The following is a 57,671-nucleotide window of genomic DNA, read 5'->3' on the forward strand; positions in this document are numbered from 1 at the left end:
ACGGGGAGAGGGCGCAAGCACTAAAAACGGTAACGGTTGTTACCGTTTTGCTTCTGCCATGGCCTTAAACACCTCTGCCACCGCCACAGCCCCCGGATCCATCACCCCTTCCAGATTCTCTTTATTCACATACGACGAACGCCCAGCCCCGGCTTTCACCATGTTCGCCGTTGCCTCTGCCCCCTGTTTCGCCGCCTGTGCCGCCGCATGAAGATCGCCTTTCTGCAATGTCTCCAGCGCCGGTTGCAGGGCATCGATCAGCGTGCGATCGCCAAGATCAGCCCCGCCGTACTGCTTCATCTGGGCAAGCCCGCTCTGCAATGCCTGCGGCAACGGCTGCCCGTCATGCAGTTTCTGCCCGGCGGCGGTGAAGAAGATCGACATTAATACGCCACTCGATCCGCCCATTACCGTTGCCAGCCGCTCCCCCACCAGCAACAAGAGCGCCGGCAGATCGTTAAGCGGAAGTTTCCCCGCGTCAAGATACTGCGCAATTTCCCGCGCGCCTTGCGCAAAGGTCGAACCGGTATCGCCATCGCCGACTTTTGCATCGAGGGCATTCAGCCGGTTTTCCAGCCGGGAAAGCGTGTCCGTTGCCGCCGACACATAGCCCGCCACCTGAGGATTTTCCGACGGGGTATATTCCACGCGGTCATGAATGGCGCTGTGCGCAACGCTACGCAATGGTGCAAACGCCACTGGCTTCTGCCAGCCCAGCGTCTCGACGTCTTCATGGAGCGCTTTTTCGAACAGGTCGTTAAGCTTCAACAGCGACAGGGAAAATCCTTTCATATCCAGCGAGCTCACCAGCAGCGCCGGGCCAATCAGCCAGGCTATCTGATCTTTCAGCGTGGAATGCGCCAGCTCTTTGGTCAGCAGAGCCATCTCCAGTGCCGACACGCCGCCGAGGTTATTGATCAGCACCGCAAACCGCCCTTCAGCGGCCCGTGCTTTCAGCGCGTTGACCAGCGTGTCGATAATCTCTTTGCTGTTTTGCGTATCAACAACCGATGCTCCCGGCTCACCGTGTATACCCAGCCCCAGCTCGATATGGCCCTTTCTGATGCGCCCCTCTTCATCGTCGCTTCCCGGCAGGTTGCAGGTCTGCATTGCCACCCCCAGGCTCCAGAGGTTGTCACAGGCCTGTTGCGCAATGTCCCGTACTTCACCCAGCGATTTACCGTGCTCGGCCGCGTAACCCGCAATCTTGTGAACCAGCGCCGTACCCGCAATGCCGCGCGGCTGTTTGTTATCCGGCAGGGCGATGTCATCGGCGACAATCACCATTTCGACCTTCAGGCCATAGCGTTTGGCTTTTTCCGCCGCCAGGCCAAAGTTAAGGCGATCCCCGGTATAGTTTTTGACAATCAGCAGGCAGCCCCGGTCGCCCGTCACCGCTACAATGGCATTCAGCACCGCATCCACGCTGGGAGAAGCAAACAGGTCCCCACAAACTGCCGCCGTTAGCATCCCTTTCCCGACAAACCCGGCGTGAGCCGGCTCATGCCCTGAACCTCCGCCAGAAATAATCGCCACACGGCTCTTATCCCAGTCACTGCGTGCAACCACACGAATGGCCGGGTCGATATCGAGTTTGACGAGGTTGCCGTGCGGAGCAGAAATCAAAATGCCTTCAATGGCGTCGTTGACCAGTTGTTTGCGGTCGTTAAAGAAGAATCTGGACATAATTTCCTGAAATGTTGTGAACCGTATGCAAAAGCATAGTCCGCGCTGGATAATGCGCCGCAAAGTAAGGAATTTACTGAGTCATAGTGCCGCCAGGTTGCCTATACTCCACCCAGGACAAAAAGAGGACGTTCATCATGAGTACACCACTGTTAATTGCCCGGACGCTGGATAAAGAACTGTTTTTGCTGCCTGCAATGGCGAACCGCCACGGCTTAATCACCGGCGCCACCGGGACGGGTAAAACCGTCACCCTGCAAAAGCTGGCAGAGTCCCTTTCAGAAATTGGCGTTCCGGTCTTTATGGCCGATGTAAAAGGCGATTTAACCGGGGTAGCTCAGGAAGGCACGGCATCAGAAAAGCTCATCGAGCGGCTGAAAAATATTGGCATCACTGACTGGGAGCCACATAAAAACCCGGTCGTCTTGTGGGATATCTTTGGCGAGAAAGGTCATCCGGTACGGGCGACGGTGTCCGACCTTGGCCCTTTGCTGCTGGCTCGCCTGCTTAATCTGAACGATGTGCAGTCTGGTGTACTGAATATCATCTTCCGTATTGCCGATGACCAGGGTCTGCTGTTGCTTGATTTCAAAGACCTGCGCGCCATTACCCAATACATCGGCGACAACGCTAAATCGTTCCAGAACCAGTACGGCAATATCAGCAGCGCTTCCGTGGGAGCCATCCAGCGCGGGTTACTGACCCTTGAGCAACAGGGCGCTGAGCATTTCTTCGGTGAGCCCATGCTGGATATCAAAGACTGGATGCGAACTGACAGTAACGGCAAAGGTATCATCAATATTCTGAGTGCAGAAAAGCTGTATCAGATGCCGAAACTCTATGCCGCCAGCCTGCTGTGGATGCTCTCCGAACTTTACGAACAGCTGCCGGAAGCGGGCGATCTCGACAAGCCAAAGCTGGTGTTCTTCTTTGACGAGGCACACCTGCTGTTTAACGATGCGCCGCAGGTACTGCTGGACAAAATTGAGCAGGTTATCCGCTTGATCCGTTCTAAAGGGGTTGGCGTGTGGTTCGTTTCGCAAAACCCGTCCGATATCCCCGATAACGTGCTCGGGCAGCTTGGCAACCGCGTACAGCACGCTCTGCGCGCCTTTACGCCGAAGGACCAGAAAGCGGTCAAAGCGGCCGCCCAGACCATGCGGGCTAATCCGGCATTTGATACCGAAGCCGCCATCCAGGCATTAGGTACCGGTGAAGCGTTAATCTCATTCCTGGATGCGAAAGGCAGCCCGTCTGTGGTGGAGCGCGCGATGGTCATTGCCCCTTGCTCCCGCATGGGGCCAGTCACCGACGATGAGCGCAACGGTCTGATTAACAACTCGCCGGTTTACGGAAAGTATGAAGACGAAGTGGATCGTGAATCGGCGTTCGAGATGCTGCAAAAAGGGGTACAGGCAACCACGGAATCACAGAATACCCCCACCACCAGTGCCCAGCCTTCTGCCGTGGATGACGGTATTCTGGGTGGGCTGAAAGATATTCTGTTTGGTAGCACCGGGCCGCGCGGGGGTAAACGCGATGGCGTAGTTCAGACGATGGCAAAAAGCGCCGCGCGACAGGTCACCAATCAGATTGTACGCGGTATGTTAGGGAGCCTGTTAGGCGGTCGCCGCCGGTAAACGAGGAACCCACGGGCGGCCAAGTGCCGATCCCTGTACACCCTGCTCATGTAGATAGCGGTCTATTTCCACCATCCCCGTCCAGCGGTTCTCACACCAGAGCGGTGCCAGAAGCGTTGGACGGCGGGCGCTGGCGGAGATACGGTGATAGATAATCTCCGGCGGCGTATGGCGAATCATCTCCCCCGCAGTGACCGTATATTCATCCAGCTCAATGCCATTTAACCGCCCCGCTTCCCAGGCTTTCGCCATGATGCTGCCCTTCACGATATGCAGCGGATGCAGCTTGATACCGTCCACGCCCGTCTCAACCACCTTTTCCAGCGTCTCCAGCCCGTGCTGCTGCCCTTCTCCTGGTAAACCGACAATCAGATGCGAGCAGACTTTCAGCCCGCGCTCACGGGCAAGGCGCGTCGTTTTTTGATAGCAGGCGAAATCATGCCCGCGATTAATCCGGTGCAGCGTTTTGTCATGTGCGGTTTGTAACCCCAGCTCCAGCCAGATTTCATACCCCTGCTCTTTGTATTCGCAGAGCAAATCGAGCACGGCCTCCGGTACACAATCCGGGCGCGTGCCCACACACAGCCCCACGATATTGGCCTGGCTGACGGCCTGCTGATACATCGAGCGTAACACCTGCGCTTCCGCCCAGGTGCTGGTGTAGGCCTGGAAATAAGCCAGATATTGCTTTGCGCGGTTCACCAGGCTGGCCTGATGTGAAAGCTGCTCGGCAATGGAGTGGTGCTGCTGGGCCTCGTCGGCAAAGGAGGCAACGTTACAGAACGTGCAGCCGCCACGCCCGATGGTGCCATCGCGATTCGGGCAGCTAAAACCGCCGTGCAGCGTCAGCTTATGAACCTTTTGCCCATAGCGTTGCAAAAGATCCCCACCAAACATATTGACTAATTTCTGTAACTGCATAATCTGATAGACCGTCCCGAAGAAAGGGGACAAGCCTGCCATTTTTAGCCTCTGTCGGCGATGACCTGGATCAATCGCCCTGGACGGCCTTTATCCATTTGAATAAATAATCAAGATTACTGCAATTTCATTCACAGCAGACGTAATTACTTTTCCTTATGTTCAGACTGTTTTTTTCATTAATGCTATCAACACTGAAAAACAGTGTCTTTATGCGGGTTTACAGCCAGAACCAGATTAAAATCCTGCTAAAAAATCACTATTCAGCACGCTGCAATGATAATACCGCTTTCATATAGTGAGTCAGATCACACTCCGCGGTGACTCCTCAGGACGTTTAGTAGATGTAAAAATAGTTAAATATCTTTTACATTCAAATATTTAATGCCTCTTTAGCACATTTTTGTATAAATAAGATTGCCATTTGACCTGTGTACCAATTCCCGATAAGTTGGAAATCCGCTGGAAGCTTTCTGGATGAGCGGCCTGCTCATCATATTTATGCAGTAATTGAGATTCCCTCTGAAGCAAGTCCTCAAACTTGTTTACCTGCGCGAAAGGATGAAAAGAGGGCGAATGCGAGGTACGCGTATGAAACGCAAACCCCGTCGCCATGCTCTTTCTGTGCCTGTGCGCCACGGTAAAGTTCAGTGGGAAGCCCGACGAGCCTGGGGAGGTTCACTGATATGTTGTACGATAAATCCCTTGAGAAGGATAACTGTGGTTTCGGCCTGATCGCCCACATAGAAGGCGAACCTAGCCACAAGGTAGTGCGTACTGCTATTCACGCACTGGCCCGAATGCAGCACCGTGGTGCAATCCTTGCCGATGGTAAAACCGGTGATGGTTGCGGCCTGCTGCTGCAAAAACCCGATCGTTTCTTCCGTATCGTTGCGGAAGAACGCGGCTGGCGTTTAGCCAAAAACTACGCTGTCGGGATGCTGTTCCTGAATCAGGATCCTGAAAAAGCGGCCGCCTCACGCCGCATCGTCGAAGAAGAACTTCAACGTGAAACCCTGTCGATTGTCGGCTGGCGCAATGTGCCAACCAACGAAGGGGTGCTCGGTGAAATCGCCCTCTCCTCGCTGCCTCGTATTGAACAGATTTTTGTTAACGCGCCTGCGGGCTGGCGTCCACGTGATATGGAACGCCGTCTGTTTATCGCCCGTCGCCGCATTGAAAAGCGTCTCCAGGAAGATAAAGAGTTCTACGTCTGTAGCCTCTCTAACCTGGTGAACATCTACAAAGGTCTGTGTATGCCGGCTGACCTGCCGCGCTTCTACCTGGACCTGGCGGACCTGCGTCTGGAATCGGCCATTTGCCTGTTCCACCAGCGCTTCTCCACCAACACCGTTCCACGCTGGCCGCTGGCTCAGCCGTTCCGCTATCTGGCGCACAACGGCGAGATCAACACCATTACCGGTAACCGCCAGTGGGCACGCGCCCGTACCTATAAGTTCCAGACTCCACTGATCCCTGACCTGCATGATGCAGCGCCATTCGTCAACGAAACCGGCTCTGACTCAAGCTCAATGGATAACATGCTGGAACTGCTGCTGGCAGGCGGTATGGATATCGTTCGCGCCATGCGTCTGCTCGTGCCGCCAGCCTGGCAGAACAACCCGGATATGGATCCGGAGCTGCGCGCGTTCTTCGACTTTAACTCCATGCATATGGAGCCGTGGGATGGCCCGGCGGGTATCGTGATGTCCGACGGTCGTTTTGCTGCCTGTAACCTGGACCGTAACGGTCTGCGTCCTGCGCGCTACGTCATTACCAAAGACAAACTGATCACCTGCGCCTCTGAAGTCGGTATCTGGGATTACCAGCCTGATGAAGTGGTCGAGAAAGGCCGCGTTGGCCCGGGTGAACTGATGGTTATCGACACCCGCGGTGGGCGTATCCTGCACTCCGCCGAAACCGATAACGACCTGAAAAGCCGCCATCCGTACAAAGAGTGGATGGAGAAAAACGTGCGTCGCCTCGTGCCGTTCGAAGACCTGTCTGATGAAGATGTTGGCAGCCGCGAAATGGACGACGACACACTGGCGAGCTTCCAGAAACAGTTTAACTACAGCGCTGAAGAGCTGGATTCCGTTATCCGCGTGCTGGGTGAAAACGGCCAGGAAGCCGTTGGCTCCATGGGCGATGACACGCCGTTTGCCGTGCTCTCCAGCCAGCCACGTATCATTTACGATTACTTCCGTCAGCAGTTTGCGCAGGTTACCAACCCGCCAATCGATCCGCTGCGTGAAGCACACGTGATGTCACTGGCCACCAGCATCGGTCGCGAGATGAATGTCTTCTGCGAAGCCGAAGGCCAGGCGCACCGTCTGACCTTTAAATCACCGATCCTGCTGTACTCCGATTTCAAACAGCTCACCACCATGAAAGAGGAGCACTACCGCGCCGACACGCTCGATATCACTTTCGACGTGACGAAAGCGAGCCTCGAAGAGACGGTGAATGCCCTGTGCGACAAAGCCGAACAGATGGTGCGTAATGGTACCGTTCTGCTGGTGCTGTCCGACCGTAATATCGCGAAAGACCGCCTGCCGGTGCCTGCGCCAATGGCCGTGGGTGCTATCCAGACGCGTCTGGTCGACAAGAGCCTGCGCTGCGACGCCAACATCATTGTTGAAACCGCAAGTGCGCGTGACCCGCACCACTTTGCCGTGCTGTTAGGCTTCGGTGCGACCGCAATTTACCCGTACCTGGCCTACGAAACACTGGCTCGTCTGGTCGATACCCGCGCTATCGACAAAGAATACCGTGCAGTGATGCTGAACTACCGTAACGGCATCAACAAAGGCCTGTACAAGATCATGTCCAAAATGGGCATTTCTACAATTGCCTCTTACCGCTGCTCGAAGCTGTTCGAAGCCGTTGGCCTGCACGATGACGTGGCGAACCTGTGCTTCCAGGGCGTGATCAGCCGTATCGGCGGGGCCGGTTTCACTGACTTCGAACAAGACCTGGCGAACCTGTCAAAACGCGCCTGGCTGGCACGTAAACCGCTGGATCAGGGTGGCCTGCTGAAATACGTTCACGGTGGTGAATATCACGCCTACAACCCGGACGTGGTACGCACCCTGCAACAGGCCGTACAGAGCGGCGAATACAGCGATTATCAACAGTACGCTGAGCTGGTTAACAACCGCCCGGCGGCGACGCTCCGTGACCTGCTGGCAGTGAATCCAGGTGATGAAGCCGTCAGCATCAACGAGGTTGAGCCTGCGACTGAGCTGTTCAAGCGCTTTGATACCGCGGCAATGTCTATCGGTGCTCTCAGCCCGGAAGCCCACGAAGCACTGGCGGAAGCCATGAACAGTATCGGCGGGAACTCAAACTCCGGCGAAGGCGGCGAAGATCCTGCGCGTTACGGCACCAACAAAGTGTCCCGTATCAAGCAGGTGGCATCCGGTCGCTTTGGCGTTACGCCAGCGTATCTGGTCAACGCCGACGTCATTCAGATTAAAGTCGCTCAGGGTGCTAAACCGGGCGAAGGCGGTCAGTTACCGGGTGATAAAGTCACGCCGTACATCGCCAAACTGCGCTATTCCGTGCCGGGCGTGACGCTGATCTCCCCGCCACCGCACCACGATATCTACTCTATCGAGGACTTAGCGCAGCTGATTTTCGACCTGAAACAGGTCAACCCGAAAGCGATGATCTCCGTGAAGCTGGTTTCTGAACCGGGCGTCGGCACCATCGCAACCGGTGTGGCAAAAGCCTATGCCGACCTGATTACCATTGCCGGTTACGACGGTGGTACAGGTGCAAGCCCGCTCTCCTCCGTGAAATATGCGGGTTGCCCGTGGGAACTGGGTCTGGTGGAAACCCAACAGGCACTGGTGGCAAACGGCCTGCGTCACAAGATCCGTCTGCAAGTGGATGGCGGTCTGAAAACCGGTCTGGATATCATCAAAGCGGCGATCCTGGGCGCTGAAAGCTTCGGCTTCGGTACCGGTCCAATGGTCGCGCTGGGCTGTAAATATCTGCGTATTTGTCACCTGAACAACTGCGCAACCGGTGTTGCTACCCAGGACGAGAAACTGCGTAAGAACCATTACCATGGTCTGCCGTTCAAAGTGACCAACTACTTTGACTTTATCGCCCGCGAAACCCGCGAGCTAATGGCGCAGCTGGGCGTGAAACGCCTGGTCGACCTGATTGGCCGTACTGACCTGCTGAAAGAGCTGGAAGGGTTCACTGCCAAACAGCAGAAACTGGAGCTGTCTAAACTGCTGGAAACGGCCGAGCCTAAGGCGGGTAAAGCGGTGTACTGCACCGAGAACAACCCGCCGTTCGATAACGGTGTGTTGAACGCACAGCTGCTGCAACAGGCAAAAGCGTACGTGGATGACAAACAGAGCAAAACGTTCTGGTTTGATATCCGCAACACCGACCGTTCTGTTGGCGCGTCGCTCTCTGGTTACATCGCTCAGACGCATGGCGACCAGGGCCTGGCTGCCGATCCAATCACCGCGCACTTCAGCGGTACTGCGGGTCAGAGCTTCGGCGTGTGGAACGCAGGCGGCGTTGAGCTGTACCTGACTGGCGATGCTAACGACTATGTGGGTAAAGGCATGGCGGGTGGTCTGCTGGCGGTACGTCCTCCGGTGGGTTCAGCCTTCCGCAGCTGTGATGCGAGCATCATCGGTAACACCTGTCTGTACGGGGCAACCGGTGGTCGTCTGTTCGCTGCAGGCCGTGCAGGTGAACGTTTTGCCGTGCGTAACTCCGGTGCTATCACCGTTGTGGAAGGCATTGGCGATAACGGATGTGAATACATGACAGGCGGGATTGTTTGCGTACTGGGTAAAACCGGCGTGAACTTCGGCGCAGGCATGACGGGCGGTTTTGCTTACGTCCTGGATGAAGACGGTGAGTTCCGCAAACGCGTGAACCCTGAACTGGTGGAAGTGCTGGGCGTTGATACCCTGGCCATTCACGAAGAACACCTGCGCGGTTTGATTACCGAACACGTGCAGCATACCGGTTCTTCGCGCGGTGAAGAGATCCTGGCGAACTGGCCTGCGTTCTCAGCGAAATTCGCGCTGGTTAAACCGAAGTCCAGCGATGTTAAAGCCCTGTTGGGTCACCGTAGTCGTAGCGCAGCAGAGCTGCGCGTGCAGGCGCAGTAAGGAATTCAGATGAGCCAGAACGTATACCAGTTTATCGACCTGCAGCGTGTTGATCCGCCAAAGAAACCGCTGAAGATCCGTAAAATTGAATTTGTTGAAATCTACGAGCCGTTTTCAGAAGGCCAGGCCAAAGCACAGGCAGACCGCTGCCTGTCCTGCGGTAACCCTTACTGCGAATGGAAATGTCCGGTACACAACTACATCCCGAACTGGCTGAAACTGGCCAACGAAGGGCGTATTTTTGAAGCCGCCGAGCTGTCTCACCAGACCAACACCCTGCCGGAAGTGTGCGGCCGCGTGTGTCCTCAGGACCGTCTGTGTGAAGGTTCCTGTACGCTGAACGACGAGTTTGGCGCGGTGACCATCGGTAACATCGAACGCTATATCAACGATAAAGCGTTCGAGATGGGCTGGCGCCCGGATATGACCGGCGTGAAGCAAACCGACAAACGCGTGGCGATCATCGGTGCAGGCCCGGCGGGCCTGGCCTGTGCGGACGTGCTGACCCGCAACGGCGTGAAGGCGGTGGTCTTTGACCGTCATCCGGAAATCGGCGGTCTGCTGACGTTCGGCATCCCGGCCTTCAAGCTGGAAAAAGAGGTCATGACCCGTCGCCGTGAAATCTTCACCGGCATGGGCATTGAGTTCAAACTGAATGTGGAAGTGGGCCGCGACGTGCAGCTCGACGACCTGCTGAAGGATTACGACGCCGTGTTCCTCGGCGTGGGCACCTATCAGTCCATGCGCGGCGGTCTGGAGAACGAAGAGGCACCAGGCGTTTATGATGCCCTGCCGTTCCTGATTGCCAACACCAAGCAGATCATGGGCTACGGCGAAACGGCCGATGAGCCTTTCGTCAGCATGGAAGGCAAACGCGTTGTGGTGCTGGGCGGTGGTGATACCGCGATGGACTGCGTGCGTACCTCCATTCGTCAGAATGCGACTCACGTTATCTGTGCTTATCGCCGTGACGAAGAGAACATGCCAGGCTCCAAACGCGAAGTGAAAAACGCGCGTGAAGAGGGCGTGGAGTTCCAGTTCAACATCCAGCCTCTGGGTATTGAAGTTAATGCCAACGGTAAGGTGAGCGGTGTGAAAATGGCGCGCACTGAGATGGGTGCGCCGGATGCGAAAGGTCGTCGTCGCGCGGAGATCGTGGCAGGCTCTGAGCACGTTATCCCGGCCGATGCCGTGGTGATGGCGTTTGGTTTCCGTCCTCACAGCATGGAGTGGCTTGCGAAGCACAGCGTTGAGCTGGATTCACAGGGCCGCGTGATTGCACCTGAAGGCAGCGACAACGCATTCCAGACCAGCAACCCGAAAATCTTCGCCGGTGGCGATATTGTTCGCGGTTCTGACCTGGTGGTCACAGCCATTGCCGAAGGTCGTAAAGCGGCCGACGGTATTCTGAACTTCCTGGAAGTGTAAGAAAGATGCCCGGCACAGCCGGGCATCTTTTTTTTGAAATCTGTTATAGATAAATCAACGTAAAGGTTGCCTGTCCGTCGATTTGGGTATCGTCAGTAATGGCAAGCGTGGTCGTGTCCTGAATCGCCATCACGGTACTCATTGGAAGTACGGCCGTAGTAAATGCCAGTGGCGTCGTTTGACCCTTTGCAGCAACAGAGACAATTCTTGTTCTGTTATACATCACTTCACCCACCCCCAGATCTTCCCACGTGGTTCCCTGATCCGCGCTGTAAATTATACGTCCAGCAGCACCGTCTATTGTCATGCTGCTTTCCCTGACGTTCATACTGTAGTTTCCGATATTCACCCCGCCTGCGGTTTTATTTATGCCGAAAAGTTTGTCAGTATCAATAACATCTCTTGAATCATTTGTACCATTTTTAACTTTAATATCGGCTAATGTCCCTGCCCTGTCATCATTCACAGAAAACGCCATTTTAGACGGAGTAACGCAGTTGATTGTCAGCGTGAAATCTTTTTTACCCAACTGATTCGTTTCAGTCGCAGATAATTCACCAAGATGAATCATCCCATAATCTACAACGCCGCCATTGCTCATTTCAGGAACACACGCTGAATTCGTTAACGTTCCCTGAAGTTTCAATACAGCCGTTTCTGCAGAATATGCCGTGTTAATACTGACAGCGAGTGTAGCCAGTAACATAAGTTTTTTCATTTGTTAATCCTTAACATTGTTGTTAGCTATAATTGATTTGTCCTGATGATTTCATTTACTTACAGCCAGCCTGAACAAATCTCGTTAGCGTCCTTAGAAATGTCCAGAAATTTCTTGCCGGACTCATACTTTTACAGATAACGCAGTGTGAAAGTTGCCTGACCATTAATGGCAGTATCATCAGTCACTGCCAGGGTTGTTGTATCCTGAATGGTTCCACGAATAGAAAGCGCAAATGTTGCGGTTTTAAATGCCACAGGTTCCGTCGTTCCTGTCTGAGCCGCAGTATACCAGGAATAACCGTCGTTACGTTGCGCATTTCCCGATGTATTCCAGACATTACCCCAGTCAGTATTGTGGGTAATTAAAAGTCCTGAAATACCATCATAGACAGGAGCGGTATCAATACGAATAATATAGTTGCCTATGTTAACACCGCCATCGGTTTTACCCATGCCGAAAGTCAACGTATTCGCTGGGGTAGCAAGGTCTGAACCAGCATTGACAGGCAAAGCAGGTGATGGACGGCTCGATGCCTGATTGTCCATACCATCCCATGCAACTTTGGTTGCAGAGGTGCAATTTATTGTTAAATCGATAGTTTTATTCGGAAGAGAGTTAACGCTTGTTGCTGACAACTCACCAAGGCGAAGGGTTCCATAATCAACAACCCCCCCATTACTTAGCGTCGGCGTACAGGCGGCATTTGTTAATGTCCCGGTAACTTTCAGTACCGCAGTTTCTGCTGCCATTGCCGAGTTTACGGTAAGCGCTAATGCACTTAAAAATAATACTTTTTTCATTTACTACTCCTTATGTTTAAATATCCAATATTGCTTTGTATTACAACTACTGTTCACTTCATTAAAAGATGCCAGGTCAAATCACTTTCCAGTTTCGTTTGGTCCGAAATATTGCTGAAAGAACTGTCATTCAGTACCGGGAAAATGGTCACGGTAAAATTCAATTGCTGGCCGCTGGGCACTTGACCGTTTTCAACTGCCACCACCGCCTCGTTATTGCGAATATAAAGTGATGCACCGTTGTCATTTTCTGGCGTGAAATTTACCTGATCGGTCGTTTTCCCTACGCTGTAACTTTTCCCATCCAGCGTCAGATTACTCACTTTTATTGCCACACCGCCGTTCTGGCCAAACTGGAATCGCCCTTTCTGCCCGGAAGCCCCTTGCAACAAGATCGCCATCTGCTGTTTGTCAGGACAATAAACGCTGACATTGATGTCTTTGTCCGGCATCTTATTCCAGCTTTGCTGACTCGAGACGATGTTATCGCGCCGCATCTGATGGTAATCAACCACCTGCTGGGAGAGCGTTAACTGGCAACCATCTGCAAACGAAATGCAGGGTAATGCAAGCAGCAGGAGCGCTGCCAGACGTTTAATATTCATCGACAAACTCCGTTGACTTCCTCATAAAAAGCATCTTCGTCATGCTCCTCAGGGAGTGTGAAATCAAGCTTACACAGGCGTTGGTTATCATCATTGATGGCATAGAGGCTGTTAACCTGGTCTGCATCGTTCAGGAACACATGTCCGTCATCGACAACCGTCACCACGTAGTTATCTTTCTCATCCACCACCGACAAGCCTTTTGTCAGCGGCTGACCGTTAGCCTGCTTGATACGCAGCATCACGCGACGGCTATTCAGTACCTTAAAGCTCACTTCACTCACCGAACCGTGAGCGGCGGCGACGTATTTTGTACCGTTGGCGAGTGTCATACTTTGTGGCAGCTTGTTGGCATCGATCTCGATGCGCGAGTTACGCCATTCCGTCAGTCCCGGTATCACGGCCTGACCCCAGCGGTCAGTCCAGACGGTACCCTGCGGCGTGGTAATTTCTACGCCTGCTTTCGGTTCGCTCAGTTTGGCGATCGCGAAGGTATCTTTGATGGAATACGGCGAGAACGTAACGCCGTCTTTGTGCATGGCGATCCCACCCGACAGCGTCGCATTGTAGTTACGCTGATTGTTGCCGCTGGTACCGCCACCCACGCTCAACTGGGTGTAATGCAGGTTCGTGTTAATGTTGCCGTTGAAGCTGTTTTCCTTCGACTCTTGATCGCGGTCAGCGGCAATGTAGTAATGGGTGTTCTCGCCCAGCGCGCCACTGTTGGCCAAACCGTAGCTGGTGCTGTCGCCCTGCTTACGCATATAGGAGCTCAGGCTCTGCGAGCCGCCGAGCGGAATGCTGAGATTGACATAGAGAAGATCGTCGTTCTGATCGTCGTCTCTATTCCCCACCGCACTCTGCCAGTTCACGGTGACGGAGGCATACTTGAATGTCCTCGCCCATGAGAGCAGTAAGTAGCGTGAGTCTTCATCATCGCCGGTGGCCTGGTTGTAGCTGAAGCCTGCGCTGAACGCCCCGGCCACAGAGTTCGACCAACGGATATTACCCGTGTAGCTGTTGTCATACCCCTGGTAATCGTCGTCCATGGCGTCGGCCAGCTCACGATATTCACCGTTGTAATGGGCAACGCTGGCGGAGAGTCCTATGTTTTCCGTTAATGAGTACTCACTTTGCAACTCATTCTTGATGCCGCTGTCGCTGTCGCCAAAGTTCGCTTTGCTGGCAGCAATGCTGGTCGAAACACCCCAACTGTCGGTCACCATCAGCTCCGCTCTGCCCCCCGCGGCCTGGTAGTTTTCGGCTGCCACGCCGGAAGCCAGGAGATTCATCCACGGCAGAATACGCCAGCCATTAGAAACGTTTAAAACAAGCGGGTCGCTGTAATCACTTTCAATACTTCGAACCTGTCCAGCAGAGATGGTCAGCCCATTTGGACGTGACAGGTTACTGGATTTAACGGCAGAAGCAGGCACGATGAAATGGCTGGACGAACCGTCAGACTCCACCACCGTGACGTCGAGATCGACATTGTTGCGCACCATAGGTACGTCATCGAGTTTGAAGGGACCCGCAGGCACCAGAGTGTTATATATTAAGCGTCCGTTCTGACGCACTTCGACACGCGCCTGTGATGAGCGGGCAATACCTGACACGCTCACGCCTGAGCCACTTTTCTGCAAACCGGTGGTCGGCATAAGCTGAATACCGGTTATCGGTACACCGCTCAGCACGTCCGAATTGGCGTTGATTTGCCCCACCTGCATGGTTAAACGCTGTGGCACAAAGACATGCTCGGCGTAGGTATAAATGCTCTCTGCGTTACGCTTGCCGTCATCGTCCGTCAGGATATAGCTGCTGCGCAGGGACCAGTCCAGCGCGTTAAAGCCTGCTTCCAGGCTTGCCTGTGAATAGCGGTTGCTGTCGCTATCACCATATTCGTTACGGGTGCTGAATAAGGAGTAATTCAGCATCCCCGCCGTACCGCCGTGCTGGAAATTTTTGACATCAGCCGACAGGCTATTAATGGATTCCTGGGGGAGATAGAGTTCTACGGCTTCCTGGTTTGGCAGCGCATTGACAACGGCCTGAGCATAATCAGTGTGAATATCATGGCAGGTTTCATCTGCTTTAATAGGTAACGGCATGATCCCAGCGAATTCCAGGAAGTCGTTATCCACGCACATGACGCCGTCTTCATTGAAGCGCACTGCGGCAACGCCACGATCCTGGCCATTCACTTTTATCGAGACAGAATGGGTACCCGGTAAAAATCGCGGTGCCTCTGCAAAATAGCGGTTGAGATCGGCTCCCAACCCACGCGACTGCAGAATGCCCGTATCAAACGTCACTTCCCTCGCCAGGAGGGAAGTCGAATTCAACAGTAGCAGAGGTAATGCGCCGGAAACAACAGCGCGCACAAAAAGTGCTAGGTGGCTTTTTTTACGCACCGCGATAGTCCTTTATTATTTATTTAATTCCGTGGTAAAGCTCGGGACTTCAACGCCATAGCGACTGGCCGGGAAAAACTTAACTTTATTATTCCCACTGACAGATTTACCCATGGAAAGCGTCATGCTTTCCCCTGGCAAAATATAGGTTTTAGCCAGCATCCCGGAAACGCCGGTTGGCTGTAGTACAACGTTTTGAGCCAGACGAACGACATATTTGCTTGGGTTTTTAACCGTGACAGATGAGCCGGATGCATTCCATTCCAGATATTTCCAGGCATCAGTCACAACACTCAGTTTCGCCGGGCGGATCAGTAAAGGAATATCCTGACGAATATTGATACCGATTTTGACGTTTTTGCTGTCGCTTTTTGGCGGGATACCTTCAAAGGTTACACGCTTAACGTGCTCAACGCTCAGCGACTCTTTATTTTGCAGGATAAAACGAAGCTGCTGAGTCTGACCTGGCTCAAGGCGAACAACCGGTTGTGTTGCAATCAGTTTAATGCCTTTATCATCAGGCAGATCAACCACGCTGGTATATAACAGTGACGGATGGGTGTCCGTATTTTTAACGTTTATCGTGCCGCTGTGTGTGGCTTCATCGATAACCAGTAAACTGGTTTCCGGCACCATACCTGCCGCGCTCACAGAAAAGTGAAAGGCAAATAATGAAGCAGTAAACGCTAACTTAGTAAAACCCGATTTTGAATAAAACATATTACTATTGCCTATGATAAGAGTGTGCAAATATCCTTTTTATCGACTTGATTTAAAAAGAGTAAAGGTTTGGTCTTTACTCTTTTTTGTTTTAAAGTCACTGCGATAGATTAATCAGAGATAGGTCAGCGTAATGGTCGCCTGACCATTGAGTGAAGTATCATCCGTAATTGCCAGTGAATTGGTATCTTTAATGGCTAACGTCGTCACCAGTGGGAAAACGGCTGTTTTAAATGCAACAGGAGCTGAAGTACCGGCATTAGCAGCACTGACTATCAAAAAGTTATCTGAACGTATAGTGTTTGGTGCAGGTGTCCACGTACCTTCAGCCCAGTCCTTATTATGGCCCGTTACATCGCCCTCTGTACCATCAATAGTGACTTTGTAATCTTTAACAAAGATGGAGTAGTTACCAATACTGACGCCGTCATTTGTCTTACCGACACCAAAAAGGAAATAGCTTTCACTAGCATCATTACCGCTTGCCTTTCCGCCGCTGATTTTGATTCCAGCACTCGAATCGGCACGATCGTCAGAAACACTCCAGCCGACTTTCGTTGACGCAGTACAGTTAATGGCCAGGCTGATCTCTTTTTGACCCAGCTGATTATTTGACGTGGAGGACAATTCCCCCAAACGAATAATACCGTAATCCACGACCCCGCCATTACTAAGCTCTGGCGTACATGCCGAGTTAGTCAGCGTACCCGTTACTTTCAGTACCGCCGTTTCCGCAGCGAAAGCCGAACTGACACAAAGAGATAATACTGTCGCTACTAATACCTTTTTCATTGTTAATCCTTAACATTGAGTTGTAAACATTGTGTTATAGACATTGCTCTTACAGGGCAGGGAAAACCGTCCTTCTATACCTGCCTGAATGCAGCTATGTATGAGTAAATAATATAAAAATATTGAATGTTTTCAATTTAGCATTATTGAATCAGTCTTTAAGATTTCTTATATATATATAAATTGAGTATTTTTACCCAAAGAAACCCTGTAAACACGCACCATAATAGTGGTGGGAACGCCTTGTTCAATAAACCACAGCTATATAACAATCATCACCGATAAATCGAAATATGCAAAAATATTAATGATATAGGTTATTTTTAGCACCCGGGGGTTATGGAATTAACATTCAGGATTCCGTTTGATAAAAAAGAGCGAATAAATCGCTCTTTTTAGATCGCTATATCACAAAGTACCTGAACGTTATTACAGATAGACCAGGCTAATCGTCGCCTGTCCCGCGATTGCCGTATCATCCGTAATCGCAAGGGTGTCAGTGCCCTGAATCGCCAGTGAGGTCACCAGCGGGAATACTGCGGTTTTGAACGCAACAGGCTCAAGCGTTCCTGGGTTTGCCGCTGTCACGATGTTATACGCATCACTACGTGGGCTAGGTGTTGTTCTCCAGGTAGTATCGCTAACCATACGCCCAATGGTTGTCATATTTACACCATCTAATACTGAGGTACGATCTTTGACAAATACGCCGTAGTTACCGATTTTAACATCACCCGCCGTTTTACCTACACCAAACTGATAGTAGGCTAAATCGATGTCTCCACCTTCAGGCGTCGCATTTTTGATATTGATACCGGCGCTGGTGCTGCTCTGGTCATCCATCATCGACCAGCCCACTCTGGTCTCAACAGTACAGTTGATGGTCAAATCGATATTTTTCTGGCCTAACTGATTAACATCAGTCGCAGAAAGTTCATCCAGACGAATAATACCGTAATCAACAACACCGCCGTTGCTGAGTTCTGGCGTGCATGCGGAATTCGTTAATGTACCTTGTACTTTCATGACTGCAGTTTCCGCTGCAAATGCAGACGTCACGCAAAGAGAAAGGGCTGTAGCAAGTAAAATCTTTTTCATTTGTTATTCCTTAACGTATGATATTTATAATAATTATCCAGATATAATATTAAATTTACAATTAATATTGTATCCAAAAATTCATGCCTGACTGCATGCCGCTATAATATCCATCATATTAATATATGCAAATTAGCAATATTAACAGTCACGTTTAGATAAACTCAAATGATTAACTCGCCATTATAAAATCAGGGAGTAACTGCGTAAAAACCGGCATTTATGCTCACAAAATATATATTTCCGAACAAAATGCTTACAGCGGGTTTAAGTAAGAATCCATCACACATATAAATATTTTATAACATATACGTGATTTTTTATGCATTCTAAAAAAAATAACCAACCGTGATGTATTATCAGGCTGGTTATTTTCTTGAGACTTATCAGCGCATTATTTAACGACTCTAAGCGCCGGACGGCCACCGCGCGGCGGCGGCGGATCGTCATCAGGATCGTGGTCGTTGTGATGGTCAGGCTTGTCGCCATCAATGATAGACATCACCGTATCGCTTTCGCGATCGTCAGATACGTCGTCATCATTCAGGCTGGCACCGTCTTCGTCATAAGCCGCTTCCGGCTCGAACATGGTACCTGCACCGTTTTCACGCGCGTAGATGGCCAGAACGGCAGCCAGCGGCACGGATACCTGACGCGGCACGCCGCCGAAACGCGCGTTGAAGCGCACTTCGTCGTTTGCCAGTTCCAGGTTCCCCACTGCACGCGGCGCAATATTCAGCACGATCTGTCCGTCACGCGCGTATTCCATTGGCACCAGCACATCAGGCAACGTCACATCCACAACCAGGTGCGGCGTGAGCTGGTTATCCAGCAGCCATTCATAGAAGGCGCGCAGCAGATAAGGACGGCGTGGAGAAAGTTGTGACATTTCCACAGTCATTAGCCTCGGCCGAGACGCATTTCACGTTCCGGCTCTGTCAGAGAAGCCAGGAAAGAATCGCGTTCAAATACGCGAGTCATGTAGCCTTTCAGCTCTTTCGAACCCGGGCCACTGAACTCAACGCCCAGGGTAGGCAGACGCCACAGCAACGGTGCCAGATAGCAATCTACCAGGCTGAACTCGTCACTCAGGAAGAATGGCTTCTGACCAAATACCGGGGCAATCGCCAGCAGTTCTTCGCGCAGTTGCTTACGTGCAGCATCCGCCTCAGACGAGGAACCGTTAACGATGACGTTCATCAGCGTATACCAGTCTTTTTCGATACGCTGCATGTACAGGCGGCTTTCACCACGCGCAACAGGGTAAACAGGCATCAGTGGTGGATGCGGGAAACGCTCATCCAGGTATTCCATAATGATACGGGATTCCCACAGGGTCAGCTCGCGATCCACAAGCGTTGGTACGCTTTGGCTCGGGTTGAGATCGATCAGATCCTGAGGCGGGTTATCCTTTTCCACATGCTCGATCTCAAAACTGACACCCTTCTCGGCCAGCACGATACGAACCTGATGGCTATAAATGTCAGTAGGACCAGAAAACAGCGTCATTACCGAACGTTTGTTGGCAGCGACAGCCATGAAAACCTCCAGGTATATTCAGAATTTTTACTGCTACCGGCCCACCAGGGCCAGCCAGATGAAATATCGCCCATCCCAGAGAAGACACATTGTTCAAGAATCGAACAAAAATCGAGTATTCACCGATATTTGGGCAGAAAATTGGATGATAGTTTACCAGATTTTAAGACCATTGTGGTGAGGGGATTCTGGAAATGTGGAAAAAGAGGACATATATGCATTGAATTTGTGGATAACCTGAGCATTATCCATAAAAAAAAACCCGCCGAAGCGGGTTTTTCGCCAATCGTTCTGCGGAAGCAGAAATTGATTAACGTTTGGAGAACTGTGGACGACGACGTGCTTTACGCAGACCCACTTTCTTACGTTCAACCTGACGAGCGTCACGAGTAACGAAGCCAGCTTTACGCAGTTCAGAACGCAGGGATTCGTCGTACTCCATCAGAGCGCGGGTGATACCGTGACGGATCGCACCAGCCTGACCAGAGATACCACCACCTTTCACGGTGATGTACAGATCCAGTTTTTCTACCATATCAACCAGTTCCAGCGGTTGGCGAACTACCATGCGGGCAGTTTCACGACCGAAGTACTGTTCCAGAGAACGTTGGTTGATTACGATTTTACCGCTGCCCGGTTTGATGAACACGCGAGCTGCGGAACTTTTGCGGCGACCAGTGCCGTAGTATTGATTTTCAGCCATTGCCTATAATCCCGATTAGATGTCAAGAACTTGCGGTTGCTGTGCCGCGTGGTTGTGCTCGTTGCCTGCGTAAACTTTCAGTTTACGGAACATAGCACGACCCAGCGGGCCTTTTGGCAGCATGCCTTTAACCGCGATTTCAATCACACGCTCAGGACGGCGAGCAATCATCTCTTCAAAGGTCGCTTCTTTGATACCACCGATGTGGCCGGTGTGATGGTAGTACACTTTGTCTTCGCGCTTGTTGCCGGTTACAGCAACTTTTTCTGCGTTCAGAACGATGATGTAGTCACCAGTATCAACGTGCGGAGTGTATTCCGCTTTATGCTTACCGCGCAGGCGACGAGCCAGTTCGGAAGCCAGACGGCCCAGAGTTTTACCGGTCGCGTCAACAACATACCAGTCGCGCTGTACGGTTTCTGGTTTAGCTGTAAAAGTTTTCATTAAAAGCTTACCCAAATAATAAGTTACACGTTGGTGAACACCCAAACGTTTAGTCAGTTGAGGTTCACACGACAAAGTCCGGCAAACCTACCCCTTCGAATAGCTAATGCCGACACATAGAAAGTTTCGGGAAAAAAACCTTCTCGTAACGTGGGGTCGCAAGATTATAGAGAAGTTGAGGTTAAAGATCGACCCTTAAATGTGATTCGGAGCGGGTTTTTCGGGGGGTGAGTTTTGTGCGGCCTGATGCCCTCACCCCCAGCCCCTCTCCCACCGGGAGAGGGTGGCATTTAAGGCATATGCTCACGCTTGAGGTACTCTTCGCTTTGCATCTCCTGCAAACGCGACAGGCAGCGCTGGAACTCAAACTTCAGCCGCTCGCCCTGATACACCTCATATAAAGGCACTTCTGCGCTCACCACCAGCTTCACGTGGCGCTCATAGAATTCATCCACCAGCGCGATGAATCGGCGCGCTTCACTCTCCATCAGCGGCGTCATAACGGGCACATCCAGCAGCATCACCGTGTGGAACAGGCGCGAAAGCGCAATGTAGTCATGCTGACTGCGGGCATCCACGCAAAGCGTGGTGAAAGAGACCGCCAGCGTTTGATTCTCAACGCCCTGCGTTTGCAGTGGCCGGTGGTTAATGTCCAGCACCGGCATGTTATTTCGCGGCGCACCCGCAAGCGCCAGCCACAGTTTATCCATCTGGCCTTGTGTGTCGGCGTTTAATGGCGAGAGCCACAAATGCGCCTGGGTCAGCGTGCGCAGACGATAATCCACACCCGCATCAACGTTCATGATGTCGCAATGCTGCTTGATAGCATCAATGGCGGGCAGAAAACGCGCCCGCTGCAAACCATTTCGGTAAAGCTCGTCGGGGGGAATGTTCGATGTTGCCACCAGCGTAATCCCGCGCGCGAACAGCGCTTTCATCAGGCCGCCCAGCAGCATGGCATCGGTGATATCGGATACAAAAAACTCATCGAAACACAGCACGTCCGTTTCGGCTTTGAAACGTTCGGCAACAATATCCAGCGGATCGCTCTGCCCCTGTAGCGCCGTCAGCTCTTCGTGAACACGCAGCATAAAACGGTGGAAATGCAGGCGCTGTTTACGCGTTCCCGGCAGGCTTTGGTAGAACATATCCATCAGCCAGGTTTTACCGCGCCCCACGCCTCCCCACATATATAAGCCACGCACCGGTGCATTCACCTGCGGCTCTTTTTTACCGAGCAACCGCCCAAATGCCGCTTTTAACCCACCGCTTTGCACTACGTCTGCGGGTTTTGCCGTGAGTTCCTGGTAAATTGTATCCAGTCGGTTTACCGCTTCACGCTGAACGTCATCTGGCTGATGTGAGCCCTCGTTCAGGGCCTGTTGGTATCGCGATGAGGGGGAAAGGCTTTGCATGATATTGTTGTTATTCCTTCAGTTAATGCTCATCAGTGTGCACGACTGATGAAAAAAAGGCCGTTCTACACTACGCGATGATACGTCAGGATTCCACTTCTGCGGAAATAGCGGTTATAGTGGCATTATCAGGCACAGGCAGGAGCCGAGCCAACACCCTACGGAATCACAAGACAACGGGAGAAGTTCATGACCTGGGAATATGCGCTAATTGGTTTAGTCGTCGGCATCGTGATCGGTGCTGTAGCCATGCGTTTCGGTAATCGCAAATTGCGTCAGCAGCAGTCCTTACAGTACGAACTGGAAAAGAATAAAGCTGAACTGGAAGAGTATCGCGAAGAGCTGGTCAGCCACTTTGCCCGTAGCGCCGAGCTGCTGGATAACATGGCCACCGACTATCGTCAGCTGTATCAACACATGGCAAAAAGTTCCAGCAGCCTGCTGCCGGAAATGACCGCGGAATCCAACCCATTCCGCAATCGTCTGGCTGACTCCGAAGCCGGTAACGATCAAGCCCCGGTGCAGATGCCACGTGACTATTCAGACGGCGCATCCGGCCTGCTGCGCGGTGGCGCAAAACGCGATTAATCGCACAACCTGAATATATTTTACGGGTGCACATGCTGCACCCGTCCTTTCTTTCTGACCCCAGCTATTATTTAGTCAAATACCTCATTGTTCAGCGGTTTAAAATTCAATAACATCAACGTGTTTTTGGGGCCGTTCTTCCTTTATTTCAGGTTACGAGAGTCAACATCGATGAAGAAAAAAAACCAGCTGTTGAGCGCTATCGCGTTAAGTGTCGGGTTATCTCTCTCGGCGTCCTTCCCTGCAACCGCAAGCCTGCCTGCGCAGGTTCCGGGACAGTCAGCCATTCCTAGCCTCGCACCGATGCTGGAAAAAGTGCTGCCTGCTGTAGTGAGCGTAAAGGTGGAAGGCACTGCGCTGCAAAACCAGCGCGTACCTGAAGAACTGAAAAAATATTTCGGCGATGAATCTCCCGACCAGCAGGCTCAGCCTTTTGAAGGTCTGGGCTCAGGGGTGATCATCGATGCAGCCAAAGGCTATATTCTGACCAACAATCACGTTATCAGCCAGGCCGATAAAATCAGCGTTCAGTTGAACGATGGCCGGGAGTTTGATGCCAAACTGATTGGCGGTGATGACCAGAGTGATATCGCGCTGTTGCAGGTGCAAAATCCCAGTAATCTGACCCAAATCGCCATCGCCGACTCCGACAAACTTCGTGTCGGCGATTTCGCCGTGGCGGTCGGTAACCCGTTTGGTTTAGGGCAAACGGCAACCTCCGGCATCATTTCAGCACTGGGGCGCAGCGGCCTGAATCTGGAAGGGCTGGAAAACTTTATCCAGACCGATGCCTCTATTAACCGGGGTAACTCCGGCGGCGCGCTGCTTAACCTGAACGGCGAACTGATTGGCATTAATACCGCTATCCTGGCGCCTGGCGGCGGCAGTATCGGTATCGGTTTTGCAATCCCGAGCAACATGGCCAAAACCCTGGCGCAACAGCTGATGCAGTTTGGTGAAGTGAAACGCGGGCTGTTGGGCATCAAAGGAATGGAGATGAGCGCGGATATTGCTAAAGCGTTCAACATCAACGTGCAGCGTGGCGCGTTTGTCAGCGAAGTGCTGCCAAACTCCGGCTCCGCCAAGGCGGGGGTGAAATCGGGTGATGTCATTGTGAGCCTGAACGATAAACCACTGAGCAGTTTTGCCGAGCTTCGTTCACGTATCGCCACCACCGAACCGGGTGCCAAAGTGAAACTCGGCCTGATTCGCGATGGCAAACCGCTGGATGTGGAAGTGACGCTGGATAAAAGCACGTCCTCCTCTGCCAGCGCAGAACTTATCGCCCCTGCGCTGCAAGGCGCAACGTTGAGTGACGGGCAGCTTAAAGACGGAACGAAAGGCATTACTATCGATACCGTCGAAAAAAGCAGTCCTGCCGCTCAGGCTGGTTTACATCAGGATGATGTGATCATCGGAGTGAACCGCAACCGCGTGCAATCCATTGCGGAAATGCGCAAGGTGCTGGAAAGTAAACCGACGGTCATTGCCCTGCAAATTATGCGTGGCAATGAGTCTATTTATATTTTACTGCGCTAAGCATTTGCGACTCCGGACATCGCCGCTGCGTGTGATGTCCGGAGAACTCATGTTATGCTGCAAACCGTTCCTTTTTTAACGACACGCGCATCATGCTTTTAAAGCTCTTTCGTTCCATTGCCATCGGTTTGATCGTTGCAGGCCTGCTGTTAGTGGCTATGCCGTCTTTACGTCAGTTCAATAAGCTGACGGCACCGCAATTTGACAGCACGGATGAAACGCCTGCCACTTACAACCAGGCCGTTCGCCGTGCCGCTCCTGCTGTGGTTAACGTCTATAACCGCGGCCTTAACAGTTCGAGCCATAACCAGCTGGAAATCCGCACGCTCGGATCCGGTGTGATTATGGACGAACGCGGCTACATCATTACCAACAAGCACGTTATCAACGATGCCGACCAGATAATTGTCGCATTGCAGGATGGCCGCGTGTTTGAAGCTCTGCTGGTTGGCTCTGACAGCCTGACCGACCTTGCCGTGCTGAAAATCAACGCCACCGGCGGCCTGCCGGTTATCCCGATTAACCGCAAACGTACGCCGCATATCGGGGATGTTGTTCTGGCGATTGGCAACCCATATAACCTGGGGCAAACCATTACCCAGGGGATTATCAGCGCCACCGGTCGAATCGGCCTGAACCCGTCTGGCAGACAGAACTTCCTGCAAACGGATGCCTCTATCAACCACGGTAACTCCGGCGGCGCGCTGGTGAACTCGCTGGGTGAACTGATGGGGATCAATACCTTATCCTTTGATAAGAGTAATGACGGTGAAACGCCTGAAGGGATCGGTTTTGCAATTCCATTCCAGCTGGCCACCAAAATCATGGACAAGCTGATCCGCGATGGTCGCGTGATCCGTGGCTACATCGGTATTGGCGGGCGTGAAATTGCGCCAATGCATACCCAGGGTGGCGGCATTGATCAGATCCAGGGGATCGTGGTCAACGAAGTGTCACCTGGCGGCCCGGCAGCCAATGCGGGTATTCAGGTTAACGATGTGATTGTGTCAGTGAATGGCACACCAGCGGTATCTGCGCTGGAGACCATGGATCAGGTTGCGGAAATTCGTCCAGGTTCGATCATTCCGGTAGAAGTTATGCGTAATGATAAGAAGCTGACTATCCAGGTGACTATCCAGGAATACCCCGCGACAAATTAACAGGCATAAAAAAACGGAGCGATTAGCTCCGTTTTTTTTATGCCTGGAAGCGATATTACTTGTTAACGAACTCTTCGCCCAGGGTGATATCTTTTTTCAGCGTATCCAGCATGCCTTCCATCGCGTTCTGTTCAAACGCACTCAGTTTGCCAATAGACTGATGTTCTTCGATACCGTTTTTGCCCAGCAGCAGTGGCTGAGAGAAGAAGCGTGCGTGCTCGCCATCGCCTTCAACGTAAGCGCATTCCACCACGTTTTTCTCGCCCTGCAGAGCGCGAACCAGAGACAGACCGAAACGTGCAGCCGCCTGGCCCATAGACAGCGTTGCCGAACCGCCACCTGCCTTCGCTTCCACCACTTCGGTGCCAGCGTTCTGGATACGTTTGGTCAGGTCAGCCACTTCCTGCTCGGTGAAGCTCACGCCTGGGATCTGAGACAGCAGAGGCAGAATAGTCACGCCTGAGTGACCACCGATAACCGGCACTTCGATGTCGGTTGGCTGTTTGCCTTTCAGTTCGGCAACAAAAGTGTTGGAACGGATGATATCCAGCGTAGTCACGCCGAACAGTTTGTTCTTGTCGTAAACACCCGCTTTCTTCAGCACTTCTGCTGCGATAGCCACGGTGGTATTGACTGGGTTAGTGATGATACCTACGCACGCTTTCGGGCAGATTTCAGCGATCTGCTGTACCAGGTTTTTCACGATGCCGGCGTTGACGTTAAACAGGTCCGAACGATCCATGCCTGGCTTACGTGCAACACCTGCGGAGATCAGCACAACGTCAGCACCTTGCAGAGCAGGACGCGCATCTTCACCGGAGAAACCTTTGATTTTCACAGCTGTCGGGATGTGGCTCAGATCAACCGCCACACCTGGGGTTACCGGAGCAATATCGTACAGGGAGAGTTCTGAGCCTGAAGGCAGTTGGGTTTTCAGTAGTAGGGCAAGCGCCTGGCCGATACCACCAGCAGCGCCGAGGACTGCGACTTTCATCCTAAACTCCTTATTATGGTTAACTTAAGTAACTAAAACTTCGTCGCGGCGACCTTAATTCAGCAAGTAAATAATTTCAATTTTCGTAGCTAAAGAATTTGAGGTCACTCGCCTTTCGCCAACGCCAGAATGCTATCGGACAGCAGGCGGCAACGAATTAAGAGGTGGTTACAATACACCCTGCCCCGCCACCAAAACAACATCAATTTGATAACATTTAATTTACTTTTAGCCTTATTTGCGCGGCGTGACCCAGGCATGTTTTCTGATAACGAAATCTGATAAAATCACTCCCTTTCATAACATTATTTCAGCCTTACACCTGGCAGATAGTTTGCATAAAAATTCATCCACATGCATAATAATGTTGTTTCTACCGTCATATTCCGGGTGACTTATGCGAAGCTCGTCTAAGCAAGAAGAATTAGTGAGGGCGTTTAAAGCGTTACTCAAAGAAGAGAAATTCAGTTCTCAGGGAGAAATTGTTCAGGCGTTGCAAGAACAAGGCTTCGATAACATTAACCAGTCGAAAGTCTCCCGCATGTTAACCAAATTTGGCGCAGTACGTACGCGTAATGCCAAAATGGAAATGGTCTACTGCCTGCCTGCTGAGCTTGGCGTGCCAACAACCTCAAGCCCACTGAAAAACCTGGTGCTGGATATCGACTACAACGATGCCGTTGTGGTTATCCACACAAGTCCGGGCGCTGCGCAGCTTATTGCCCGTCTGCTGGACTCCTTAGGTAAAGCGGAAGGCATCCTCGGTACCATTGCCGGTGATGACACCATCTTCACTACTCCGGCAAATGGCTTCTCCGTAAAAGATCTCTACGAAGCTATTCTGGTGCTGTTCGAACAAGAGCTGTAACCCTTCTCCCCGTGGCCGCTGGCTGCGGGGATCATCCTGCTCCCGCCTCGTTTCGCCCTACTTTATATCACCCTTCACTTTGACAAATAGTGCGTTTTACTGCGTTCAAACATTCATTTGGTGAATGCTAAATCAACAAATCGCACAAAAAATCAAAGTCTCATATCCATATGATTTTTTTAGACATAACCAAACATCGTGACGAGAAAATGACCATTTTTATACATTTTGGTTATAAAAAATATGTTGGTTAACACTTAATTACCAGCGAAACCATTAGCATGGTATTAATTTTTGTCGTTATTAGTGTATACTTGATTTTGTGATGAGGGTCACGAAACAAGACCCCAATAAAAAATTCGACGAGGTAAAGAATCATGAAAATCAAAACTACTGTAGCGGCTCTGAGCGTTCTGTCTGTCCTGTCATTCGGTGCTTTCGCAGCCGACTCAATCAACGCAGATCAGGCGCAGTCCCGCCAGGCAATCGGTACGGTTTCCGTAGGGGCTATCAGCACTTCGCCTATGGATATGAACGCCATGCTGAACAAAAAAGCGGAAGAACAAGGTGCGTCATCTTATCGCATCATTGAAGCCCGCACTGGCGACCACTGGCATGCAACGGCTGAACTGTACAAATAAGATTTGCTGATAACTGAAGACACTTTTTCCCTTAACGGCACCAGGCATAAAAAAAGCAGTTTAACCCTTCTCGCCGTTGAGCAAACACGATTCAGGAGTAATGACTATGAACACTAAATTAATCATCGCAACCCTTGGCCTGGCCTCTGTTCTCTCTTTTGGCGCTAGCGCCGCAGTTCACCAGGTTAATGCCGAACAAGCAGAAAATCTGCAATCCATGGGTAGCGTATCTGTTGCAGCAGTAGCGGGTTCTCCGATGGATATCCGTCAGGAATTGGCCGCTAAAGCTGAAAAAGCAGGCGCCAGCAGCTATCGGATCACCGAACTGAATGAAGGTGACCACTGGCACGCAACGGCTGAGCTGTACAAATAGACCCTCGTCGTATCTCATCATACGACTTGCCCCTGACTCCGGTCAGGGGCTTTTTTTATCTGTGGTTCAATGCCGGGCGTTGAAACGCAGCTGCCCTTCAAGCTCTTCTTCAGCCTCATCAAACAACAACACCAACGCGCCAAAACGCCTGCGCAGTTTTTCCGGCAGATGGATAAACTCGATTTCCAGTGGTAATGGCAGCCGATTGCCGGTAACCACATCCCACAGCGTGTCTAAATTGGTGACGCTCTCCCGCTCCAGGTCAAACACCCGAATAAATTCACGATAGAAGTCTTCCTGACTGTCGATCTCGTCAAAATCAAATGTGTAGGTTTTCATTGCCAACCACCCGGTCCAGGCGGGCGGCAGATGCCGCCCTGACGATTATAATCCCCCAATATGCAGGGTTTTAACTTCCAGAAACTCTTCCAGCCCCAACACAGAGCCTTCACGGCCTAGCCCTGACTCTTTAACGCCGCCGAAAGGTCCCAGCTCGGTCGAGACTGCACATTCATTAATGCCGATCATGCCACTTTCAATGGCCTGAGAAACACGGAACACGCGCGACAGGTTCTGGGTATAGAAATAGGCCGCCAGGCCGAAGGGAGTATTATTGGCGCGCTGAATGACTTCCTCTTCCGACGTAAAGCGGAAGCAGGCAGCAACCGGGCCAAATGTCTCTTCTGCTGCAAGCAGCATATCTTCGTGGCAATCCCCCAGAACGGTCGGCATCCAGAAGTTACCGCCCAGAGGGTGCGCCTTGCCGCCTGCCAGCACGGTTGCACCTTTGGCAACGGCATCTTCAACATGCTCCCGCACTTTGCTCACCGCCGCAGGCTCAATCATCGGCCCCACGACAACGCCCTCTTCCAGGCCATTACCAACCTTTAAGGCCTTCACGGCATCAGCAAGCTTGTTCACAAACTGGTCGTAGACGGTTTCCTGGATATAGAAGCGGTTTACACTGACGCAAACCTGCCCGGCATTACGGAATTTGTTAGCGATAGCGCCTTTAACGGCGGCATCGATATCTGCATCTTCAAAGACGATATAGGGCGCGTTTCCGCCCAGCTCCATAGAGACTTTTTTCATTGTCTCTGCCGCGTTACGTACCAGCGTTTTGCCGACCGCAGTAGAGCCGGTGAAGGAAATTTTTCGAACATAGTGGCTGGCCATAATCGCATCGCTGATTTCGTGCGTGTTCCCTGCCACGGCGTTTAATACGCCATCCGGTACACCTGCCTGTTTTGCCAGCGTCAGCAGAGCAAAAGCGCTCAGGGGCGTGTTATTGGCCGGTTTGATAACACCGGTGCATCCCGCAGCCAGCGCCGGGCCGAGCTTACGTGTCAGCATCGCCATCGGGAAGTTCCACGGCGTAATTGCCGCCACCACACCGACAGGTTCGCGGGTAGCCAGAATACGCGAGCCGGGTTTGATCGGCGGGATAATCTCACCGTTTGCCCGTTTAGCCTGCTCAGCAAACCACTGGATAAAACTTGCTGCATACTCGACTTCACCCTCGGCCTCTTTAAGGGGCTTACCCTGCTCGGTGGTCATTAACCACCCGAGCCAGCTTTTGTTTTCAATAATCAGTTCATACCAGCGATACAGGATCGTCGAACGTTCCTTCGCTGTTTTCGCCCGCCAGGCGGGAAAAGTACGGGTCGCCGCCGCAATGGCTTCTTCGGTTTCTTTTTTTCCTGCTTTTGCGACTTTGGCGATTACGTCACCCGTTGCCGGGTTGAGTACATCAAAGGTGGTTGCCAGCGTTTTCCATTCGCCATTGACCAGATAGCCGGTCTGAAAGAGTGCATTGTCCTGAAGTGCCTGGGTAGTCATGTGTCCTCCCTTTCTGAGTTTAAGAACTTGCAAGACTAAGTATAGCCACAAAAAAACCGACGCTTTTGGCGTCGGTTTTTTAAGGTAATCAGTTGTCTGTTAGCGCGTTCTGGTAGCGATGAAGCATGAACACCAGTCGCTCTACCGGCTCTGTGACCTGCGGCGGCGCTTCCCAGATGCGCAGCTTCTCCTGGTAAATATCCAGCTCTTCCAGCAACTGCTTAAAGTAGCGTCGCCGTTTGTCATCACTGGATGCGGAAATGACATGGTCGGCTGTGCGACGCAGCTGGCGGTGAAATGAAGAGAGATCGTCGTTGATCGGCACTGGCGCATTTCGCAAACGCTGATGTGCAATGATCATTGTTAATGCCAGGCGGAACTTAGCGATGTCGCCAGGGAATTTATTCAGCAGTAAAAACAACTGCTGATACAGCGCTGGCAAGTGGTTCTCTTTACGACGCGCGGCGTTAGTAGTCATGGACGATACCGCAGCCGAAACAAACTGGTTTAACAACACGCGGCCTGTTCGCACCTGTGAGTTATCGCGTACCAGCAGAATCACCATCAACGCCAGGAAACACCCCACCAGTTGACCCAACGCGCTGTCGAGGAACTGGCTGAAGTGGAACGTCATTGGGTTATCCAGCACAATGATGTTAATGGTACTCGCCAGCGCCCCCAGAGAACCAATACGACGCTTCTGTACCTCAATACCAATAAAGAACGCCAGCACCGCCAGGCTGATACAGAGCAGCAACATACTTTGCTGGGTCGAAGGGATGATCACCAGGAAATAGAAGGCGCCGATCGGCAAGGCGGCAATAGTCCCGTACAGGAAATCAATCGCCACCATCCGCGGGTTGGGCAGGCGCATTGCCAGCGAGGTGACAACGGCAATCATCACCATGGCACCGCTACCGGAAGTCCAGCCCGTCCAGAGCCAGAACAGAGTGCCAAGCATACAGGCAAGCGTTGTACGCCAGAAGTTAACCATCGCGTGATGCCGCTCGGCAGACTCCGCCTTGATAACCACTTCCCCTTGTAAGACGTCTTCTTCGGTTGCGCTGATTTTGGTGTTGCTGATAACACCACGTTTAAGCAACAGATAGCGAGTCGCCGCGCCAACCCAGGTATAGATTGTCTCCGGCGTATCGCGCTCACCCGTCCAGGCGATGACCCTGCGCATACGTTTAAGCTGTTTGTGGACGTCCTGCACCGTTTCAACCGGCTCATCAAACAGCTCGCGGAAGGTATCGGTCACCACTTCCGGGCGTGTGTTCTGAATAAGATAGGTTTCGCACGCCTGGGTTATCAGGGTGAGTGATAACGTATTGATGGCTTTCAGGCGGCGATTTGCACGCGCCCAGCGCGAGGACTCCATGTTCAGGTTGCTGCGCATCCCTTCCAGAGCCGCCGTGCGACGCACCAGCCCGCTCCAGGCTTTATCAACCACTTCGCTGTCACCGTGCTTAATGCACAGTTGCATCAGCTGATATTGCGCAACCAGCAGCGAATCCAGCTCAATATCGACTTCTTGTTTGATTGAACGAGGCGAGAAAAGCAGGTCGGCAACAATCGCGCAGACAATACCAATGACGATTTCGCTACAGCGCTCCACTGCAAATTGCGGTGCGAGCAGCGGATCGGTCTGAATGGTAATGACAATGATCAGTGCGGTATAACCCGAAAGCCCCCAGGCGTAGGAGTTTTCCACCCTCACAAGGGAAGAGATCCAGGTACAGAAACCGGCCCATATACAACACACCATCAGCATCAGCAGAGGCGTGCGGATCATCAGAATGATGATCGTTAGCGCCGCAATACAGCCGATGAATGTCCCGATGATACGCAGCATCCCGCGGTAACGGATAGCGCCAGAGTAGGGTTCACCACCCGCAGCAAATGCCGGGCCTGCGGCCACAATAGCCGCCGTCAGCACCGCCCAGCGGGGCGTTTCCAGCTGGAAGTGAAAGCCTACAAACAGCGCCAGCACAATGGCACATGCCAGCTTCACGGCGAAGCGGATGTGCTGGCTGGCGATGGAGAAGATGCCCATAGCGATTAACCAAACTCACGCAGGCGATGTGCGATTTTACGGAAGATAGAGTCCTGGCTGGCATCCCGGTCTTTTTCGCCGGTGATCACTACCGTAGCGGTTGTCCCCGCAGGCCACAGGTTACCCTGCTGCTCATCCAGATGAATACGCACCGGCACACGCTGCGCCAGACGCACCCACTCAAGGTTGGAATCAACGGTTGCCATCCCTTTCGTGTCGCTGGTGCTGCTGGAGTTAGTCACACCCGCAGCCACGCTGTCCACCGTACCTTTCAGCACGCGGTTACTGCCAAGCGGAGTAATTTCTGCACGATACCCTGGACGCACGCCCTCAAGCTTAGTCTCTTCCATATAGGCGAGCACGTAGAACGAGTTTTGCTTCACCAGCGCGACCGCGGTGGAACCCCGGGTAATAAACTCACCGGTATAAACGTTCAGGTTAGTCACCCAGCCATCAGATGGCGCACGGATTACGGTACGCTCCAGATCGAGCTTCGCCAGATCGCGCGTTGCTTCTGATTTTGCCAGTTGATGCAGCACGGTTTGCAGCACGTTATTGGACTGGTCAATCTCTTCACGAGACATGGCCTGAATACCCAACTGGTTGCGGCGTCCGGCTTCACGACGTTTTTCAGCCGCCAGCGCCTGGTAGTAGGCTACGTCTGCGTCAGCCTCTTCTAAGGCTTTTTGGTAACGTGGCTGGTCGATGGTGAACAGCACCTGATCCTTTTTCACCAGTTGGTTATCGTGTACGTTCACCGCAGTGATAAGACCGGCGACATCAGGTGCAATTGCCACCACATCGGCACTGAAACGCGCATCGCGCGTCCACGGTGATTCGGTGTAATAGACCCAGGCGCGAAAAATAGCGATGAACGCGAGGATAACCAGCGCCATGGTAATGGCGGTGCGGGAGATTTTTCTTGTTAGCGTTTTCACATCGACCTCAGACAAACATGCGCGATATTAGATAAAACAGGCAGCAATACAGCGCGGTATTAAACAATGCAGGATGCCAGACGAAATCGTAGATCCCGGTAGGAACCAGCACCTTGCGCACCAGCCAGAAGATCGCCAGTGATAAAAGAAGTTCGAAGAATATCGGTGGGAACGACAAACCGAACACCACGATAACGGGAAACAGACTCATGTTGACCTTGATTAGAGAGAGTGCAGGCTACAGAATTTTTAAGCACACGCCACCGCAGGAGAGCAAGAAAGGCTGGGCGAGAGTGGCGTAGCCGTTATGTAATTAATAGTATATTAACGTAACTGTTATGCTGTTATCTATAATATGTGATCTAAATCACTTTTAAGCCAGAGTGAACAATGGAACGTTTAAAACGCATGTCGGTCTTCGCCAAAGTGGTCGAACTTGGCTCCTTTACTGCCGCTGCCAGACAGCTCCAGATGAGCGTCTCTTCCATCAGCCAGACGGTTTCGAAACTGGAAGATGAGCTACAGGTCAAACTGTTGAACCGGAGCACTCGCAGTATTGGGCTGACGGAAGCTGGCAAAATTTACTACCAGGGTTGCCGTCGCATGTTGCAGGAAGTGCAGGAAGTGCACGAGCAGCTCTACGCCTTTAACAACACGCCCATCGGTACGCTGCGCATCGGTTGTTCTTCAACTATGGCACAAAATGTACTCGCTGGCATGACGGCTGAAATGCTCAAAGAGTACCCCGGATTAACGGTAAATCTGGTCACGGGTATCCCCGCCCCGGATCTGATCGCCGATGGGCTTGATGTGGTGATCCGCGTCGGCGCATTGCAGGACTCCAGCCTCTTTTCTCGCCGTCTGGGGAGTATGCCCATGGTGGTCTGTGCTTCAAAAAGCTATCTGGCGCAGTATGGTGTCCCGGAAAAACCCGCCGATCTCAGCAACCATTCATGGCTGGAGTACAGCGTTCGCCCGGACAACGAATTCGAGTTGATTGCCCCGGAAGGCCTTTCAACGAAACTGCTGCCGGAAGGGCGGTTTGTCACCAACGATCCGATGACCATCTCGCGCTGGCTGGTTGCCGGTGCCGGGATCGCCTACGTACCACTGATGTGGGTGATCAACGAGATCAACAGCGGGGTACTGGAGATCCTGTTCCCGCGCTATCAATCCGACCCGCGTCCGGTGTATGCCCTGTATACCGAAAAAGACAAGCTGCCGCTGAAAGTGCAGGTGTGTATTAACTATCTGACGGAGTATTTTGTGGAAGTGGCGGAGCTTTTTCAGGGAATGCGGGGAAGACGCAAAGAGTAATAATTAAATCCCGGAAAGAATATTTGGCATGAACATTTCCGGGATTTTTCCGCCGCACTTCAGGAATTTCCCGCCCTCCTATCAAGAATAGCGAATTGACACTGCCACCACCTGACATTTACCGTGTAAGCAGTCTGACATTCAGACTGTTATTTTTTTGTTACCAATATGAATAATAAAAATATATTTTTCAGGATTATTTAAACAAGGACCAGAAATGAATCTATTTGAACAAACACCGCCTTCGCGCAGGCGCTACGGGCTAGCCGCGTTCATTGGCTTGATCGCAGGGATTGTCTCCGCGTTCGTCAAATGGGGAGCCGAAGTACCACTGCCCCCGCGTAGCCCTATTGATTTATTCAGCGGCGCATGTGGGCCAGAGCAATTAATAAGAGCAGCCGGGCAGATTGACTGTTCTCGCAACTTTTTAAACCCGCCTTATATATTTCTACGCGACTGGCTGGGCGTTGTTGATCCTAACGCGGCAGTTTACACATTCGCTGGTCATATATTTAACTGGGTTGGCGTAACGCACATTATTTTTTCTATCGTCTTCGCCGTAGGTTATTGCATAGTTGCAGAAGTCTTCCCAAAAATAAAACTCTGGCAAGGCCTGCTCGCCGGTGCATTAGCTCAGCTCTTTGTTCACATGATCTCGTTCCCACTGATGGGGCTGACACCACCGCTCTTCGAACTTCCCTGGTATGAGCATGTTTCAGAGATCGTGGGCCATCTGATCTGGTTCTGGTCGATTGAAATTATTCGTCGTGATTTGCGTAACCGCATCACTCACGAGCCCGACCCTGAGTTCCCGCGCGGAAACTTACGTTAAAAAAAATGGCGCTACCCACAGAGTAGCGCCATTTTTCATGACGGGTCAGGTCAGGCTGTGCCGCCCACCGTCAGGCTGTCCACTTTCAGTGTTGGCTGGCCCACGCCAACCGGCAGGCTCTGACCTTCTTTACCGCAGACGCCCACGCCGTTATCCAGCTTCAGATCGTTACCCACCATCGAAATCTGCTGCATGGCTTCAATGCCGGAGCCAATCAGGGTTGCGCCCTTCACAGCTTTGGTCACTTTGCCTTTCTCAATCAGATACGCTTCTGAAGTAGAGAAGACAAATTTACCGGAGGTGATATCCACCTGGCCGCCGCCAAAGTTTGGCGCGAAGATACCGTAATCAACGGATTCGATAATCTCCTGCGGTGTGGATTTGCCCGCCAGCATGTAGGTGTTGGTCATACGCGGCATCGGCAGGTGCGCATAAGACTCACGACGGCCATTACCGGTTGGCGCAACGCCCATCAGGCGCGCATTAAGTTTGTCCTGCATATAGCCTTTCAGTACGCCGTTTTCGATAAGCACATTGTACTGACCTGGCGTGCCTTCATCGTCGATAGCCACAGAGCCACGGCGATCGTGCATCGTGCCATCATCCACCACAGTGCAAAGTTCAGACGAGACAAGCTGCCCCATCTGACCACTGAATACGGAAGTGCCACGGCGGTTAAAATCGCCTTCCAGACCGTGACCGACAGCTTCATGCAGCAGCACGCCCGGCCAGCCAGCACCCAGCACCACCGGGAATGTCCCCGCTGGGGCAGCAACTGCATTCAGATTCACCAACGCCATACGCACGGCTTCTTTGGCCCACGCGTCAGCGCGTGTTTCACCGTCAACATCGCCCAGGAACCAGTCATAGCCGAAACGACCGCCGCCGCCGCTTGAGCCGCGCTCACGTTTACCGTCGTCATCGACCTGCACGCTAATAGAAAGACGCACAAGCGGACGTACATCCGCTGCCAGGGTGCCGTCAGTCGCAGCAACCAGGATTAATTCATAGACACCGCTCAGGCTGGCGGACACTTCCTGCACACGCTTATCGGCGGCGCGAGCCACTTTATCCACGCGGCGCAGAATATCCAGCTTCTCTTCGCGGCTCATGCTTTGCAGTGGATCGATGCTGGTATACAGCGCGGAATGTTGTACTTCACCCAGCGTTTTTACCCGGCCATCGCCGGTTTCACGCACAATGGTACGCGCGGCCTGCGCGCTCTGCTCCAGCGCAGTCAGGCTTATCTGATCCGCATAGGCAAAACCGGTTTTCTCACCGCTGACGGCACGCACACCAACGCCCTGGTCGATGTTATAAGAGCCATCTTTAATGATGCTGTCTTCTAAAACCCAGGATTCGTGATAGCTCGACTGAAAGTAAAGATCGCCGTAGTCGAGTCGGCGTTCGGTCAGTTGACCAAGAATGGAAAACAGGTCCTGATGGCTCAGGCCGTTCGCTGCCAGCAGATGTTCACTTACCAGGTTCAGACTCATCGTTTTGCTACTCGTTCGTTGCCGCCGCATGGCGGTAAATAAATTCTTATCAGTTGAGAGTGAGGCAATTAAGCGCCTTCGTCAAATCATTGCTGTGCATCTTTGCGCGGCTGGCGCAGCACTTCATTAATCTGCGGCTTATCAACCGGGCCCGTAATACGGTAACGCAGAATAGAGACTTTACTCCACAGCGGCCCCAGCACTTTACTGGCTGCAAACACCGCCGCGCCGATAATCGGGTTCACCACGAATGCCGTCGCAACACCGACGGTTGCAGAGATCTCTGGCGCAACCACGGCCTCCATATCCAGCTCGCGGCGAACGAGATCCACCGACCCTTTCATGGCAATATCGGCTTCCAGGCCATCCACCAGCGTGTCGTCAGTGTGCAGCACACCATCTTTGATCCAGGCAGTACTGCGGATGGAATCATAGTAGAAACCTTCGCTGAAGGTATCGCTGAAATCGAAGCGCAGCTTACGCAGCAGCGCGTCAAAGCTCAGCAGGCGCAGGATCTGCCCGGCATGACCGGTACTGACATCTGCAATTTCCCCTTTGCCAAAGTTAGTTTTCAGGATGCCGTTCAGAGAGGCTTCGTCTGGTTTCCACGGCGCAGCACGCCAGTGCAAATCATAGTTAACGTCAAACGAGGAGCCACGCAGCGGGGTACTGATACCAAAGAAGTTGGCCGCTGCATCCAGTTTGTTCCCCTTAATTTGCCCCTTGAGGGATGTACGCTGCTCGCCTGGGTTATTTACCCATTCGCCTTCTGCTGTCAGGCGTCCAAAACCAGTATCCACCAGACCACCGGAAAGACTCAACGTATTTCCCTGTATCGCTAAATCACCGTCGATACGGCCATACTTTTGTCCCCACAGCCAGCACTCGGCGCAACGCAGTTGCAGATCGGGCCAGCCGCTGAAATCCACATGCGCAGTGCTGCTGAACGGCGACGCGTTTGCTGACTGATCTTTCCCGGGCGCGGTCGCCGGGTTGTAGTAGAGATAGCGGATCGCCGCTTGCCACGGCGCATTATTACGCAGGGTGAGTGTGCCGTTGATCTCCCGGCCCTGCGCTTCGACTTTCGAGCCCGTCGCCGTGGGCTGTGAAACAATGCTCAGGTTATTCCACTGCTGTCCGGCCATGGTCAGCGCCGGGGTGCGCAGGGTAACGGTTTGCGGGAACTGCGCTGCATCGTCAACATTTTGCCCGATGCCTTGCTGGAGCAGGGCCAGCCATTCAGCGCCATCCATCGGCGGTAAATTCAGCTCGATTCCTGATTGTTCCGGCAATGGCGGGATTGTGCGGCTGTCCGTGGTCCAGATAGCTTTATCAAGCGTAAGCTTGCGGTTCAGCAGCCAGCGGCTATTAAAGTGGTTCGTGCCGTTCGCATTACCAGTCAGCTCAAAGCTGTTCAGGTTGCCATCCACGTTAAGCTTCACTGGCAGTGACTGGCCGGCTTTCTTATCCAGCGGCGCCGGAAGGTCACTGCTGATGTTTTTAAGGTCGCCGGTAATATCGACTTTATACCGCGCACTAGCGTGATATGGCAGATCAATGGCAACCTTACCATTCCAGGACACAGCGCCGTTAATGGCGCCCGCAATCGGCTTTGGCAACACGTCCATACGGGAAGGCTGCCAGCTGGCGTCCAAATTGACGGCCACCTGATAGGCTTTTTCACCCTCTGTGGTCGAAAAATCGATGTTAACCGGCTGATTGAACCAGCTCGCCTTCAGCGGGTCACTCTTCAGATTGCCGTTTTCAAAGCTGAACTGCCCGGTGAGGTTTTTCAGGGTGCTATTAAGCGGTTTGATAAAGAGGCTATTGTTATTGAGCCGGACGTCGCCTTTGGCGGTGGTCATCTTCCCGTCCAGCGGGATATCCAGATGTAAGCGAGCATTCACATCGCCATCAAGCTGCAACTCCTGAAGGGTAGCAGCCAGGGACTCTTTCAGCGGCGTCTCTTCAAAGTACGGACCAACGGCTTTGCCTGGGCCATTGATATCCGCATCAATGAGCAGTTTTTCTTTCGAATAGTCCGGTATGTTCGCCGTCAGGTTGCTGGCGGTCACGCCCCCGAGCCCAACACTTGCCGACTTCATCCACAGCCCGTCATTGAGGAAGTTAAGCTCAATATCGAGGTTTTTCAGCGCAGGCCAGTTTGGCTGGAAGGCAAAGGTGGCGTTGTGCAAAGGCACCAGCACCTGGAACTGCCCTTCATTATGCTTGTACGGGAAAAGGTGCGGGTTGCCGCCATACACCAGCGTGGCGTTATCCGCCTGGCCGCCCTGAATCGCGCCGCTCAGGTAATCCACCAGCTCTTTACCCATCAGGTTTTCCGGGAAGTAGCGCCAGGCCTGAGAGCCATCGTCAGTGCTAATGCCTGCCAGGATGCCGAGCCAGGGTTCATCTCCCTCCGGCTGCAAATAACGGAAGCCACCGCGGGCATGAACCCCTTTGGCTTTCACATCAATGTTGCGCCCATCCAGCTGGAAGCCTTTATCATTTTTGAGCCAGTTGAGTGTAGCGGTGCCCTTTTCTATCTCCAGCGGGGCGCGGAATACCGTTTCGTATGGCATTTTGGCGTCGGTCATTTCTGCCGTCAGCCTGCCGTCCTCAACGCTGCCTTCCAGCTTGCCGCTAAAGTGCTGCGCGCCTGGCAGCAGTTTCCACTGTTTCCAGGCCAGGTCTTTCCAGGTCGCCTGGAAGCGGGTTTTTTCTGTGGCCTGTAATGGGATATCCAGCGCCAGCGTCTCTATCTGCCCGCTTGGTTGTGTTGCCAGCCAGATGTCACCCAAATCAGGAGAGAGTTTGCCCGCCATTGAACGCAGCCCTTCAACTGCGGCCAAATCCAGGTTGCTGGCACGAATGCGTAGCTCATCGCTACGTTTACCACTTGTCCCGCCAACATCCTGCTCAGGGATCCAGGCCAGCGCCAGCTCGCCACGCGGCCAGGGTTTGTTGTCCATGGTGATGCGCGTATCCGGGATTGCAAATTGCCAGCCGTTCTGTACTTTGGTGATGTGTGCGGTCAGGTTATCAACGGAAAGCTGATGCTGCTGGTTTTCCCCTTTCCAGCTCCCGCCCCCCTGCTTTAGCCAGATATCGCCGCTGGCGAATTCGCCTTTGGTCAGCGTCATCCAGCCTTCCAGGCTAAAACGGGCGGTTTCCAGCTGCATGTTTTGCTGTAACCAGTCGCCAAGCCAGGGCTTCACATCCACATCATCGGCTTGCAGCCAGACCTTGCCATTGTTCAGCAGACCATTGTCATCTCGCAGATCCATACGCACCTGCATCACGCCATGCTGCCCGTTCAGACTGGAAAGATTAACCTGCCCTTCAGCGCGATGCCGGTCTTTGCCGTTAAGCCAGGTCAGCTGCGGAATGGCCAGCTCTGCGCGCTGGCCGGAGAGCGTGATAAAGCTCACTTCGCTGTCGCGCAAATCGAAATGATCGAACTGACGCAGGAAGAGATCGCTTATCCGGTTGGTTTCAATACCCTGGCTACTGTCGTCGCTGCGCAGCGGCGTGTTGGTCAGAAACTGGAGCTGATAAAAGGTGAGATCGCGAAACTGCCAGCGAAGGTGCAGCAAGCTTTGCCACACATCCAGCGCCAGAGTCACACGTTTGATTTTCAGATAGCCGCCATCTTTCAGGCTGGCATTGATATCCCGCACATCGAGCGTCGGGCCGAAGTTTTGCCAGTTGGCACTAACCTGGCTCACATCCACCGGCACGCCGGTGGAGGATTCGATTTTCGCCAGCACCTGCGGGCGCCAGCTGTCCAGATGCGGTAAAACGAGGCGCAGCCCGCTCACGAGCAACGCGACAATCACAACAAGCGTTGCCCCTGTAAGCAGTAAAATCCCCGGCAATCGCCTCACGCATCTCTCCTTGTCAGCCTTTGGTCTCGCAGCGTACTGCGTCTTACATCATGACGACGTCAAACTGCTCCTGGTTATAGAGCGGCTCGATTTGCACTTTAACCTGTTTGCCGACAAAGATTTCCACTTCCGCCAGCGCGTGCGACTCTTCGCCTTTGAGGGCCTCAGCCACCGCAGGGGAAGCATAGACCAGAAAACGGTCAGAGTCGTAGGCGTGATGGACACGAACAACTTCACGCATGATTTCGTAACAGACAGTCTCCACCGTCTTTACGGTGCCACGGCCATGACAGGTCGGGCATTCATTACACAGCACGTGCTCTACGCTTTCGCGGGTACGCTTACGCGTCATTTCCACCAGACCCAGCTGCGAGAAGCCGTTGATACTGGTTTTCACGCGATCTTTACTCAGCGCCTGCTCCAGCGAGTGCAGTACGCGACGGCGGTGATCTTCATTATTCATATCGATAAAGTCGATGATGATAATGCCGCCCAGATTCCGCAGACGAAGCTGGCGCGCGATGGCCTGCGTCGCTTCGATGTTGGTATTGAAAATGGTGTCGTCCAGATTACGATGGCCAACAAAAGCCCCGGTATTGATATCCACCGTGGTCATGGCTTCGGTCTGATCGATAATCAGATAACCGCCCGATTTCAGCTCAACCTTGCGCTCAAGCGCGCGCTGGATCTCGTTCTCTACGTCATAGAGATCGAAAATCGGCTGGCGGCCGGAGTAGTGCTCCAGCAGACCGGGCATTTCCGGGATATATTCGGCGGTAAACTCCAGTAGCGCTTCATACGTCAGGCGGGAGTCAACACGAATTCTGTCGAGCTGCGCATCGGCAAAGTCACGCAATACGCGCTGAGCGAGCGCCAGTTCGCCATACAACTGGTAACGGGTCTGGTTGCGTTTTTTACGCTCCATCACCTTGGTCCAGACGCGCTTCAGGTAGGCCGCATCAGACGCCAGATCCTCTTCGCTGATCCCTTCCGCCGCAGTACGGATGATAAATCCGCCCTGCTCGTCGCAGTACGCGCTCACTACTTTTTTCAGGCGTTCACGTTCGCTTTCGCTCTCAATGCGCTGTGAAACGCCAACGTGCGAAGCACCCGGCATAAAGACCAGATAACGGGAAGGAAGCGTGATGTCGGTCGTCAGACGTGCGCCTTTGGTGCCCAGGGGATCTTTCACCACCTGCACCATCAGATCCTGGCCCTGACGCACCAGCTCGGAGATGTCGCGGACGGCAAACTGTTTTTGCTCTTCGCCTGCCACGCACTCGGTGTGCGGCATGATATCGGAGGCATGTAAAAATGCCGCCTTATCCAGTCCAATATCTACAAAAGCCGCCTGCATGCCCGGTAGTACACGACTGACACGACCTTTGTAGATATTGCCTACTATTCCGCGCCGCGCTTCACGCTCAATATGAATTTCCTGAAGAATGCCACCATCAATGTAGGCCACACGGGTTTCCGATGGCGTTACGTTTACCAACAATTCAGCCGTCATAATTATCCCTTCCCTCACGCAGTGAGTTAAAATTGCTCAGCAACTCATACGTTTCCACCAGCGGTAAGCCGACCACGGCGTGATAGCTGCCATTAATCTTCCTGACAAAACAGCCACCCAACCCTTGAATACCGTATGCACCTGCTTTATCCATTGGTTCGCCGCTGGCGATATACGCGGCGATCTCATCGTCGGTAAGCACTCTGAACGTGACGTCCGTAACCACCAGGCAATCCAGTACGTCCTGGCTATCAGCCAGTGCCACTGCGGTCATCACCTGGTGTGTTTGCCCGGACATCTTGCGCAGCATCCGCGCCGCATGTTCTGCGTCACGGGGTTTCTCAAGGACTTCACCATTAAGAATAACGATGGTATCTGCCCCCAGCACCGGTAAGTCACGCGGCACAAGCGCCACACCAGCACGCGCTTTTTCACGAGCCAGACGAGAAACGTACTGCTGGGCGCTTTCACCCTCAGCACGTTTTTCTTCAATACCGGTAACGATGCGTTCAAAGGAGACGCCCAACTGAGTGAGCAACTCCTGACGACGCGGTGAACCAGAGGCAAGATATACAGACGTCATAGAAACCTTTTATTGCACGGCAAACTGCTGGCGAACTTTACGCATCAGCAGGAACAGCCACGGCCAGAGCACACCATTCACTACACTACTCCAGAACACTTCCGGTCGGAAAGAGACATTGATCACTAAAAACTCTGCCCAGAAAACAACGATATCCGCAGCAAGCGACAACAACATCACCACCAGCGCCTGTTGCCAGAGCGCGAGGTTACGAAAGAGCTGGAATTTGAGTGCGACGAGGTACGCAATAATGCTCATGGATAAGGCGCGCACGCCAAGCGTAGAGCCACTAATGAGATCCAGTATGGCACCCATCACAAAACCTGTGCCGACATTTACGCGGTGCGGCAGGGCAAGGATCCAGTAGAGCAAAATGAGCAATACCCAGTTTGGCCGGAAGACGAGGATGTCGTCCGGCCAGGGCATAATTTGCAGCAATAGTGCAATGAGAAACGAGAGCCAGATAACCCAGCGTCCCTGGCTACGATAACTTGCCACTACTGCCCTCCCTGGGAGAGTCGCGGTGGCGGTGGCGCATCCGGTAGAGGCTGCGTTAATCCCGTAGCAGGCGCAGGGACTGGCGCAGGTGGCCCCATAGAGTCAGCCGGCGGAAGCACCTGCGGCATCATTTGCATCAGGCGCTCATTCGCAACACGGTGAACCTCTTCCGGGGTCATTGGGTTAGTGCCGTTACGATCGGCCCCCCACAGCAGCAGCAAATAGCGCAGACGCTGTAAACCTGCCGTTGGACGAGCCTGAATCACGGTGTAAGCACGCTGGGTATCAAGCTTCACAGACGAGACAACCCCAACCGGATAACCTTCAGGGAAGCGTCCGCCAAGGCCGGATGTCACCAGCACATCACCCACACGAATATCCGTGTTGGCTGGCAGGTGTTCCAGTTGCAGATCGTCCGTACAGCCGTTGCCGGCCGCAATCACACGGATGTCGTTACGCAGTACCTGAATCGGCAGTGCATGGGTTGCATCGCAAATCAGCAGGACGCGGCTGGTCAATTTCGCGACCGCCACAACCTGGCCGACAACGCCTTTATCACTGATTACAGGCTGGCCTTCATAAACCCCGTTGACGCTGCCTTTGTCGATCACCACCTGATCGCTGTAAGGATCGTTCACGGTGGAGATGACCTGGGTCACCATTTTCTGCTCGTCCTGACGCAGCGGCGAGCCAAGCAGTTCACGCAGACGCGCGTTTTCCTGCTTATATTGGCCAAGCATCAGCAGCTCGCTATTTTTCAGCAGCAGTTCCTGACGTAACGCCCGGTTTTCAAGTTCGAGCTGGTCGCGTGAAGACAACGTTTGAGAAACGGAGTCGAGTAATTCACGGGGACCATTTGATACAAAGTAGAAAGGACTGACGGCGGTATCCATGTACGTTCTGATTTGGCTGAACGTACCGAGGCGGCTATCGGCAATAATGACACCAAGCGCCACCAGAACCGCCAGGATCAGGCGAAACTGTAGCGATGGGCCACGGCTAAAAATTGGCTTCATAGGCTATGCGTATTCTCGCGTCAGAGAGAAAGGGTAGCAATTTGCTACCCTTTCACAACCGACTACTCTTCGCTGAACAAGTCGCCGCCGTGCATGTCGATCATTTCCAGCGCCTTGCCACCACCACGGGCGACGCAAGTCAGTGGATCTTCTGCAACTACGACAGGAATACCTGTCTCTTCCATTAACAGGCGGTCGAGGTTACGCAGCAGCGCACCACCACCGGTCAGCACCATACCGCGCTCAGAGATATCAGAAGCCAGTTCTGGTGGGCACTGCTCCAGAGCAACCATTACCGCGCTCACGATACCGGTCAGCGGCTCTTGCAGCGCTTCCAGGATTTCGTTGGAGTTCAGGGTAAAGCCTCGTGGAACGCCTTCAGCCAGGTTACGACCACGAACTTCGATTTCGCGAACTTCGTCACCCGGGTAAGCAGAACCGATTTCGTGCTTGATACGCTCTGCGGTGGCTTCACCGATCAGAGAGCCGTAGTTACGGCGCACATAATTAATAATGGCTTCGTCGAAGCGGTCACCACCGATACGTACGGAAGAGGAGTAAACCACGCCGTTCAGGGAGATAACGGCCACTTCAGTGGTACCACCACCGATATCAACCACCATAGAACCGGTCGCTTCAGACACAGGCAGACCCGCACCGATTGCCGCAGCCATTGGCTCTTCAATCAGGAACACTTCACGCGCACCAGCACCCTGAGCGGATTCACGGATTGCACGACGTTCTACCTGAGTTGCACCAACGGGCACACACACCAGAACACGCGGGCTTGGACGCATGAAGCTGTTGCTGTGAACCTGCTTGATGAAGTGCTGAAGCATTTTTTCAGTCACGAAGAAGTCAGCAATAACACCGTCTTTCATTGGGCGGATCGCGGCGATGTTGCCTGGGGTACGACCCAGCATCTGCTTCGCATCATGACCAACAGCAGCCACGCTTTTTGGCGAGCCGGCACGGTCCTGACGAATGGCCACAACGGAAGGCTCATTCAATACGATGCCTTGTCCTTTTACATAAATAAGGGTATTCGCGGTACCCAGGTCAATGGACAGGTCATTGGAAAACATGCCACGAAATTTTTTCAACATACTAAGGGATAATCCTGAAAGCTGGGGCGGAAAACAAAATCCGCTTACTTTACCAACCACACGCAGCAGCGACAAGGCGCAAAAATCGTCTGCTACGGTGAAAATTAGTGCAGTACGTTTCCTTTGTTACAAATTCATCCCCTGAGTCCCTCAGGGCTGAGTAAACAGTAGCGTCCCTCACTTTCATTTGTAACCAGTCAAAGGTCGTTCACTGGCTTTTGCTCGTCAAACTCAAAGCTACAGGCGCGATATTCTACGTGAAAACAAATTAAACGGCAGGTCAAACAGAGTATCTTTGCAAATATTTTTTCACATTGGTGTCAAGCGGCTGAGAGGACGCAAAAAAATCACCCTGACCACCCACAACACCGCGCTCTGTCAACATCTGCCATTCGCTTCGTGATCGCACGCCGGTGGCAAATACTTGTGTTCGCGTTCCCTTGCACGCTTCAACCAGGCTCTGAACCAACAGCTGGTTTTCCGTGCGTTTTTCGATATTCCTTACCAGCCCTGGATGAAGTTTCAATAATTCAACATCCAGTTCCTTGATCCAGCTGGTGCTGACCAGCGTCAAGCCCGCCTGCGTGACCGCCACACGAGCGCCGAGCGCATTCATCAAACGTACCATCGGGCGTAACCGGCTGATGTGTTGACCTACATCCGCCTCAGCAAGTTCAAAAATAATGCGTTTGCGTTGCGATTTTTCGCATTGCATTAATATATCGCGTAGCCAGCGCTGAAAACGCGGGCGAATTAAAGACTCGACGGTGACCTGTAATGCCAGGTTTTCCTCTGGCCAGAAAGATAAGAAGGGAATAAGCCGCGTAATCTGCTGGCGGTCGTACTCTTCTGATAGCCCAAATTGCAACACAATCGGCAGATACTCTGCGGAAATCACCTCTTCCGTTCCGTCGAAAATACGGCACATCAGTTCACGATGATGCACATGGCCATTTTTCATCACCGCAGGTTTTTGATAAATACGTGGCCCGCCGCGACTCAGCATTTGCTCAATCAGCGTTCGCCAGCGCACATTCCCGCGCCCTTTCTCCGGCAGCGAGTCATCATATACCGCCCACCCGTTTGCCCCTTGCAACACGGCGTTGCGGGTGGCTGCTTCCGCATGTTCCATGACCTGTTCAGTCGACTGGCCGCCGCGCCAGGCACAGATACCAATGTGTACCATGTCATCCCTGTCGAGCATTTTGCTTTGTGGCAATGCATCGACGGCTTTAAGCAGTTGACCTGCAATGCTTTCAGATTCTTTTAGCGTACGGTGAGGCAACAGCACGGCAAAATCGCTGCGGTGATAGCGCGCCAGCAGAGAGCCAGGATAGCGCATAATAAAGGTCGACAGCAGGTTAATAAGGATAAAGAGATTGTCTTCCGCCACGGCCCGTCCCCAGTTGTCCCGCAGCAGATCAAAATCGGGCAGGCGGATCATCATCACGACCCCGTGCGTTCCTACTTTTTCAGGATCGTCCAGCAGCGTAGCCAACTGATTATCAAAGAAGAGACGGTTATTCAGGCCGGTTTTATTGTCCTGCGCGGCGTAGGACCGAATCAGTGTATCCATACGACTGCGCTGATCGCTGGCAAACTGGATTTCCGAAAGCAGCACGTCCAGGGCGCTGCTGGTACGCGTCGGCCATTCGTAAATTGACCCGCGAACCTGCGGCCCACGTTCGCCATTTAAAATGCGTACCGAGCGGTTTTCCAGCAGCTCCTGCCCTGAAAGCTGACGACGCTGCCAGCGCACGGCCAGAAAAATCAGCAGCACAATAAACCCCACCGCCAGAGTAAGCGGTGCGGTGGTCATTAAAGAGCGGAAGTAATTTGCCATCGGATCCTGGTAAGCCAGTTTGATGGTCATACCTGGATTTTTGAGCGAATGAACCGTCACTTCACGATACTGGTTCATCATGCCTGCCGGACGGTAGCTTCCCTGCCGGGCGTGGCTGAAGACGAGCGAATTCCCCTGGCGGATGTCTATCTGAACGATATCAACCGGCACCATAATTTCATCCAGTTCACGGGACAGTGCTGGCAACGGCGTGGTCACCAGACGCGTATCAATGACGGATGCAACAGACTGGACCCGATTAACCAGCTTGTCCTGAATGGCGTTATAAAAGCTCAGGGAACAGCCGATGAGGGTGACAAAGATGGTGAGTCCCGTCAGCAGCGTGATAAAAGCCGAGAATTTCGTCGTTAATCGCATCCTTGAGATTACTCCGTGGGTTGATGGGGTAGCGAGTAAGCGCTAACTTGCATTTCAAATGCGGCATACTACCAAACCTGGTGTTTCTGGCAATTTATTGCGTTAAATCGGCATTGGCTTTCAATGAGCGAGTATAGTCTTCAGAAAATTTTTTCCAATCATCATACGTAGTGAGGACCCTGTATGCAGGCTTTGATCTTAGAACAGCAGGACGGCAAAACGCTTGCCTCGGTGCAAACCATTGAAGAGAGCCGTCTGCCGGAGGGTGAAGTAACCGTCGACATCGACTGGTCCAGCCTGAATTATAAGGATGCGCTGGCCATTACGGGCAAAGGCAAAATCATTCGTAATTTCCCGATGGTTCCAGGTATCGATTTTGCCGGGCGTGTGCATACGAGCGAAGATCCACGCTTCCACCCAGGACAGCAAGTATTGCTCACCGGCTGGGGGGTTGGCGAAAACCACTGGGGAGGTCTGGCAGCTCAGGCCCGGGTGAAAGGTGACTGGCTGGTGCCTATGCCGAAAGGCCTGGATGGGCGTAAAGCGATGATCATTGGTACCGCAGGCTTTACCGCCATGCTTTGCGTGATGGCGCTGGAAGATGCAGGTATTCGTCCTGAGTCAGGTGAAATCGTTGTCACCGGGGCCAGCGGTGGCGTGGGCAGTACCGCCGTGGCTCTGCTGCATAAATTAGGCTATCAGGTTGCTGCCGTATCTGGACGCGAAAGCACGCACGACTACCTGCGCCAGCTGGGTGCTAACCGGATCCTGGGACGTGACGAATTTGCCGAAACCCGTCCGCTGGAAAAACAGATCTGGGCTGGTGCAGTCGATACCGTGGGCGACAAAGTGCTGGCAAAAGTGCTGGCGCAAATGAACTACGGCGGTTGCGTAGCCGCCTGCGGTCTGGCGGGTGGATTTACCCTGCCAACCACCGTAATGCCGTTTATTCTGCGTAATGTGCGTTTACAGGGGGTGGATTCCGTCATGACCCCTGCGGCGCGTCGTGCAGAAGCCTGGGAACGCTTGTCTCGTGACCTGCCAGAATCATTCTACGCCCAGAGTGCAACGGAAATTAGCCTTAGCCAGGCACCGGAATATGCCGGTAAGATCATGGACAACCAGTTCCACGGCCGCGCGCTGGTGAAAATTGTCTAATCTTCAAATTTTCGTGACATATTCGCGCTAACCCTTCTCCTCCGTCATGCTTAGAAAAACGCATGACGGAGGATGCCATGAAAACCAAAAAACTGACGGAAGCCGACGTAACGTCCGAGTCTGTCTTTATGTTACAGCGCCGCCAGATCCTGAAAATGCTTGGCATCAGCGCAACCGCCCTGACGCTCTCACCGGCAGCCCATGCCGACCTGCTTGACTGGTTTAAAGGCAACGATCGCCCGAAAGCCCCTTCCGGCGCGCCACTCACCTTTACCAAACCAGCCGAATGGCAAAACAAACTCGCTTTAACGCCCGAAGACAAAGTCACTGGTTACAATAACTTCTACGAGTTTGGTCTTGATAAGGCCGACCCGGCGGCCAACGCTGGCGGAATGAAAACCGATCCCTGGACGCTGAAAATTGACGGTGAGGTCGCGAAGCCCCTGACCCTGGATCATCACGACCTGACCACCCGTTTCCCGCTGGAAGAGCGCATCTACCGTATGCGCTGTGTCGAAGCCTGGTCAATGGTCGTGCCCTGGGTGGGGTTCCCGCTGCATAAGCTACTGGAGATGGTAGAACCCACCAGCAATGCAAAATATGTCGCTTTTCAGACGCTCTACTCCCCGGATGAGATGCCCGGCCAGAAGGACCGGTTTATCGGCGGTGGGCTGGATTATCCTTATGTAGAAGGGTTGCGCCTCGATGAGGCCATGCACCCGCTCACCCTGCTTACGGTGGGTGTGTACGGTAAAGCTCTCCCGCCACAAAACGGCGCACCTGTTCGCTTAACCGTGCCGTGGAAATACGGATTTAAAGGGATTAAATCGATTGTCAGTATTAAGCTCACACGCGAGCGCCCTCCTACCACCTGGAATCTGGCCGCGCCCGATGAGTACGGTTTTTTTGCCAATGTGAATCCGCATGTGGATCACCCGCGCTGGTCGCAGGCTACAGAACGTTTTATCGGCTCAGGCGGCGCACTGGATGTTAAGCGTCAGCCAACGCTGCTGTTTAACGGCTACGCCGATGAGGTCGCTTCTCTGTATCGCGGCATGAATTTACGGGAGAATTTTTAAGTGCGTTTAAGCGTAAAACAGATAACCTGGCTCAAGGTCATTTTGCACTTAGCGGGATTGCTTCCATTTATCTGGCTGTTTTGGGCAGCCAGTCACGGGTACTTCAGCGCCGACCCGGCAAAGGATATTCAACACTTTACCGGTAGGATGGCTCTGAAATTTCTGCTGGCCACCTTGCTGGTTTCCCCTTTAGCGCGCTACGCTAAACAGCCATTATTGATACGTACCCGTCGGCTTTTAGGGCTATGGTGTTTTGCCTGGGCGACGCTACACCTCACCAGCTATGCGCTGCTTGAGCTGGGTATTAACAATCTGGCATTGTTGGGTCGTGAGCTGGTTACGCGTCCTTATCTGACGTTAGGTATCGTCAGCTGGCTGATTTTACTGGCACTGACGCTGACTTCGACGCAATATGCGCAGCGAAAACTGGGCAAGCGTTGGCAACTGCTGCACAACTTCGTCTATCTTGTCGCGATCCTCGCCCCCATACATTACCTGTGGTCAGTGAAGATTTTATCCCCGCAACCCATCATCTACGCACTGCTGGCCCTGGCGCTTTTAGCGTGGCGTTACAAGAAGTTCCGCCAGTGGATGAGATAGTTCGCCAAACTGTGCGTTTTCCCGCAGATTACTTATCCGCCGCGACTCTTTTTCGGATAGCGGTTGATAATCTTCCCTGATAAGACCAGTATTTAGCTGCCAAATGCTACGAAATCGTTATAATGTGCGACCTTGGTTTTCCTGACAGGGGTTTTAGGCCTCTGAAAAGGTGACAATCGCGCATCGAAGGTATATTTTGTTTTTTACCGGAGAATCGCAGGAGATAGCAGCACAATGGCTGACAAGTTCCAGATCTTAGTTTTGAACGGACCGAACTTAAACATGCTCGGCACCCGTGAGCCAGAGAAGTACGGCACGCTGACATTGAGTGAAATTGTTAACCGTCTTGGGACGGAAGCAGCCTCGTTGAATGTGGATTTGGATCATTTTCAGTCAAACGCGGAGTACGCACTCATCGACCGTATTCATCAGGCTAAAGACAATGTGGACTATATCCTGATCAATCCGGCCGCGTTTACGCACACCAGTGTTGCTATCCGTGACGCGCTGCTCGCGGTGAGTATCCCGTTCATCGAGATCCACCTGAGCAACGTACATGCGCGGGAGCCGTTCCGTCACCATTCGTATCTGTCGGATATCGCCGCTGGCGTTATCTGCGGACTTGGTGCGGACGGTTATTCATACGCTTTACAGACAGCGGTAAAACGCTTGTCACAATCACACTAAACAAGAGTACGGAACCCACTCATGGATATTCGTAAGATTAAAAAACTGATCGAGCTGGTTGAAGAATCAGGCATCTCCGAACTGGAAATTTCTGAAGGCGAAGAGTCTGTACGCATCAGCCGTGCAGCCCCAGCCGCTAGCTTCCCGGTAATGCAGCAAGCATACGCTGCGCCGATGATGCAGCAGCCAGCCCTTTCTAACGCAGTTGCGCCGGCAGCAGAAGCGCCAGCAGCGGCGGCAGCAGAAATCAGTGGTCACATCGTACGTTCCCCAATGGTTGGTACTTTCTACCGCACCCCGAGCCCAGACGCGAAAGCGTTCATCGAAATCGGTCAGAAGGTCAATGTAGGCGATACCCTGTGCATCGTTGAAGCCATGAAAATGATGAACCAGATCGAAGCAGACAAATCAGGTACTGTGAAAGCGATTCTGGTCGAAAGTGGTCAGCCGGTTGAATTCGACGAGCCGCTGGTCGTCATCGAGTAACGAGGCGAACATGCTGGATAAAATTGTTATCGCCAACCGCGGCGAGATTGCTCTGCGTATTCTTCGTGCCTGTAAAGAACTGGGCATCAAGACTGTCGCTGTGCACTCAAGCGCGGATCGCGATTTAAAACACGTATTGCTGGCGGATGAGACGGTCTGTATTGGCCCGGCTCCGTCCGTAAAAAGCTATCTGAACATCCCGGCTATCATCAGTGCCGCTGAAATCACCGGCGCGGTGGCAATTCATCCGGGTTATGGTTTCCTCTCTGAGAACGCCAACTTTGCTGAGCAGGTTGAACGCTCTGGCTTCATCTTCATCGGCCCGAAAGCCGACACCATTCGCCTTATGGGTGACAAAGTGTCTGCGATCACGGCGATGAAAAAAGCCGGTGTTCCAACCGTACCAGGTTCTGACGGCCCTCTGACCGACGACATGGATGCTAACCGTGCTCATGCTAAACGCATTGGCTACCCGGTTATCATCAAAGCGTCCGGCGGCGGCGGCGGTCGCGGGATGCGCGTTGTGCGCGGCGATGCCGAACTGGCGCAGTCCATCTCCATGACCAAAGCTGAAGCGAAAGCCGCGTTCAGCAATGACATGGTGTACATGGAAAAATACCTGGAAAACCCACGTCACATCGAAATTCAGGTGCTGGCAGACGGTCAGGGTAACGCTATCTATCTGGCAGAACGTGACTGCTCTATGCAGCGTCGTCACCAGAAAGTCGTTGAAGAAGCACCAGCGCCGGGTATTACCCCGGAACTGCGTCGTTACATCGGCGAGCGTTGCTCTAAAGCCTGTGTGGATATCGGATATCGCGGTGCAGGTACTTTTGAGTTCCTGTTCGAAAACGGCGAGTTCTATTTCATCGAAATGAACACCCGTATTCAGGTAGAACACCCGGTTACCGAAATGATCACCGGTGTTGACCTGATCAAAGAACAGCTGCGTATTGCAGCTGGTCAGCCACTGTCCATCAAACAGGAAGAAGTTGTGGTCAAAGGCCATGCGGTAGAATGCCGTATCAACGCCGAAGACCCGAACACCTTCCTGCCAAGCCCGGGTAAAATCACGCGTTTCCACGCGCCGGGTGGTTTTGGTGTGCGTTGGGAGTCTCATATCTACGCCGGTTACACCGTACCGCCGTACTATGACTCAATGATCGGTAAGCTGATTTGTTACGGCGAAAACCGTGACGTGGCAATTGCCCGCATGAAAAACGCCCTGCAAGAACTTATCATCGACGGTATCAAAACCAACGTTGACTTGCAGATGCGTATCATGAGCGACGAGCACTTCCAGAATGGTGGAACTAACATCCACTATCTGGAGAAAAAACTCGGTATGCACGAGAAGTAAGACTGCATCGACGCTAAAAGGCCGGATTATCCGGCCTTTTTTATTTCTGGGGATCCGAAAGCCCCATCATGTACAATCCCCGCTTTCTTCATCCACAAGGGACGACAAATGGACACGCGTTTTGTTCAGGCCCATAAAGAGGCGCGCTGGGCGCTGTGGCTGACCCTTCTCTATCTTGCAGCATGGTTAGTGACTGCTTACTTACCTGATTCTGCTATTGGCATTACCGGCCTTCCGCACTGGTTTGAAATGGCCTGCCTGCTGTTACCGTTGGTTTTTATTGTGTTGTGCTGGGCAATGGTGAAATTTATCTATCGTGATATTCCGCTGGAGGACGATGATGCAGCTTGAGGTTATTCTGCCCCTTATCGCTTACCTGCTGGTGGTGTTTGGTCTGTCGGTTTATGCCATGCGTAAAAGAACGACAGGCACCTTCCTGAACGAGTATTTCCTCGGTAGCCGCTCGATGGGTGGCGTCGTGCTGGCCATGACGCTCACGGCTACCTACATCAGCGCCAGCTCGTTTATTGGCGGGCCGGGAGCTGCCTATAAATACGGGTTAGGCTGGGTGCTGTTAGCGATGATTCAGCTTCCTGCCGTCTGGCTCTCTCTGGGCATACTCGGCAAAAAGTTTGCCATCCTTGCACGTCGTTATAATGCCGTAACGCTCAACGATATGCTGTTTGCCCGCTACCAGAGCCGCTTACTGGTATGGCTGGCGAGCTTAAGCCTGCTGGTCGCCTTTGTTGGTGCGATGACGGTGCAATTTATCGGTGGTGCGCGTCTGCTGGAAACCGCAGCGGGTATTCCCTACGAAACGGGGCTTATCATCTTCGGGGTCAGCATTGCGCTCTATACCGCCTTTGGCGGGTTCCGTGCCAGCGTGCTGAACGATACGATGCAGGGCATGGTCATGCTCATCGGTACGATTGTTCTGCTGGTGGGTATCGTTCATGCCGCAGGTGGCCTGAGCCATGCTGTTGAAACTCTGGAAGCGATCGATCCGAAACTGGTCTCGCCGCAGGGGGCGGATGATATCCTTTCTCCGACATTCATGACCTCCTTCTGGGTGCTGGTCTGCTTTGGGGTGATTGGCCTGCCGCATACCGCCGTACGTTGTATCTCTTATAAGGACAGTAAGGCGGTTCATAAAGGCATCATCATTGGCACCATTGTGGTTGCCATCCTGATGTTTGGAATGCATCTGGCAGGTGCATTAGGCCGCGCTGTGATTCCGGATCTCACCGTGCCGGATCTGGTGATCCCGACATTAATGGTCAAAGTTCTGCCGCCGTTTGCCGCCGGGATTTTCCTTGCCGCACCGATGGCCGCCATCATGTCGACAATCAACGCCCAATTGCTGCAAAGTTCCGCTACGATCATTAAAGATCTCTATCTGAGCGTGCGTCCCGAGCAGGTCACCAATGAAACTCGCTTAAAACGCATGTCGGCCCTGATAACACTGGTGCTGGGAGCGCTGTTGTTATTAGCCGCCTGGCGTCCGCCAGAGATGATCATCTGGCTCAACCTGCTTGCGTTTGGCGGCCTGGAAGCCGTGTTCCTGTGGCCACTGGTTCTGGGGCTGTACTGGGAGCGGGCAAATGCCGCTGGCGCATTAAGCGGTATGATTGTCGGGGGAGTGCTGTATGCCGTCCTGGCAACATTTAAAATTCAGTACCTGGGCTTCCATCCGATTGTGCCTTCGCTACTGTTAAGTTTGCTGGCGTTTGTGGTGGGTAACCGTTTTGGTCAACCTGTGCCACAGGCCGCCGTAATTTCTACTGATAAATAAAGAGTTTGCCATGCCGTGGATCCAACTAAAACTGAACACAACCGGCGCTAACGCCGAAGAGCTGAGCGATGCGCTGATGGAAGCCGGTTCGGTTTCTATCACCTTCCAGGACACGCATGACACCCCGGTGTTTGAGCCGCTGCCTGGCGAAACACGCCTGTGGGGCGACACTGACGTTATCGGCCTGTTCGACGCAGAAACCGACATGAAAGAGGTGGTCGCTGTCCTGGAAAACCACCCGCTGTTGGGTGAAGGCTTTGTGCACAAGATTGAGCAACTGGAAGACAAAGACTGGGAGCGCGAGTGGATGGATAACTTCCATCCGATGCAGTTCGGTAAACGTCTTTGGATCTGCCCAAGCTGGCGCGACGTGCCGGATGAAAACGCGGTTAACGTGATGCTTGATCCGGGTCTGGCGTTTGGTACGGGTACACACCCGACAACGTCACTGTGCCTGCAATGGCTGGACGGTCTGGATCTGGAAGGAAAAACAGTGATCGACTTCGGTTGCGGATCCGGGATCCTCGCCATCGCGGCACTGAAACTGGGCGCAGCAAAAGCCATCGGGATCGATATCGATCCGCAGGCGATTCAGGCCAGCCGTGATAACGCTGAACGCAACGGCGTATCAGACCGTCTTGAACTGTATCTGCCAGACGCTCAGCCAGAGGTCATGAAAGCCGATGTGGTGGTCGCCAACATCCTGGCTGGCCCATTACGCGAACTGGCCCCGTTAATCAGCGTACTGCCCGTTGAGGGGGGTCTGCTGGGCCTTTCGGGAATACTGGCAAGCCAGGCCGACAGCGTCTGTGAAGCTTATGCCGACCTCTTTGCGCTTGACCCGGTGGTCGAGAAAGAGGAATGGTGCCGTATTACAGGACGTAAAAAATAAGTTTTTGGCGTGGTCATCTGACCACGCCTTTCCCTTCTGATTTTCCTCTCATCCCCTGCCATTCTTCGTTAAAATAACCACACAAATCATAGTAATAATTATTGATTTGGATAATAAAATTCACAGGAAGAATACTATGACTCACTTTACTGGCAAGGCAGCGCTGCTGGCGCTAAGCATTATCTCGTTCTCAGCATCTGCGTCTCACTGGGGCTATGAAGGAGAAGGCGCACCAGAGCATTGGGCGGAACTGGACGACGCATACAAAACCTGTAAAAACGGGGTTAACCAGTCTCCCGTTAACATCGATACCACCGCCAAAGCCCACCTCTCTCCTTTGCAAACGCATTACAGCGAAGGGCCTGTCTCTCTGACGAATAATGGACATACCATTCAGGCGGGTGAAAAGGCCGGAACACATGACAGTATCACCCTCGATAAACAGAGCTGGATCCTGCAACAGTTCCATTTCCATGCCCCAAGCGAAAACACAGTGCATGGCAAAAAATACGCGATGGAAATGCATCTGGTGCACAAAAATGCCGAGGGGGAACTGGTGGTAGTCGCCGTGATGTTTGATCAAGGCGCAGCTAACTCAGAGCTGGAAAAACTGTGGGCCGTGATGCCAGGACAAGCCGACCAGAACGTTAGCATTACGTCGAACCTCAATCTGAATAAATTACTGCCAACCGATAAAACGTTCTGGCGTTTTAGCGGTTCGCTGACCACTCCACCTTGCTCTGAGGGCGTCACCTGGGTTGTCCTCAAACACCCACTGACCCTTTCTACAGAACAACTGGAGAAATTCACCCATACCATGCATCACGATAATAACCGCCCGGTACAGTCACTTCATGGCCGCGTCATTGTCGAATAACGTGCATTTTTTGCGCTAAGATCATGTTCTAAATTGCGACGTAGATCGCATAGAACCGGGATAATCCGCTGCAAAAAACAGCAGATTATCCCGCTTAAGTGATACCTTTATTCAGAAATGATGAGAAGTTACGGGAAATTGTAAGAGACGATAAAATAACCGTTATCGCATAACATAATGATTTAAATCATGAATAATTTTTACCACAGGCCCTGAGCGGCGATTCATTGATCTACAACAGTGGATTGTTCAAAGTTTGGCCTTTCATCTCGTGCAAAAAATGCGTAATATACGCCGCCTTGCAGTCACAGTATGGTCATTTCTTAACTCATGCGCATCGGACACCACCAGCTCAGAAATCGCCTGATCGCAGCACCTATGGCAGGTATTACCGACCGACCATTCAGGACGCTGTGCTACGAGATGGGAGCAGGATTAACCGTATCCGAGATGATGTCGTCTAACCCGCAAGTGTGGGAAAGCGATAAGTCCCGCCTGCGGATGGTGCACATAGATGAACCAGGTATTCGTACCGTGCAAATTGCCGGAAGCGTGCCTGAAGAGATGGCAGATGCCGCGCGTATTAACGTGGAAAGTGGCGCCCAGATTATTGATATCAATATGGGTTGCCCGGCCAAAAAGGTGAATCGCAAGCTTGCAGGTTCAGCCCTTCTGCAATACCCCGACCAGGTGAAGTCAATCCTGGAGGCGGTTGTCAGCGCGGTGGACGTTCCTGTTACGCTGAAGATTCGCACGGGTTGGTCGCCGGATCACCGTAACTGTGTAGAGATTGCCCAACTGGCCGAAGACTGTGGCATTCAGGCCCTGACCATTCATGGACGCACTCGCGCCTGTTTGTTCAACGGTGAAGCTGAATACGACAGCATTCGGGCAGTTAAGCAGAAAGTTTCCATTCCGATTATCGCGAATGGCGACATAACTGACCCGCTTAAAGCCAGAGCTGTGCTCGACTATACGGGAGCTGATGCTCTGATGATAGGACGTGCCGCTCAGGGAAGACCCTGGATCTTTCGGGAAATCCAGCATTATCTGGACACTGGAGAGCTGCTTGCTCCACTGCCTCTGGCAGAGATTAAGCGCTTGCTTTGTTCGCATGTTCGGGAATTGCATGACTTTTACGGTCAGGCAAAAGGGTACCGAATTGCGCGTAAACACGTATCCTGGTATCTCCAGGAGCACGCTCC

The 57,671-nt window shown here is 52.7% G+C and carries 50 protein-coding genes (1 of these 50 running past the window's edge); 22 read left to right on the forward strand and 28 right to left on the reverse strand.

From position 1 onward, the window contains the following. Nucleotides 1-39 precede the first annotated feature (39 nt). Complete coding sequence (locus ACS603_RS20045; RefSeq protein WP_474944774.1) at nt 40-1,686, reverse strand: dihydroxyacetone kinase subunit DhaK; 1,647 nt, start codon at nt 1,684-1,686, stop codon at nt 40-42. A 137-nt stretch (nt 1,687-1,823) separates the two neighbouring features. On the opposite strand from ACS603_RS20045, the gene ACS603_RS20050 reads away from it, so the two are divergent. After that, nucleotides 1,824-3,326, forward strand: a complete 1,503-nt coding sequence (locus tag ACS603_RS20050; protein ID WP_182062692.1) for a helicase HerA-like C-terminal domain-containing protein — start codon at nt 1,824-1,826, stop codon at nt 3,324-3,326. Here ACS603_RS20050 and mnmL read toward each other — a convergent pair. Next, the gene (gene mnmL, locus ACS603_RS20055) at nt 3,306-4,247 is read right to left on the reverse strand and encodes a tRNA modification radical SAM protein MnmL/YtqA (protein ID WP_182063477.1); all 942 of its coding nucleotides are present in this window, start codon (nt 4,245-4,247) and stop codon (nt 3,306-3,308) included. The two genes, ACS603_RS20050 and mnmL, sit on opposite strands and share 21 nt — an antisense overlap. A gap of 686 nt (nt 4,248-4,933) precedes the next feature. Here mnmL and gltB point away from each other — a divergent pair. Both gltB and gltD read left to right on the forward strand, forming a co-directional pair. Next, nucleotides 4,934-9,394 carry a glutamate synthase large subunit gene (gene gltB / locus ACS603_RS20060; RefSeq protein WP_474944775.1) on the forward strand — a complete coding sequence of 1,487 codons (4,461 nt, stop codon included), beginning with the start codon at nt 4,934-4,936 and terminating at the stop codon, nt 9,392-9,394. Nucleotides 9,395-9,403: 9 nt separating this feature from the next. Beyond that, complete coding sequence (gene gltD / locus ACS603_RS20065) at nt 9,404-10,822, forward strand: glutamate synthase subunit GltD (protein WP_474944776.1); 1,419 nt, start codon at nt 9,404-9,406, stop codon at nt 10,820-10,822. Nucleotides 10,823-10,865: 43 nt separating this feature from the next. Here gltD and ACS603_RS20070 read toward each other — a convergent pair whose 3' ends face one another. The 12 genes from ACS603_RS20070 to zapE form a co-directional block, all read right to left on the reverse strand. After that, complete coding sequence (locus tag ACS603_RS20070; protein WP_315686960.1) at nt 10,866-11,540, reverse strand: DUF1120 domain-containing protein; 675 nt, start codon at nt 11,538-11,540, stop codon at nt 10,866-10,868. Between the two features lie 131 nt (nt 11,541-11,671). Further along, nucleotides 11,672-12,343: a DUF1120 domain-containing protein gene (locus tag ACS603_RS20075; protein ID WP_256458816.1), complete on the reverse strand. Its 672-nt coding sequence runs from the start codon at nt 12,341-12,343 to the stop codon at nt 11,672-11,674. A gap of 53 nt (nt 12,344-12,396) precedes the next feature. Then, entirely contained in the window at nt 12,397-12,948 is a 552-nt protein-coding gene (locus ACS603_RS20080; RefSeq protein WP_315686963.1) for a DUF1120 domain-containing protein, read from the reverse strand. Beyond that, nucleotides 12,945-15,365 carry a fimbrial biogenesis outer membrane usher protein gene (locus ACS603_RS20085; RefSeq protein ID WP_474944789.1) on the reverse strand — a complete coding sequence of 807 codons (2,421 nt, stop codon included), beginning with the start codon at nt 15,363-15,365 and terminating at the stop codon, nt 12,945-12,947. Before ACS603_RS20085 ends, ACS603_RS20080 begins: the two co-directional genes overlap by 4 nt. Nucleotides 15,366-15,374: 9 nt before the next feature. After that, the gene (locus tag ACS603_RS20090) at nt 15,375-16,079 is read right to left on the reverse strand and encodes a fimbria/pilus chaperone family protein (protein ID WP_474944777.1); all 705 of its coding nucleotides are present in this window, start codon (nt 16,077-16,079) and stop codon (nt 15,375-15,377) included. A gap of 114 nt (nt 16,080-16,193) precedes the next feature. Beyond that, nucleotides 16,194-16,871: a DUF1120 domain-containing protein gene (locus tag ACS603_RS20095; RefSeq protein WP_315686966.1), complete on the reverse strand. Its 678-nt coding sequence runs from the start codon at nt 16,869-16,871 to the stop codon at nt 16,194-16,196. A gap of 429 nt (nt 16,872-17,300) precedes the next feature. Then, nucleotides 17,301-17,969, reverse strand: coding sequence for a DUF1120 domain-containing protein (locus ACS603_RS20100; RefSeq protein WP_474944778.1), 669 nt, complete (start codon nt 17,967-17,969; stop codon nt 17,301-17,303). A gap of 394 nt (nt 17,970-18,363) precedes the next feature. Next, complete coding sequence (sspB, locus tag ACS603_RS20105) at nt 18,364-18,864, reverse strand: ClpXP protease specificity-enhancing factor (RefSeq protein WP_182062703.1); 501 nt, start codon at nt 18,862-18,864, stop codon at nt 18,364-18,366. 5 nt (nt 18,865-18,869) lie between these two features. Further along, the gene (sspA, locus tag ACS603_RS20110) at nt 18,870-19,508 is read right to left on the reverse strand and encodes a stringent starvation protein SspA (protein ID WP_182062704.1); all 639 of its coding nucleotides are present in this window, start codon (nt 19,506-19,508) and stop codon (nt 18,870-18,872) included. A gap of 310 nt (nt 19,509-19,818) precedes the next feature. After that, the gene (rpsI, locus tag ACS603_RS20115) at nt 19,819-20,211 is read right to left on the reverse strand and encodes a 30S ribosomal protein S9 (protein ID WP_003860436.1); all 393 of its coding nucleotides are present in this window, start codon (nt 20,209-20,211) and stop codon (nt 19,819-19,821) included. A gap of 15 nt (nt 20,212-20,226) precedes the next feature. Continuing rightward, a complete protein-coding gene (rplM, locus tag ACS603_RS20120) occupies nt 20,227-20,655 on the reverse strand; it encodes a 50S ribosomal protein L13 (protein ID WP_182062705.1) in 429 nt (142 codons plus the stop codon). A gap of 290 nt (nt 20,656-20,945) precedes the next feature. Next, nucleotides 20,946-22,070 carry a cell division protein ZapE gene (gene zapE / locus ACS603_RS20125; protein WP_182062706.1) on the reverse strand — a complete coding sequence of 375 codons (1,125 nt, stop codon included), beginning with the start codon at nt 22,068-22,070 and terminating at the stop codon, nt 20,946-20,948. A 189-nt stretch (nt 22,071-22,259) separates the two neighbouring features. Here zapE and zapG point away from each other — a divergent pair, with 189 nt between their 5' ends. The 3 genes from zapG (at nt 22,260) to degS (ending at nt 25,357) form a co-directional block, all read left to right on the forward strand. Continuing rightward, a complete protein-coding gene (gene zapG, locus ACS603_RS20130) occupies nt 22,260-22,658 on the forward strand; it encodes a Z-ring associated protein ZapG (RefSeq protein WP_014171843.1) in 399 nt (132 codons plus the stop codon). Between the two features lie 171 nt (nt 22,659-22,829). Next, complete coding sequence (gene degQ / locus ACS603_RS20135; RefSeq protein ID WP_182062707.1) at nt 22,830-24,197, forward strand: serine endoprotease DegQ; 1,368 nt, start codon at nt 22,830-22,832, stop codon at nt 24,195-24,197. A gap of 92 nt (nt 24,198-24,289) precedes the next feature. Further along, on the forward strand, nt 24,290-25,357 hold the full coding sequence (degS, locus tag ACS603_RS20140) for an outer membrane-stress sensor serine endopeptidase DegS (RefSeq protein WP_014071983.1): 1,068 nt from the start codon (nt 24,290-24,292) through the stop codon (nt 25,355-25,357). A 55-nt stretch (nt 25,358-25,412) separates the two neighbouring features. Here the strand turns inward: degS and mdh are convergent, their stop codons facing one another. Continuing rightward, nucleotides 25,413-26,351, reverse strand: coding sequence for a malate dehydrogenase (mdh, locus tag ACS603_RS20145; RefSeq protein ID WP_182062708.1), 939 nt, complete (start codon nt 26,349-26,351; stop codon nt 25,413-25,415). Nucleotides 26,352-26,748: 397 nt separating this feature from the next. Here mdh and argR point away from each other — a divergent pair, with 397 nt between their 5' ends. The 3 genes from argR to yhcN (ACS603_RS20160) all read left to right on the forward strand — a co-directional run bounded on the left by argR (nt 26,749) and on the right by yhcN (ACS603_RS20160) (nt 28,233). Then, on the forward strand, nt 26,749-27,219 hold the full coding sequence (gene argR, locus ACS603_RS20150; RefSeq protein WP_148422335.1) for a transcriptional regulator ArgR: 471 nt from the start codon (nt 26,749-26,751) through the stop codon (nt 27,217-27,219). A gap of 377 nt (nt 27,220-27,596) precedes the next feature. After that, nucleotides 27,597-27,860: a peroxide/acid stress response protein YhcN gene (gene yhcN / locus ACS603_RS20155; protein ID WP_166718057.1), complete on the forward strand. Its 264-nt coding sequence runs from the start codon at nt 27,597-27,599 to the stop codon at nt 27,858-27,860. Between the two features lie 106 nt (nt 27,861-27,966). Further along, nucleotides 27,967-28,233 carry a peroxide/acid stress response protein YhcN gene (yhcN, locus tag ACS603_RS20160; protein ID WP_014071986.1) on the forward strand — a complete coding sequence of 89 codons (267 nt, stop codon included), beginning with the start codon at nt 27,967-27,969 and terminating at the stop codon, nt 28,231-28,233. Nucleotides 28,234-28,299: 66 nt separating this feature from the next. Here the strand turns inward: yhcN (ACS603_RS20160) and ACS603_RS20165 are convergent, their stop codons facing one another. The 5 genes from ACS603_RS20165 to aaeX form a co-directional block, all read right to left on the reverse strand. Then, nucleotides 28,300-28,572: a barstar family protein gene (locus tag ACS603_RS20165; protein WP_474944779.1), complete on the reverse strand. Its 273-nt coding sequence runs from the start codon at nt 28,570-28,572 to the stop codon at nt 28,300-28,302. Between the two features lie 45 nt (nt 28,573-28,617). Beyond that, the gene (locus ACS603_RS20170) at nt 28,618-30,072 is read right to left on the reverse strand and encodes an NAD-dependent succinate-semialdehyde dehydrogenase (RefSeq protein WP_474944780.1); all 1,455 of its coding nucleotides are present in this window, start codon (nt 30,070-30,072) and stop codon (nt 28,618-28,620) included. Nucleotides 30,073-30,160: 88 nt separating this feature from the next. After that, nucleotides 30,161-32,128, reverse strand: coding sequence for a p-hydroxybenzoic acid efflux pump subunit AaeB (gene aaeB / locus ACS603_RS20175; RefSeq protein ID WP_315686983.1), 1,968 nt, complete (start codon nt 32,126-32,128; stop codon nt 30,161-30,163). A 5-nt stretch (nt 32,129-32,133) separates the two neighbouring features. Continuing rightward, nucleotides 32,134-33,066, reverse strand: coding sequence for a p-hydroxybenzoic acid efflux pump subunit AaeA (aaeA, locus tag ACS603_RS20180; RefSeq protein ID WP_182063480.1), 933 nt, complete (start codon nt 33,064-33,066; stop codon nt 32,134-32,136). 7 nt (nt 33,067-33,073) lie between these two features. Further along, nucleotides 33,074-33,277, reverse strand: coding sequence for a p-hydroxybenzoic acid efflux pump operon protein AaeX (aaeX, locus tag ACS603_RS20185; protein WP_003860416.1), 204 nt, complete (start codon nt 33,275-33,277; stop codon nt 33,074-33,076). A gap of 179 nt (nt 33,278-33,456) precedes the next feature. Between aaeX and aaeR the strand changes: the two genes are divergently transcribed. Next, the gene (gene aaeR, locus ACS603_RS20190; RefSeq protein ID WP_014071991.1) at nt 33,457-34,383 is read left to right on the forward strand and encodes an HTH-type transcriptional activator AaeR; all 927 of its coding nucleotides are present in this window, start codon (nt 33,457-33,459) and stop codon (nt 34,381-34,383) included. A gap of 217 nt (nt 34,384-34,600) precedes the next feature. Beyond that, nucleotides 34,601-35,215 carry a YagU family protein gene (locus tag ACS603_RS20195; protein WP_182062713.1) on the forward strand — a complete coding sequence of 205 codons (615 nt, stop codon included), beginning with the start codon at nt 34,601-34,603 and terminating at the stop codon, nt 35,213-35,215. A gap of 50 nt (nt 35,216-35,265) precedes the next feature. On the opposite strand, the gene tldD is transcribed toward ACS603_RS20195, so the two are convergent. The 8 genes from tldD to csrD all read right to left on the reverse strand — a co-directional run bounded on the left by tldD (nt 35,266) and on the right by csrD (nt 47,535). Beyond that, complete coding sequence (gene tldD / locus ACS603_RS20200) at nt 35,266-36,711, reverse strand: metalloprotease TldD (RefSeq protein WP_182062714.1); 1,446 nt, start codon at nt 36,709-36,711, stop codon at nt 35,266-35,268. Between the two features lie 86 nt (nt 36,712-36,797). Further along, nucleotides 36,798-40,598 (reverse strand): AsmA2 domain-containing protein YhdP, encoded by a 3,801-nt coding sequence (gene yhdP / locus ACS603_RS20205; RefSeq protein ID WP_474944781.1) that lies wholly within the window; start codon nt 40,596-40,598, stop codon nt 36,798-36,800. A gap of 43 nt (nt 40,599-40,641) precedes the next feature. Further along, the gene (gene rng / locus ACS603_RS20210) at nt 40,642-42,111 is read right to left on the reverse strand and encodes a ribonuclease G (RefSeq protein ID WP_014071995.1); all 1,470 of its coding nucleotides are present in this window, start codon (nt 42,109-42,111) and stop codon (nt 40,642-40,644) included. Beyond that, nucleotides 42,101-42,694 carry a Maf family protein gene (locus ACS603_RS20215; protein ID WP_014071996.1) on the reverse strand — a complete coding sequence of 198 codons (594 nt, stop codon included), beginning with the start codon at nt 42,692-42,694 and terminating at the stop codon, nt 42,101-42,103. Before ACS603_RS20215 ends, rng begins: the two co-directional genes overlap by 11 nt. A 9-nt stretch (nt 42,695-42,703) precedes the next feature. After that, complete coding sequence (gene mreD, locus ACS603_RS20220; RefSeq protein WP_014071997.1) at nt 42,704-43,192, reverse strand: rod shape-determining protein MreD; 489 nt, start codon at nt 43,190-43,192, stop codon at nt 42,704-42,706. After that, on the reverse strand, nt 43,192-44,208 hold the full coding sequence (gene mreC / locus ACS603_RS20225) for a rod shape-determining protein MreC (RefSeq protein ID WP_182062716.1): 1,017 nt from the start codon (nt 44,206-44,208) through the stop codon (nt 43,192-43,194). The genes mreD and mreC overlap by 1 nt, the downstream gene beginning before the upstream one ends. Nucleotides 44,209-44,270: 62 nt before the next feature. Then, nucleotides 44,271-45,314, reverse strand: coding sequence for a rod shape-determining protein MreB (mreB, locus tag ACS603_RS20230; protein WP_000913396.1), 1,044 nt, complete (start codon nt 45,312-45,314; stop codon nt 44,271-44,273). 280 nt (nt 45,315-45,594) lie between these two features. Beyond that, on the reverse strand, nt 45,595-47,535 hold the full coding sequence (csrD, locus tag ACS603_RS20235; protein ID WP_182062717.1) for an RNase E specificity factor CsrD: 1,941 nt from the start codon (nt 47,533-47,535) through the stop codon (nt 45,595-45,597). Between the two features lie 183 nt (nt 47,536-47,718). Here csrD and acuI point away from each other — a divergent pair, with 183 nt between their 5' ends. The 11 genes from acuI to dusB form a co-directional block, all read left to right on the forward strand. Further along, nucleotides 47,719-48,693 (forward strand): acrylyl-CoA reductase (NADPH), encoded by a 975-nt coding sequence (gene acuI, locus ACS603_RS20240; RefSeq protein WP_182062718.1) that lies wholly within the window; start codon nt 47,719-47,721, stop codon nt 48,691-48,693. A 77-nt stretch (nt 48,694-48,770) separates the two neighbouring features. After that, a complete protein-coding gene (msrP, locus tag ACS603_RS20245) occupies nt 48,771-49,772 on the forward strand; it encodes a protein-methionine-sulfoxide reductase catalytic subunit MsrP (RefSeq protein WP_315686992.1) in 1,002 nt (333 codons plus the stop codon). Next, a complete protein-coding gene (gene msrQ, locus ACS603_RS20250) occupies nt 49,773-50,372 on the forward strand; it encodes a protein-methionine-sulfoxide reductase heme-binding subunit MsrQ (RefSeq protein WP_315686993.1) in 600 nt (199 codons plus the stop codon). Nucleotides 50,373-50,606: 234 nt separating this feature from the next. Further along, a complete protein-coding gene (gene aroQ, locus ACS603_RS20255; RefSeq protein ID WP_025756653.1) occupies nt 50,607-51,059 on the forward strand; it encodes a type II 3-dehydroquinate dehydratase in 453 nt (150 codons plus the stop codon). A gap of 21 nt (nt 51,060-51,080) precedes the next feature. Then, nucleotides 51,081-51,545 (forward strand): acetyl-CoA carboxylase biotin carboxyl carrier protein, encoded by a 465-nt coding sequence (gene accB / locus ACS603_RS20260; RefSeq protein WP_315686995.1) that lies wholly within the window; start codon nt 51,081-51,083, stop codon nt 51,543-51,545. Between the two features lie 10 nt (nt 51,546-51,555). Beyond that, the gene (gene accC, locus ACS603_RS20265; protein WP_182062722.1) at nt 51,556-52,905 is read left to right on the forward strand and encodes an acetyl-CoA carboxylase biotin carboxylase subunit; all 1,350 of its coding nucleotides are present in this window, start codon (nt 51,556-51,558) and stop codon (nt 52,903-52,905) included. Between the two features lie 108 nt (nt 52,906-53,013). After that, entirely contained in the window at nt 53,014-53,256 is a 243-nt protein-coding gene (locus ACS603_RS20270) for a YhdT family protein (protein ID WP_182062723.1), read from the forward strand. After that, nucleotides 53,246-54,697 (forward strand): sodium/pantothenate symporter, encoded by a 1,452-nt coding sequence (gene panF, locus ACS603_RS20275; protein WP_182063481.1) that lies wholly within the window; start codon nt 53,246-53,248, stop codon nt 54,695-54,697. Before ACS603_RS20270 ends, panF begins: the two co-directional genes overlap by 11 nt. 10 nt (nt 54,698-54,707) lie before the next feature. Beyond that, nucleotides 54,708-55,589: a 50S ribosomal protein L11 methyltransferase gene (prmA, locus tag ACS603_RS20280; RefSeq protein WP_182062724.1), complete on the forward strand. Its 882-nt coding sequence runs from the start codon at nt 54,708-54,710 to the stop codon at nt 55,587-55,589. A 136-nt stretch (nt 55,590-55,725) separates the two neighbouring features. Beyond that, entirely contained in the window at nt 55,726-56,466 is a 741-nt protein-coding gene (locus tag ACS603_RS20285; protein WP_315686996.1) for a carbonic anhydrase, read from the forward strand. Nucleotides 56,467-56,796: 330 nt separating this feature from the next. Then, nucleotides 56,797-57,671, forward strand: the 5' portion of a protein-coding gene (gene dusB, locus ACS603_RS20290; protein WP_014072010.1) for a tRNA dihydrouridine synthase DusB. It continues 91 nt past the right edge of the window; the window shows 875 of its 966 coding nt (coding positions 1-875); the start codon lies at nt 56,797-56,799; the stop codon falls past the right edge of the window.

The sequence above is a fragment of the Enterobacter sp. Li2LvB3 genome (assembly GCF_056156645.1).

Coding starts and splice junctions, on each gene's coding strand:
- ACS603_RS20045 (WP_474944774.1), bottom strand. CDS start 1,686: ATGTCCAGATTCTTCTTTAACGACCGCAAACAACTGGTCAACGACGCC.
- ACS603_RS20050 (WP_182062692.1), top strand. CDS start 1,824: ATGAGTACACCACTGTTAATTGCCCGGACGCTGGATAAAGAACTGTTT.
- mnmL (WP_182063477.1), bottom strand. CDS start 4,247: ATGCAGTTACAGAAATTAGTCAATATGTTTGGTGGGGATCTTTTGCAA.
- gltB (WP_474944775.1), top strand. CDS start 4,934: ATGTTGTACGATAAATCCCTTGAGAAGGATAACTGTGGTTTCGGCCTG.
- gltD (WP_474944776.1), top strand. CDS start 9,404: ATGAGCCAGAACGTATACCAGTTTATCGACCTGCAGCGTGTTGATCCG.
- ACS603_RS20070 (WP_315686960.1), bottom strand. CDS start 11,540: ATGAAAAAACTTATGTTACTGGCTACACTCGCTGTCAGTATTAACACG.
- ACS603_RS20075 (WP_256458816.1), bottom strand. CDS start 12,343: ATGAAAAAAGTATTATTTTTAAGTGCATTAGCGCTTACCGTAAACTCG.
- ACS603_RS20080 (WP_315686963.1), bottom strand. CDS start 12,948: ATGAATATTAAACGTCTGGCAGCGCTCCTGCTGCTTGCATTACCCTGC.
- ACS603_RS20090 (WP_474944777.1), bottom strand. CDS start 16,079: ATGTTTTATTCAAAATCGGGTTTTACTAAGTTAGCGTTTACTGCTTCA.
- ACS603_RS20095 (WP_315686966.1), bottom strand. CDS start 16,871: ATGAAAAAGGTATTAGTAGCGACAGTATTATCTCTTTGTGTCAGTTCG.
- ACS603_RS20100 (WP_474944778.1), bottom strand. CDS start 17,969: ATGAAAAAGATTTTACTTGCTACAGCCCTTTCTCTTTGCGTGACGTCT.
- sspA (WP_182062704.1), bottom strand. CDS start 19,508: ATGGCTGTCGCTGCCAACAAACGTTCGGTAATGACGCTGTTTTCTGGT.
- rpsI (WP_003860436.1), bottom strand. CDS start 20,211: ATGGCTGAAAATCAATACTACGGCACTGGTCGCCGCAAAAGTTCCGCA.
- rplM (WP_182062705.1), bottom strand. CDS start 20,655: ATGAAAACTTTTACAGCTAAACCAGAAACCGTACAGCGCGACTGGTAT.
- zapE (WP_182062706.1), bottom strand. CDS start 22,070: ATGCAAAGCCTTTCCCCCTCATCGCGATACCAACAGGCCCTGAACGAG.
- zapG (WP_014171843.1), top strand. CDS start 22,260: ATGACCTGGGAATATGCGCTAATTGGTTTAGTCGTCGGCATCGTGATC.
- degQ (WP_182062707.1), top strand. CDS start 22,830: ATGAAGAAAAAAAACCAGCTGTTGAGCGCTATCGCGTTAAGTGTCGGG.
- degS (WP_014071983.1), top strand. CDS start 24,290: ATGCTTTTAAAGCTCTTTCGTTCCATTGCCATCGGTTTGATCGTTGCA.
- mdh (WP_182062708.1), bottom strand. CDS start 26,351: ATGAAAGTCGCAGTCCTCGGCGCTGCTGGTGGTATCGGCCAGGCGCTT.
- argR (WP_148422335.1), top strand. CDS start 26,749: ATGCGAAGCTCGTCTAAGCAAGAAGAATTAGTGAGGGCGTTTAAAGCG.
- yhcN (WP_166718057.1), top strand. CDS start 27,597: ATGAAAATCAAAACTACTGTAGCGGCTCTGAGCGTTCTGTCTGTCCTG.
- yhcN (WP_014071986.1), top strand. CDS start 27,967: ATGAACACTAAATTAATCATCGCAACCCTTGGCCTGGCCTCTGTTCTC.
- ACS603_RS20165 (WP_474944779.1), bottom strand. CDS start 28,572: ATGAAAACCTACACATTTGATTTTGACGAGATCGACAGTCAGGAAGAC.
- ACS603_RS20170 (WP_474944780.1), bottom strand. CDS start 30,072: ATGACTACCCAGGCACTTCAGGACAATGCACTCTTTCAGACCGGCTAT.
- aaeB (WP_315686983.1), bottom strand. CDS start 32,128: ATGGGCATCTTCTCCATCGCCAGCCAGCACATCCGCTTCGCCGTGAAG.
- aaeX (WP_003860416.1), bottom strand. CDS start 33,277: ATGAGTCTGTTTCCCGTTATCGTGGTGTTCGGTTTGTCGTTCCCACCG.
- aaeR (WP_014071991.1), top strand. CDS start 33,457: ATGGAACGTTTAAAACGCATGTCGGTCTTCGCCAAAGTGGTCGAACTT.
- ACS603_RS20195 (WP_182062713.1), top strand. CDS start 34,601: ATGAATCTATTTGAACAAACACCGCCTTCGCGCAGGCGCTACGGGCTA.
- tldD (WP_182062714.1), bottom strand. CDS start 36,711: ATGAGTCTGAACCTGGTAAGTGAACATCTGCTGGCAGCGAACGGCCTG.
- rng (WP_014071995.1), bottom strand. CDS start 42,111: ATGACGGCTGAATTGTTGGTAAACGTAACGCCATCGGAAACCCGTGTG.
- ACS603_RS20215 (WP_014071996.1), bottom strand. CDS start 42,694: ATGACGTCTGTATATCTTGCCTCTGGTTCACCGCGTCGTCAGGAGTTG.
- mreC (WP_182062716.1), bottom strand. CDS start 44,208: ATGAAGCCAATTTTTAGCCGTGGCCCATCGCTACAGTTTCGCCTGATC.
- mreB (WP_000913396.1), bottom strand. CDS start 45,314: ATGTTGAAAAAATTTCGTGGCATGTTTTCCAATGACCTGTCCATTGAC.
- csrD (WP_182062717.1), bottom strand. CDS start 47,535: ATGCGATTAACGACGAAATTCTCGGCTTTTATCACGCTGCTGACGGGA.
- acuI (WP_182062718.1), top strand. CDS start 47,719: ATGCAGGCTTTGATCTTAGAACAGCAGGACGGCAAAACGCTTGCCTCG.
- msrP (WP_315686992.1), top strand. CDS start 48,771: ATGAAAACCAAAAAACTGACGGAAGCCGACGTAACGTCCGAGTCTGTC.
- aroQ (WP_025756653.1), top strand. CDS start 50,607: ATGGCTGACAAGTTCCAGATCTTAGTTTTGAACGGACCGAACTTAAAC.
- accB (WP_315686995.1), top strand. CDS start 51,081: ATGGATATTCGTAAGATTAAAAAACTGATCGAGCTGGTTGAAGAATCA.
- accC (WP_182062722.1), top strand. CDS start 51,556: ATGCTGGATAAAATTGTTATCGCCAACCGCGGCGAGATTGCTCTGCGT.
- ACS603_RS20270 (WP_182062723.1), top strand. CDS start 53,014: ATGGACACGCGTTTTGTTCAGGCCCATAAAGAGGCGCGCTGGGCGCTG.
- panF (WP_182063481.1), top strand. CDS start 53,246: ATGCAGCTTGAGGTTATTCTGCCCCTTATCGCTTACCTGCTGGTGGTG.
- prmA (WP_182062724.1), top strand. CDS start 54,708: ATGCCGTGGATCCAACTAAAACTGAACACAACCGGCGCTAACGCCGAA.
- ACS603_RS20285 (WP_315686996.1), top strand. CDS start 55,726: ATGACTCACTTTACTGGCAAGGCAGCGCTGCTGGCGCTAAGCATTATC.